The 57671-nt window shown below is 58.7% G+C and carries 49 protein-coding genes, 1 tRNA gene and 3 pseudogenes (1 of these 53 running past the window's edge); 40 read left to right on the plus strand and 13 right to left on the minus strand.

Translation table 11 applies throughout. From position 1 onward, the window contains the following. Positions 1–408: 408 nt before the first annotated feature. The gene (locus tag ACIY1O_RS00005; protein WP_397473014.1) at positions 409–3258 is read right to left on the minus strand and encodes a valine--tRNA ligase; all 2850 of its coding nucleotides are present in this window, start codon (positions 3256–3258) and stop codon (positions 409–411) included. 333 nt (positions 3259–3591) lie between these two features. On the opposite strand from ACIY1O_RS00005, the gene ndk reads away from it, so the two are divergent. The 20 genes from ndk (at position 3592) to ACIY1O_RS00105 (ending at position 25564) form a co-directional block, all read left to right on the plus strand. Next, on the plus strand, positions 3592–4017 hold the full coding sequence (gene ndk, locus ACIY1O_RS00010) for a nucleoside-diphosphate kinase (RefSeq protein ID WP_397473015.1): 426 nt from the start codon (positions 3592–3594) through the stop codon (positions 4015–4017). 37 nt (positions 4018–4054) lie between these two features. Further along, on the plus strand, positions 4055–5215 hold the full coding sequence (gene rlmN / locus ACIY1O_RS00015; protein ID WP_397473016.1) for a dual-specificity RNA methyltransferase RlmN: 1161 nt from the start codon (positions 4055–4057) through the stop codon (positions 5213–5215). Then, complete coding sequence (locus tag ACIY1O_RS00020) at positions 5212–5718, plus strand: helix-turn-helix domain-containing protein (protein WP_397473017.1); 507 nt, start codon at positions 5212–5214, stop codon at positions 5716–5718. Before rlmN ends, ACIY1O_RS00020 begins: the two co-directional genes overlap by 4 nt. Further along, a complete protein-coding gene (gene ispG / locus ACIY1O_RS00025; RefSeq protein ID WP_397473018.1) occupies positions 5715–7013 on the plus strand; it encodes a flavodoxin-dependent (E)-4-hydroxy-3-methylbut-2-enyl-diphosphate synthase in 1299 nt (432 codons plus the stop codon). Before ACIY1O_RS00020 ends, ispG begins: the two co-directional genes overlap by 4 nt. An 18-nt stretch (positions 7014–7031) precedes the next feature. Continuing rightward, positions 7032–8318: a histidine--tRNA ligase gene (hisS, locus tag ACIY1O_RS00030; RefSeq protein ID WP_397473019.1), complete on the plus strand. Its 1287-nt coding sequence runs from the start codon at positions 7032–7034 to the stop codon at positions 8316–8318. Between the two features lie 3 nt (positions 8319–8321). Further along, a complete protein-coding gene (locus tag ACIY1O_RS00035) occupies positions 8322–8957 on the plus strand; it encodes a YfgM family protein (protein WP_397473020.1) in 636 nt (211 codons plus the stop codon). Positions 8958–8960: 3 nt separating this feature from the next. Next, positions 8961–10118, plus strand: coding sequence for an outer membrane protein assembly factor BamB (bamB, locus tag ACIY1O_RS00040; protein ID WP_397473021.1), 1158 nt, complete (start codon positions 8961–8963; stop codon positions 10116–10118). Between the two features lie 5 nt (positions 10119–10123). Further along, complete coding sequence (gene der, locus ACIY1O_RS00045; protein ID WP_397473244.1) at positions 10124–11554, plus strand: ribosome biogenesis GTPase Der; 1431 nt, start codon at positions 10124–10126, stop codon at positions 11552–11554. Further along, complete coding sequence (gene hisC / locus ACIY1O_RS00050) at positions 11551–12633, plus strand: histidinol-phosphate transaminase (protein ID WP_397473022.1); 1083 nt, start codon at positions 11551–11553, stop codon at positions 12631–12633. The genes der and hisC overlap by 4 nt, the downstream gene beginning before the upstream one ends. Positions 12634–12750: 117 nt before the next feature. Continuing rightward, a complete protein-coding gene (gene hfq, locus ACIY1O_RS00055; RefSeq protein ID WP_026067862.1) occupies positions 12751–12990 on the plus strand; it encodes an RNA chaperone Hfq in 240 nt (79 codons plus the stop codon). A 75-nt stretch (positions 12991–13065) separates the two neighbouring features. Then, positions 13066–14172 carry a GTPase HflX gene (gene hflX / locus ACIY1O_RS00060; RefSeq protein WP_397473023.1) on the plus strand — a complete coding sequence of 369 codons (1107 nt, stop codon included), beginning with the start codon at positions 13066–13068 and terminating at the stop codon, positions 14170–14172. After that, positions 14138–15442 carry an FtsH protease activity modulator HflK gene (gene hflK / locus ACIY1O_RS00065; RefSeq protein ID WP_397473024.1) on the plus strand — a complete coding sequence of 435 codons (1305 nt, stop codon included), beginning with the start codon at positions 14138–14140 and terminating at the stop codon, positions 15440–15442. The genes hflX and hflK overlap by 35 nt, the downstream gene beginning before the upstream one ends. A gap of 12 nt (positions 15443–15454) precedes the next feature. Further along, a complete protein-coding gene (gene hflC, locus ACIY1O_RS00070) occupies positions 15455–16345 on the plus strand; it encodes a protease modulator HflC (RefSeq protein ID WP_397473025.1) in 891 nt (296 codons plus the stop codon). Between the two features lie 189 nt (positions 16346–16534). After that, the gene (locus ACIY1O_RS00075; protein WP_397473245.1) at positions 16535–17698 is read left to right on the plus strand and encodes an ATP phosphoribosyltransferase regulatory subunit; all 1164 of its coding nucleotides are present in this window, start codon (positions 16535–16537) and stop codon (positions 17696–17698) included. A gap of 79 nt (positions 17699–17777) precedes the next feature. Next, the gene (locus ACIY1O_RS00080; protein WP_397473026.1) at positions 17778–19073 is read left to right on the plus strand and encodes an adenylosuccinate synthase; all 1296 of its coding nucleotides are present in this window, start codon (positions 17778–17780) and stop codon (positions 19071–19073) included. A gap of 73 nt (positions 19074–19146) precedes the next feature. Beyond that, complete coding sequence (locus ACIY1O_RS00085) at positions 19147–19695, plus strand: phosphoribosyltransferase (protein ID WP_397473027.1); 549 nt, start codon at positions 19147–19149, stop codon at positions 19693–19695. Between the two features lie 78 nt (positions 19696–19773). Further along, positions 19774–19986 carry a 30S ribosomal protein S21 gene (rpsU, locus tag ACIY1O_RS00090; protein ID WP_301116611.1) on the plus strand — a complete coding sequence of 71 codons (213 nt, stop codon included), beginning with the start codon at positions 19774–19776 and terminating at the stop codon, positions 19984–19986. Then, positions 19983–21872 carry a DNA primase gene (gene dnaG, locus ACIY1O_RS00095; protein ID WP_397473028.1) on the plus strand — a complete coding sequence of 630 codons (1890 nt, stop codon included), beginning with the start codon at positions 19983–19985 and terminating at the stop codon, positions 21870–21872. The genes rpsU and dnaG overlap by 4 nt, the downstream gene beginning before the upstream one ends. 235 nt (positions 21873–22107) lie before the next feature. Further along, on the plus strand, positions 22108–24387 hold the full coding sequence (gene rpoD / locus ACIY1O_RS00100; protein WP_397473029.1) for an RNA polymerase sigma factor RpoD: 2280 nt from the start codon (positions 22108–22110) through the stop codon (positions 24385–24387). 220 nt (positions 24388–24607) lie between these two features. After that, positions 24608–25564, plus strand: a complete 957-nt coding sequence (locus ACIY1O_RS00105) for a Gfo/Idh/MocA family oxidoreductase (protein ID WP_397473030.1) — start codon at positions 24608–24610, stop codon at positions 25562–25564. Here the strand turns inward: ACIY1O_RS00105 and ACIY1O_RS00110 are convergent, their stop codons facing one another. The 3 genes from ACIY1O_RS00110 to ACIY1O_RS00120 are packed head-to-tail and all read right to left on the minus strand — an operon-like array spanning position 25565 to position 26187. Further along, positions 25565–25786, minus strand: a complete 222-nt coding sequence (locus ACIY1O_RS00110; RefSeq protein ID WP_397473031.1) for a DUF3820 family protein — start codon at positions 25784–25786, stop codon at positions 25565–25567. It abuts the gene before it with no gap. 13 nt (positions 25787–25799) lie between these two features. Next, entirely contained in the window at positions 25800–25919 is a 120-nt protein-coding gene (locus tag ACIY1O_RS00115) for a diguanylate cyclase domain-containing protein (protein WP_397473246.1), read from the minus strand. Between the two features lie 40 nt (positions 25920–25959). Then, on the minus strand, positions 25960–26187 hold the full coding sequence (locus ACIY1O_RS00120; protein WP_397473032.1) for a hypothetical protein: 228 nt from the start codon (positions 26185–26187) through the stop codon (positions 25960–25962). A 376-nt stretch (positions 26188–26563) separates the two neighbouring features. Between ACIY1O_RS00120 and ACIY1O_RS00125 the strand changes: the two genes are divergently transcribed. From ACIY1O_RS00125 to ACIY1O_RS00140, 4 genes are all read left to right on the plus strand, one after another. Beyond that, positions 26564–26938 carry a hypothetical protein gene (locus ACIY1O_RS00125; RefSeq protein ID WP_397473033.1) on the plus strand — a complete coding sequence of 125 codons (375 nt, stop codon included), beginning with the start codon at positions 26564–26566 and terminating at the stop codon, positions 26936–26938. A gap of 32 nt (positions 26939–26970) precedes the next feature. Beyond that, entirely contained in the window at positions 26971–27201 is a 231-nt protein-coding gene (locus ACIY1O_RS00130; RefSeq protein ID WP_397473034.1) for a hypothetical protein, read from the plus strand. Positions 27202–28132: 931 nt separating this feature from the next. Further along, positions 28133–28420: a CopG family ribbon-helix-helix protein gene (locus tag ACIY1O_RS00135; protein ID WP_254002960.1), complete on the plus strand. Its 288-nt coding sequence runs from the start codon at positions 28133–28135 to the stop codon at positions 28418–28420. Continuing rightward, positions 28417–28704, plus strand: a complete 288-nt coding sequence (locus ACIY1O_RS00140; protein ID WP_397473035.1) for a type II toxin-antitoxin system RelE/ParE family toxin — start codon at positions 28417–28419, stop codon at positions 28702–28704. Before ACIY1O_RS00135 ends, ACIY1O_RS00140 begins: the two co-directional genes overlap by 4 nt. Positions 28705–28997: 293 nt before the next feature. On the opposite strand, the gene ACIY1O_RS00145 is transcribed toward ACIY1O_RS00140, so the two are convergent. Continuing rightward, positions 28998–29927: an aromatic alcohol reductase gene (locus ACIY1O_RS00145; RefSeq protein ID WP_487047362.1), complete on the minus strand. Its 930-nt coding sequence runs from the start codon at positions 29925–29927 to the stop codon at positions 28998–29000. A gap of 288 nt (positions 29928–30215) precedes the next feature. Here ACIY1O_RS00145 and ACIY1O_RS00150 point away from each other — a divergent pair, with 288 nt between their 5' ends. The 4 genes from ACIY1O_RS00150 to ACIY1O_RS00165 all read left to right on the plus strand — a co-directional run bounded on the left by ACIY1O_RS00150 (position 30216) and on the right by ACIY1O_RS00165 (position 32412). Further along, on the plus strand, positions 30216–31103 hold the full coding sequence (locus ACIY1O_RS00150; protein WP_397473037.1) for a LysR substrate-binding domain-containing protein: 888 nt from the start codon (positions 30216–30218) through the stop codon (positions 31101–31103). Positions 31104–31365: 262 nt separating this feature from the next. Further along, entirely contained in the window at positions 31366–31548 is a 183-nt protein-coding gene (locus ACIY1O_RS00155; protein ID WP_397473038.1) for a helix-turn-helix domain-containing protein, read from the plus strand. Positions 31549–31724: 176 nt separating this feature from the next. Then, positions 31725–32111, plus strand: a complete 387-nt coding sequence (locus ACIY1O_RS00160; RefSeq protein ID WP_397473039.1) for a type II toxin-antitoxin system RelE/ParE family toxin — start codon at positions 31725–31727, stop codon at positions 32109–32111. After that, entirely contained in the window at positions 32092–32412 is a 321-nt protein-coding gene (locus ACIY1O_RS00165; RefSeq protein WP_397473040.1) for a helix-turn-helix domain-containing protein, read from the plus strand. The genes ACIY1O_RS00160 and ACIY1O_RS00165 overlap by 20 nt, the downstream gene beginning before the upstream one ends. Before the next feature lie 93 nt (positions 32413–32505). On the opposite strand, the pseudogene ACIY1O_RS00170 reads toward ACIY1O_RS00165, so the two are convergent. The 3 genes and pseudogenes from ACIY1O_RS00170 to ACIY1O_RS00180 form a co-directional block, all read right to left on the minus strand. Continuing rightward, positions 32506–35334, minus strand: a pseudogene (locus tag ACIY1O_RS00170) (type I restriction endonuclease subunit R); the annotation flags it as partial. A 5-nt stretch (positions 35335–35339) separates the two neighbouring features. Then, positions 35340–35909: pseudogene (locus tag ACIY1O_RS00175) on the minus strand (site-specific integrase); the annotation flags it as partial. A gap of 73 nt (positions 35910–35982) precedes the next feature. Beyond that, positions 35983–36059, minus strand: a tRNA-Ile gene (locus ACIY1O_RS00180). A gap of 446 nt (positions 36060–36505) precedes the next feature. Between ACIY1O_RS00180 and ACIY1O_RS00185 the strand changes: the two genes are divergently transcribed. Further along, on the plus strand, positions 36506–36709 hold the full coding sequence (locus tag ACIY1O_RS00185; RefSeq protein WP_397473041.1) for a hypothetical protein: 204 nt from the start codon (positions 36506–36508) through the stop codon (positions 36707–36709). Between the two features lie 11 nt (positions 36710–36720). Here the strand turns inward: ACIY1O_RS00185 and ACIY1O_RS00190 are convergent, their stop codons facing one another. Then, the gene (locus ACIY1O_RS00190; RefSeq protein ID WP_397473042.1) at positions 36721–37161 is read right to left on the minus strand and encodes a hemerythrin domain-containing protein; all 441 of its coding nucleotides are present in this window, start codon (positions 37159–37161) and stop codon (positions 36721–36723) included. A gap of 152 nt (positions 37162–37313) precedes the next feature. Here ACIY1O_RS00190 and ACIY1O_RS00195 point away from each other — a divergent pair, with 152 nt between their 5' ends. Together ACIY1O_RS00195 and pbpC are read left to right on the plus strand one after the other, a co-directional pair. Next, the gene (locus tag ACIY1O_RS00195) at positions 37314–43250 is read left to right on the plus strand and encodes an alpha-2-macroglobulin family protein (protein ID WP_397473043.1); all 5937 of its coding nucleotides are present in this window, start codon (positions 37314–37316) and stop codon (positions 43248–43250) included. A gap of 47 nt (positions 43251–43297) precedes the next feature. Continuing rightward, positions 43298–45514: a penicillin-binding protein 1C gene (gene pbpC, locus ACIY1O_RS00200; protein ID WP_397473044.1), complete on the plus strand. Its 2217-nt coding sequence runs from the start codon at positions 43298–43300 to the stop codon at positions 45512–45514. On the opposite strand, the gene ACIY1O_RS00205 is transcribed toward pbpC, so the two are convergent. Further along, a complete protein-coding gene (locus ACIY1O_RS00205; protein ID WP_397473045.1) occupies positions 45478–45651 on the minus strand; it encodes a hypothetical protein in 174 nt (57 codons plus the stop codon). The genes pbpC and ACIY1O_RS00205 overlap by 37 nt on opposite strands. Before the next feature lie 172 nt (positions 45652–45823). Between ACIY1O_RS00205 and ACIY1O_RS00210 the strand changes: the two genes are divergently transcribed. The 3 genes from ACIY1O_RS00210 (at position 45824) to ACIY1O_RS00220 (ending at position 48431) form a co-directional block, all read left to right on the plus strand. Beyond that, on the plus strand, positions 45824–46429 hold the full coding sequence (locus ACIY1O_RS00210; RefSeq protein WP_397473046.1) for a SecDF P1 head subdomain-containing protein: 606 nt from the start codon (positions 45824–45826) through the stop codon (positions 46427–46429). 184 nt (positions 46430–46613) lie between these two features. After that, complete coding sequence (locus tag ACIY1O_RS00215) at positions 46614–47015, plus strand: hypothetical protein (RefSeq protein WP_397473047.1); 402 nt, start codon at positions 46614–46616, stop codon at positions 47013–47015. Positions 47016–47138: 123 nt separating this feature from the next. Beyond that, positions 47139–48431: an aspartate carbamoyltransferase gene (locus ACIY1O_RS00220; protein ID WP_397473048.1), complete on the plus strand. Its 1293-nt coding sequence runs from the start codon at positions 47139–47141 to the stop codon at positions 48429–48431. 47 nt (positions 48432–48478) lie between these two features. Here ACIY1O_RS00220 and ACIY1O_RS00225 read toward each other — a convergent pair whose 3' ends face one another. Further along, a complete protein-coding gene (locus ACIY1O_RS00225; protein ID WP_397473049.1) occupies positions 48479–49381 on the minus strand; it encodes a recombination-associated protein RdgC in 903 nt (300 codons plus the stop codon). A 341-nt stretch (positions 49382–49722) separates the two neighbouring features. Continuing rightward, a pseudogene (locus tag ACIY1O_RS00230) lies at positions 49723–49908 on the minus strand (DNA-binding response regulator); the annotation flags it as partial. Positions 49909–50140: 232 nt separating this feature from the next. Between ACIY1O_RS00230 and recA the strand changes: the two are divergent. Then, positions 50141–51214: a recombinase RecA gene (recA, locus tag ACIY1O_RS00235; RefSeq protein ID WP_397473050.1), complete on the plus strand. Its 1074-nt coding sequence runs from the start codon at positions 50141–50143 to the stop codon at positions 51212–51214. 69 nt (positions 51215–51283) lie between these two features. Next, complete coding sequence (gene recX / locus ACIY1O_RS00240) at positions 51284–51793, plus strand: recombination regulator RecX (RefSeq protein WP_397473051.1); 510 nt, start codon at positions 51284–51286, stop codon at positions 51791–51793. A 7-nt stretch (positions 51794–51800) separates the two neighbouring features. On the opposite strand, the gene ACIY1O_RS00245 is transcribed toward recX, so the two are convergent. Continuing rightward, the gene (locus tag ACIY1O_RS00245; protein ID WP_397473052.1) at positions 51801–52739 is read right to left on the minus strand and encodes a LysR family transcriptional regulator; all 939 of its coding nucleotides are present in this window, start codon (positions 52737–52739) and stop codon (positions 51801–51803) included. A gap of 206 nt (positions 52740–52945) precedes the next feature. Between ACIY1O_RS00245 and metE the strand changes: the two genes are divergently transcribed. From metE to sucD, 4 genes are all read left to right on the plus strand, one after another. Beyond that, a complete protein-coding gene (metE, locus tag ACIY1O_RS00250; protein ID WP_397473053.1) occupies positions 52946–55252 on the plus strand; it encodes a 5-methyltetrahydropteroyltriglutamate--homocysteine S-methyltransferase in 2307 nt (768 codons plus the stop codon). Positions 55253–55440: 188 nt separating this feature from the next. Further along, positions 55441–56022, plus strand: coding sequence for a DUF2889 domain-containing protein (locus ACIY1O_RS00255; protein ID WP_397473054.1), 582 nt, complete (start codon positions 55441–55443; stop codon positions 56020–56022). 78 nt (positions 56023–56100) lie between these two features. Next, positions 56101–57261, plus strand: coding sequence for an ADP-forming succinate--CoA ligase subunit beta (gene sucC / locus ACIY1O_RS00260; RefSeq protein ID WP_397473055.1), 1161 nt, complete (start codon positions 56101–56103; stop codon positions 57259–57261). Between the two features lie 21 nt (positions 57262–57282). After that, on the plus strand, positions 57283–57671 hold the 5' end (the start) of the coding sequence (sucD, locus tag ACIY1O_RS00265) for a succinate--CoA ligase subunit alpha (RefSeq protein ID WP_397473056.1). It continues 493 nt past the right edge of the window; 389 of the gene's 882 nt are visible here — the first part of the coding sequence; it begins with the start codon at positions 57283–57285; its stop codon lies off the right edge, out of view.

The following is a 57671-nucleotide window of genomic DNA, read 5'->3' on the forward strand; positions in this document are numbered from 1 at the left end:
ATATGCCGAAACCGGGTGGAGGCGTCCATTCCATTGCCCTCAGCGCTACGCGCTTCGGGATTCACACATGCTGTCGCCGACTTCCCCCGCCTGGGCAAGAAAAATTCGGCGAGCACTGGACGGCCAGACAAAAGGCACATCGCCGCCCTCCCTCGAGCTAGGTAGATTGGAAGGCACTAGAAACCTCTGAGAATCTACGGGTTAGATGATGTACCGCAGCACGCCGTCTTTACGCCATACCCGGCACACTATCTTCACACAATACGGAGCCGCGGCTCAAGAACGGATCAAGAACCAACGTACGGCTCAAAATCAGCGGGCAGGTCGAGATCCAGCGGCCGGCTCATGAGCTCACTATCCGGATCAAGAACCAAGGGTCGACTCATGAGCCAACTGCCGCTTTCAAAGCTAAGCAAGCCGCTGCAGTTGCTCCTGAACCTTCTGTAGCGTTTCGCCAAACTGCGCAACCCGGGCTTTCTCTTGTTCGACGACTTGCGCCGGAGCACGCTGCACAAAACTTTCGTTCGACAGCTTGCCCTGAGCTTTGGCGATTTCTCTTTCCAGACGCTCGACCTCTTTGGCCAGACGCGCCCGTTCAGCCTCGACGTCGATTTCGACGTGCAGCATGAGCTGGGTGGCGCCCACCACCTGCACCGGTGCGCCGACGTCGGGCAGGGCGGAGACGATCTCGACGTTTTCAAGCTTGGCCAAGGCGGCCAGATAAGGGCCATTGGCCGTGAGCGTGGCCGGATCGCCCAGCGCGATAAGCGGTACGCGTTGCGCGGGCGAGAGATTCATTTCGCCGCGCAGGGCGCGCACTGCCTCGATTTGCGCTTTGAGCTCGGCTACTTGTGACTCGGCTTGTGTATCGATCAGTTCGGCATCGGATACGGGGTAGGGCTGGGTGCAGATGCTGGCATCGGCCGTTTCATCACGCTTGCCCGCCACCACAGAGACTTTTTGCCAGAGCTCTTCAGTGATGAAGGGCATGATGGGATGAATGAGCCGCAGCACGGTTTCGAGTACGCGGATGAGGGTGCGGCGCGTGCCCAGTTGCCGTGCGGCATTGCCTTGCTGGATCTGCACTTTGGCTAGTTCTACGTACCAGTCGCAGTATTCGTCCCAGACAAAGTGATACAGGGCGTTGGCGATATAGTCGAAACGGTATTCTTCGAAGCCGCGCTCGACCTCGGCTTCAAGGCGTTGGAGCTGGCTGACTATCCAGCGGTCGGAGAAAGACAGTTCGTGCGCTTCGTCGCCCCAGAGCTTGTGCTCTTCGGTGTTCATCAGCACGAATCGCGTTGCGTTCCAAAGCTTATTGCAGAAATTGCGATAGCCCTCGCAGCGCTTGAGGTCGAAATTGATGTTGCGGCCCAGCGTGGCGTAAGCCGCCATGGTAAAGCGCAGGGCGTCGGTGCCATAGGCCGGAAAGCCCCGAGGGAAATCTTTTCGGGTGCGTTTTTCGATGCCGGCGGCTTGGCGCGGGTTCATGAGCCCGGTGGTGCGCTTGGCCACGAGCTCGTCGATGCCGACGCCGTCGATCAGGTCGACCGGATCAATGGTATTGCCCTTGGACTTGCTCATCTTCTTGCCTTCAAGGTCGCAGATGAGACCGTGGACGTAAACGTCGCGGAAAGGCACCTTGCCGGTGAGATGCATGCTCATCATCACCATGCGCGCAACCCAGAAGAAGATGATGTCGAAGCCGGTGACAAGTACGCTGGACGGCAGGTAGCGGGCCAGGTCGGGGGATTCTTCCGGCCAGCCAAGGTCGGTAAATGGCACCAGGGCGGAAGAGAACCAGGTGTCCAGAACGTCTGGGTCGCGAACCAAAGGCTCGGTGACTCCTGCTTCGCGTGCCTGGCGAACGGCGTCTTCTTCGGTGCGGGCGACGAAGATGCGGCCATCGGGGGCATACCAGGCGGGAATCTGGTGTCCCCACCACAGTTGGCGCGAGATGCACCAGTCTTGGATCTTTTCCAGCCACTGGTTGTAGGTGGTTGTCCAGTTCTCGGGGTAGAAGCGGACGCGACCGTCGGCGACGACCTCAAGGGCAACCTCGGTAATGCTCTTCCCGGGGTGCAGCGTGCCCTCGGGGGCAGGCTTGCTCATGGCGACGAACCACTGGTCGGTCAGCATGGGCTCAATGACGGAATTCGTGCGGTCGCCTCGCGGCACCATCAGCTTGTGCGGCTTGACGGCCTGCAGCAGGCCTTGTGCTTCAAGCTCGGCCACGATTTGCTTGCGCGCCTCAAAGCGATCCAGCCCTTGGTAGGCCTGGGGGGCGTTCTCGTTGATGCGGGCGTCCAGGGTCAGTATGCTGATTTGCGGCAGGCTGTGGCGCTGTCCTACCGCATAGTCGTTGAAATCGTGCGCGGGCGTCACTTTGACCACGCCGGTGCCGAACTCGCGATCTACATAGTCGTCGGCGATGATGGGAATTTCGCGGCTGCACAGAGGCAGTTGTACGCTCTTGCCGATCAGGTGCGCGTAGCGCTCGTCTTCGGGATGGACCATGACGGCGACGTCGCCCAGCATGGTTTCAGGGCGGGTAGTGGCCACGACCAGATGGGTCAGGCCGGCTTCGGCTTGTGCCAGGGGATAGCGGATCTCCCACATCGAGCCGTCTTCTTCCTCGCTGACCACTTCAAGGTCGGAAACCGCCGTGCCCAGGACCGGGTCCCAGTTGACCAGCCGCTTGCCGCGATAGATAAGCCCTTGTTCGTGCAGCCGCACAAAGGTTTCGACAACGCCGTGCGACAGCTTGTCGTCCATGGTGAAGTATTCACGCTCCCAGTCGGCCGAGGAGCCCAGCCGGCGAAATTGCTCGGTGATTGCGCTGCCCGACTTGTGCTTCCATTCCCAAACCTTCTGGACGAATTTTTCACGGCCCAGGTCGTGACGAGACACGTTTTGGGCGTCGAGCTGGCGTTCGACTACGATTTGGGTGGCGATGCCGGCATGGTCGGTGCCGGGTATGAAGACAGTGTCGTCGCCTTTCATGCGGTGATAGCGCACCAGGCCGTCCATGATGGTCTGGTTGAAGGCGTGGCCCATGTGCAGCGTCCCGGTAACGTTCGGAGGCGGGAACTGCACGGCATAGGGGACGCTTTGGCGGCCCGGAGCCGGCTCCGCATGCCGGCCGCCCCTGAAATAGCCGCGGGCTTCCCAGTGGGCGTACCAATGCGATTCTATTTCTTGTGGTTCAAAGCTTTTGGAAAGCTGGGCGGGGGAGTTTGCTGCGGAGTTTGAAGTCATGGCGGAAAAAGCGTCAAAAAGTGTCGGCGCCGAGCGATTCGTCGCCCTCTTGCTGTGTTGTGTGGGGCTTGCGCCCGGCACGCATATGAGGTCGGCCAACGGAGAGTCTGTGGCTGCCGGGTAATCCATCATTTTATGATGGAGTGGGCAATCGTGGGCATGTTAAAATGTGCGGTTAGCAAAAACAGCGCAGAAGTCGTTGTTTTGCCTTGATAATTTGCCGTTTTCACAACCTTGTGGTTTCTGGTTGGCGGCGTGGACCATTATGCACAATCATTTTGTGTCCGGGCAGGCCGGTTCGAAATCTTTGTTTATTCATTCTTTGGGTATTTTATGGCTATTGAACGCACTCTTTCCATCATCAAGCCCGATGCCGTTGCCAAAAACGTCATCGGACAAATCGTCGCCCGTTTCGAGCAGGCCGGCCTGAAGGTCATTGCCGCTCGTCTGCAGCAATTGTCGCGCGGCGAGGCCGAGCGTTTCTATGCTGTCCATAAAGAGCGCCCCTTCTACAAAGATCTGGTCGATTTCATGGTTTCGGGGCCTGTCTTCGTTCAGGTTCTCGAGGGCGAGAACGCCATTCAAAAGAATCGCGACCTGATGGGCGCCACCGACCCCAAGAAGGCCGAACCCGGCACCATCCGCGCCGATTTTGCCGACAGCATCGACGCCAACGCCGTGCATGGTTCCGATGCGGCCGAAACCGCCGCTGTTGAAATCGCCTTTTTCTTTCCTGAAAGCAACATCCATAGCCGTTAAATCTCAGGCCCGCGTCAAGCGGGCCCGTGTCTTGTCCATGTCGTTAGTCGAACCTGTAAATCTTCTTGGCCTTGGCGGCCCCGAATTGCGCGACCTTGTTGCGCAATGGGGCGGCAAGCCGTTTCGCGCCAAGCAATTGCAACGCTGGATACATCAGCGCGGCGAAGATTCGTTCGACCACATGACCGACCTGGCCCGAGACTTTCGCCGCCAGCTCGGCGAGGGTTGTGTAATCGCCGCACCCAGCGTTTCGACCGAGCAACGCTCCAACGACGGCACGCGCAAGTGGCTGTTCGATGTGGGCCGCAACAATGCTGTTGAAACCGTCTTCATTCCCGAGGACGATCGCGGCACCCTGTGCATCTCCAGCCAGGCCGGCTGCACGGTGGCCTGCCCGTTTTGTTCCACGGGCTACCAGGGGTTTAATCGCAACCTCACAACGGCCGAAATCATCGGCCAACTATGGCATGCCAAGCGGGTGCTCGAGGCCGACCTGGCCAGTGCGCGCATTCCGGGCGCCGACGGGGCGCAGGCCGGCGAGCCGTCGCGTGTCATCAGCAACGTGGTGATGATGGGCATGGGCGAACCCCTGCTTAATTACGACCAGGTGCTGGGCGCGCTGCGCCTGATGCTCGACGACAATGCCTACGGCTTATCGCGCCGACGGGTTACCGTGTCCACCTCTGGTGTCGTGCCCATGATCGACCGCCTGGCACGCGATTGTCCGGTGGCGCTGGCCGTGTCCTTGCATGCGCCCAATGATGCCTTGCGCGACAAACTCGTGCCGCTTAATCGCAAGCATCCGCTGTCCGAACTGCTTGACGCCTGCAACCGCTATCTTGAATTCGCGCCGCGCGATTTCATCACCTTTGAATACATCATGCTCGACGGCGTCAACGACTCCGACGAGCATGCGGCGGAATTGATCACTATTGCAAAACGTGTCCGATGCAAGTTTAATTTGATTCCGTTCAACCCTTTTCCGCAGTCGGGCCTGAAGCGTTCGCCCACTGCTCGTGTGCGTCTGTTCGCACAGCGCCTCATGGATGGCGGCGTCGTCACCACGGTGCGCAAGACCCGCGGCGATGACATTGCGGCCGCCTGCGGGCAACTCGCCGGCGACGTCCAAGACCGCACCCGCATCCGCGAACGGTTGCCCAACCGTGCGACCATAGCCATCAAAGAGGAACGCGAATGAATAAACCTTTACTTCGAGCCGTCAGTTCCAATCCAGCACCCGTTGTCGAGCCAGACCAGTCCCAGGGCTTGGGCGCATCGCTGCGGCAGATGCGCAACGCGCGCGGCGTCAGCTTGTCCGATGCGTCCGCGCGCCTGAAGTACACCGTGCGCCAGCTTGATGCACTCGAGAACGAGCGCTGGAACGAGTTGCCCAGGGGCATGCTGCTTCGGGGGCTGGTCAAAAACTATTCCCGCTTCCTTGAAACCGACGTTGATGCCTTGCTGACCATGCTTGAGAACCAAGTGGGCAGCGAGGCCGCCGCCCCGGTTTCGTTGCCGGTGCAAAGGGTTTCCGTAGGCAGGGCCGGTACGCCGCTTCATTCCGAGAGCAGTTCACGATCCTGGGGTTGGCTGCTGGTCATCGTGGCGGTAGTGGCCGTTGCGGGTGTCTACGCGGTAGACCGAGGCTGGGTACCCGACTCCTGGCTGATTTTCGATTGGCTCAAATCGATCAGGCAATGACAGATACGATCTCAAAAGACCTTTCTGCCGGTACCCCTGTGTCTGTTGGGCCGGCCCACAGGCGTGCTACACGCCGCGTGAGCGTAGGCTGGGCCGACAACGTCGTATATGTCGGAGGCGATGCTCCTGTGGTCGTGCAATCCATGACCAACACCGATACCGTCGACGCGGTGGCCACGGCGATACAGGTCAAGGAACTTGCCCTGGCCGGGTCCGAGCTGGTGCGCATCACGGTCAACACGCCCGAAGCCGCGCGCGAGGTGCCCGCTATACGCGAACATCTTGATCGCATGGGCGTGGCTGTGCCGCTGGTGGGAGACTTCCACTACAACGGCCACAAGCTGCTTAGCCAATTTCCGGAATGCGCCCAGGCTTTGTCCAAATACCGCATCAATCCCGGCAACATGGGCGGCGGCAAAAAGCGCGGCGACAATTTCGCGCAGATGATCGACATTGCCGCCCGCAATCACAAGCCTGTTCGCATCGGTGTGAACTGGGGCAGTCTCGACCATGAGCTCATGGCACGCATGATGGACGAGAACGGCAAAAGGGCACAGCCCTGGACGGCGCAGGCCGTCATGCGCGAAGCCTTGGTCGTATCGGCTATAAGCAATGCGCTGCGAGCCGAAGAGCTGGGCTTGCCCGATGATGCCATTGTGCTGTCATGCAAGGTCAGCCATGTCCAGGACCTGATCGCCGTTTATCGAGATCTGTCCGCCCGTTGCGATTACCCGCTGCATCTGGGGCTGACCGAAGCGGGCATGGGAAGCAAGGGTATCGTGGCCTCTACGGCCGCACTGTCGGTCTTGCTCCAGGAAGGCATTGGTGACACGATACGCATCTCGCTAACTCCCGAGCCGGGAGGCGATCGCACGCGCGAGGTGGTGGTGGCTCAAGAAATCTTGCAAACCATGGGCTTGCGTGCTTTTACCCCCATGGTCGTGGCGTGTCCGGGCTGTGGTCGCACCAGCAGTACAGTATTCCAAGAGCTTGCCGACAGCATACAGTCGTATTTGCGGCAACAAATGCCCGTCTGGAAAACCCGCTACCCGGGTGTCGAAACCATGAACGTAGCCGTAATGGGCTGTGTGGTCAACGGTCCGGGCGAAAGCCGCCATGCCGACATCGGCATCAGCTTGCCGGGCACCGGAGAAGTGCCTTCCGCCCCGGTATATATCGACGGCGAACGCACAGTCACCCTGAAGGGCGATCAGATCGCCACCGAGTTTCAAGCCATAGTCGAGAATTATGTCGAGCGGCGCTACGGCCATCCCGGCGCGCATCGACCTCACTGATTCCTATAAAAAGTATTTATGTCGCAGTCGTTCAAAAAGGTCCATGCCATTACCGGCATGAAGGACACGTTACCCGATAGCAGCGCTCATTGGGAACATCTCGAAGACACCGTACGCCAATGGCTCGCGGGGTACGGGTATCGCAATATGCGTACCCCCGTGCTTGAGCACACCCGCCTGTTTGCACGTGGCATCGGCGAGGTGACCGACATCGTCGAAAAAGAAATGTATTCGTTTACCGATGCGTTGAATGGTGAACAACTGACCATGCGTCCAGAGTTCACCGCGGGCATGGTGCGTGCAACCATAGAACATAATTTGCTTTACGAGCGGCCTCAGCGTGTGTACGCCCTGGGCCCCGTCTTTCGTCACGAGAAGCCGCAACGCGGCCGCTATCGCCAGTTTCATCAGATCGACGTCGAAGCGCTTGGCATGGCCGGCCCGGATATTGATGCCGAAATGATCGTCATGATTGCCCGGCTATGGAAGCTGCTGGGCTTGGACGACATTCGTCTGGAGCTCAATTCGCTGGGGCAGTCCGACGAGCGAAAGGCGCACCGCGATGCGTTGGTCCGTCACCTTGAGCAACATGTCGACGTCCTGGACGACGAAGCGCGTCGACGCATGCACACGAACCCCCTAAGGGTGCTCGACACCAAAAATCCGGCCATGCAGGAAATGGCCGACAGCGCGCCGCGCTTATTCGATTTCCTGGGCGAGCAATCGTTGGCTCATTTCGATGGCGTACGTAAACGCCTCGACGATGCGGGTATCGCATATCGTCTCAATCCGCGCATGGTTCGGGGGCTCGACTACTACAACCTGACGGTTTTCGAATGGGTAACCGATAGGTTGGGTGCGCAAGGCACGGTTTGCGGCGGAGGCCGATATGACGGGCTGATCGAACTGCTGGGCGGAAAGCCCGCGCCGGCCGTCGGGTTCGCCATTGGCATGGAGCGCTTGCTCGACCTATGCGAACAGTCGGCGCCGTTCCAGGCCTTGGCGGAATGTCAGGTTTATATGGTGCATCAGTCGGATGAGGCGCAGCGGGTGGCGGCCACGATGGCGGAAACGCTGCGCGACAATGGTTTTAAGGTTATCGTTCACCCCGGCTCGGCAAGCTTCAAGTCGCAGTTCAAGCGCGCCGACGCGAGTGGGGCGCAAGTGGCTGTCATTCTCGGAGAAGACGAGCTGCGCAATCGCCAGGCTAGCGTGAAGTGGCTGCGGCAAGCCGACGATACCCAGGCACAGCAAGAGGTCATCCCCATGGATCGCCTCGTCGAAGAATTGAAACAAAAGGTCTAAAGCATGGCATACGATTTAGAAGAACAGGAGAAACTCGACGCGTTGCGGGCATGGTGGGACCGCTACGGTACGCTGATCGCCGTGGTGGTCATCGGGGCGGTGCTCGTCTTCGCGGGTGTGCGAGCCTGGCAGTGGTATCAAGGCCACCAGGCGGCGCAAGCCATGGGCTATTTCGAGGCGCTCGAAAACGCCGCCGTGCAACAGACCGAAGACTCTTTGCCACGCATCAAGGCGGCCAGCGCCACCTTGCGCGAAGACTTTCCCAATTCGGGCTATACCTCGCGGGGCATTCTTATTGCCGCGGCCGCGCTTAAGTCGCAGGGTGATCTGGACGGCGCGCGCGAACAGCTCGAATGGCTGGTTGCGCAAGGAGGCGATCCGGCGCTGGTGCCGCTGGCCAAGCTGCGCCTTGCGGGTATCCTGCTCGAGCAGGAAGACTATGACAACGCCTTGGCTCAGGTCGAAGTGGCGCCTGCCGCGTTCGAAGGCTTGTTCGCCGATCGCCGAGGCGATATCTTATTGGCGCAGGGCAAGAAGGACGAGGCGGTCGAGGCCTGGCAGACGGCCGCCACTCAATTGGGCGCCGACCCGCTGGTGCAGGTCATTCAACTCAAAATCGATGCAAACGGTGGAGCCTAAACCATGCAATCAACCCCTATCCGTCGCTTTCTGGCCCTGACCGCCGTGGCGCTCGGGGCATCTGTCCTCGTAGGCTGTTCGATGTTCTCGCCGAGCAATCCACGCTACGAACCGGTGCCGCTTACCGAGTATCCGGCGGGCGTGTCGTCCAACATTGCGTGGAGCGTTTCCATCGGCCGCGATGGCGGCAGCGGATTTGCTCCCCAAGTGGTCGGTGATGCCGTCTACGCCGCAGCGCCCAATGGCTCCATTGTCAAGGTTGGTTTGGCGAACGGTGCGGTGCAGTGGCGTGGCGATGCGGGCAGGGCGCTTTCAGCGGGCGTTGGGTCTGATGGCCAAGTGGCGGCGGTGGCGGCCCGCGACGGCACGGTAATCGCTTTTGACGAGCAGGGCCGCGAGAAATGGCAGGCCAAGGCTTCCAGTCAGGTCGACATTCCGCCCGCTGTGGGTGCTGGCATTGTCGCCGTGCGCAGCAGCGACTACCGCATCCAGGCTTTCGATGCGCAAAGCGGCGAAGCGCTGTGGAATGTACAGCGGCCCGGCCCGGCACTGGCGCTCAAAACGAATATGCAGATGGTCATCATCGAAGGCCTGCTGATCTCCGGCCTGCCGAATGGCCGCCTGATCGCCATCGACACCGCCAGCGGAGCGGTCCAATGGGAAGGCACAGTCACTGTGTCGCGAGGCGCCACCGACCTGGAGCGCATCAGCGATATCGTCGGCGCGCCTCAAATACAGGGTCCGCTGCTATGCGGGGTGGCCTACCAGGGGCACATCGTCTGCTTCGACATTACCCAAGGCGGCCGCCCCATCTGGGAACAGCCGTTCTCCAGCACGACCGGCATGACTATCGATCCGCAGCACGCCTATGCCGTCAATCAACGCGATGTCGTGTTTGCCTTCGGCCTGCAAGACGGCCAAGAGGTCTGGAAACAAGAAGGTCTGCGCAATCGCCGTCTATCCGGTCCCGCTGTCACGCCTCGAGCGCTGGCCGTGGGCGACTACCAGGGTTTTGTGCATTTCCTGTCGCGCACCGACGGCCGCCTGCTGGGCAGGGTTCAAGTCGGCGGCGGGGCAGTCGTGTCGCCGCTGGTGGGCAGCGACCGCGGTGTGCTCGTCCAGACGGGCAACGGTAATCTGGTTCTGGTTGGTGTCAATTGAAACCTATTTCATATAAGCCTGTGGTCGCCCTGGTGGGGCGGGCGAACGTGGGAAAGTCCACGTTATTCAATCGCCTGACCCGCTCCAGGGCCGCGCTGGTGGCCGATTTTTCGGGCCTTACCCGTGATCGCCATTATGGCGAAGGCCGCATGGGCAATCATCCGTTCCTGGTGGTTGACACGGGCGGTTTCGAGCCCGTTGCCAAAGACGGAATTTTGCGCGAGATGGCTCGCCAGACCCGGCAGGCCATTGCCGAGTCCGACGTGGTGATATTTCTGGTTGACGCCAGGGCCGGAATCAACGCTCACGACCATGAAATCGCAAGCTTGTTGCGAAAAACCGGTCAAAAGGTGGTGCTGGCGGTCAACAAGGCCGAAGGCATGCGCCATTCGGGCGTTACGGCCGAATTTCATGAATTGGGTCTGGGCGAGCCGCATGCGATTTCAGCATCGCACGGCGACGGCGTTGTCGATTTGATCGAACTGGCCTTGTCTCATCTAGACGAACCAGATGGCGATCTTGATGACGAAGCCTTCGAGCCGGACGATGAGGGCTGGCCGGATGACCCCGATTCGTTCCCGAGCGATGAAGAGGTTGAAGCCGACCAGGTCGACGAGCCCGTCGACCATCGCATCAAACTGGCCATCGTCGGCCGTCCCAACGTTGGCAAGTCCACCCTCATCAATACACTGTTGGGTGAAGAGCGGGTAATCGCTTTCGACATGCCGGGCACCACCCGGGACGCCATCGAAATCGACTTCACGCGGGGCGATAAATCTTATACCCTGATCGACACAGCGGGTTTGCGCAAGCGCGGCAAGGTCTTCGAAGCCATCGAGAAGTTTTCGGTCATCAAGACGCTGCAGGCAATCGAGGCCTGTAATGTGGTGGTGCTGATGCTGGACCCCAGCACCGAGATTTCCGACCAGGACGCCCATATTGCGGGTTTCGTGCTTGAAACAGGCAGGGCGCTGGTCGTGGCGATAAATAAATGGGATAGCCTCAACGATGAGCGCAAAGAGCTCGCCCGGCGCGAGTTCGACCGCAAGCTGCGCTTCTTGTCCTTCGCGAAGATGCATACGATTTCGGCCTTGAACGGGCAGGGCGTCAATGCCTTGCTGCGTTCGGTCAACGCTGCGCATGTCGCCGCATTCGCCAAGCTTTCCACGCCTCGCCTGACGCGCGAGCTGCTTGCGGCCGTAGAGCAGCAGCCGCCGCCACGCAAGCGCATCTACCGGCCCAAATTGCGTTACGCTCATCAGGGCGGCCAGAACCCGCCGCGCATCATAGTGCACGGCAGTGCGCTGGACGCCATTCCCGATTCGTATCGCCGCTATCTTGAGGGCCGTTTTCGCACGGCCTTCAAGCTCGACGGAACGCCCCTGCGCATTGAGTTCAAGGCTTCCCGCAACCCTTATATTCAGGAGTCCAAGTGAGTCGTTTCTGGAGCGATCACGTCGCCGGCCTGGTTCCCTACACGCCGGGTGAACAGCCCAAGGTGGCCGACCTGCTCAAGCTCAACACCAACGAGAATCCCTACGGGCCGTCGCCCCAGGCGATCAAGGCCATGAAAGGCGCTCTTGACGAGCGCTTGCGTCTGTATCCCGACCCAGAGGCGGCGGCACTATGCGACGAGATTGCCTCCCGCTATGGGCTGGGCGCCCAGCAGGTTTTCGTGGGCAATGGCTCGGACGAAGTGCTGGCCCATGTATTCCATGGCTTGTTTCTGCGTGGCGGCCGACCATTGCTGATGCCCGACATCACCTATAGTTTCTATCCCACCTATTGCCGCCTGTATCACGTTCCATACGAAACGGTGGCACTGGCCGATGATTTCTCCCTTGACCCGGCAGATTACACGGACGAGCGGTCGCGGCGCGCCGCAGGCATCATATTCGCCAACCCCAATGCCCCCACCGGCATGGCGTTGGGGCTGGAAGACATCGCGCGCATAGCCGGGGCCAACCCGGATACCGTGGTGGTAGTGGATGAGGCCTACGTCGATTTTGGCGCCGAATCAGCTGTGACGTTGCTGGCCGAACATGAAAACCTGCTGGTCGTGCATACGTTTTCGAAGTCGCGTTCCTTGGCGGGCATGCGCGTAGGCTACGCCATGGGCTCGGCTGAGCTGATCGACGGACTGCGTCGCGTCAAGGACAGCTTCAATTCGTATCCGCTCGACATGCTGGCGCAGGCCGGCGCCTTGGCGTCCTTGCGTGACGAAGCTTATTTCGACCAGACACGCCGGGCCATCATGGGATCGCGCGATCAGTTGGCGCTCGATTTGCAACGCATGGGCTTTGACGTCCTTCCCAGCACCGCCAATTTTGTTTTTGCGCGCCACCGGGTGGTGGATGGGTCGAAGCTGGCGGGGGCCTTGCGTGAAAGACAGATTCTGGTGCGCCACTTCAAGCAGCAGCGCATCGATCAGTACCTGAGAATCACCATTGGCACCGACGCTGACTGCACACGCTTGTGCAAGGCACTGGCAGACATATTAGGCAACGTGCAGTAAAAAAGGCGCGCAAAAATATACACTAATACAAGAGTCTCTCGTGGCGTATTGCGGGAAAACCCTGTAAAGTATCTCTTTGGGCGTCTTTCATATAACAACACAATTGGAGCTAAGCCAATGAGCAATAAAGGGCAAACACTACAAGATCCATTTCTAAACGCATTACGTAAGGATCACGTGCCCGTATCCATCTACCTTGTCAACGGAATTAAACTGCAGGGACAAGTCGAGTCATTCGATCAATATGTCGTTCTGCTGCGCAATACAGTTACGCAAATGGTCTACAAGCATGCCATCTCCACCGTCGTGCCGGCCCGCCCGGTCGCGTTTCAGGTGGACGATCAATCCGCAGCGTAATTCGTTTGGGTCCATGCAACCTGGAAAACCCGCCGAGCGTCATGCGCCGGCGGGTATTTCATTTTTAGGCGGCCAATGAAAACATTGATAGTAAGCGTCGACCTGGGCGGCCCCGATTACCAGGCGCATGCCGACGAGTTCGCCATGCTTGCCGAAGGAGCCGGCGCCCAGATCGTCGGCACCGTCGTCGCTCGCCGGGCGAGGCCCGATGCGGCGCATTTCATTGGCAAGGGCAAGCTCGAAGAAGCCTTGCTGATGGCTGACGACGGCGAAGCTGAAATCGTTCTGTTCGACCAGGCCCTGAGCCCCGCACAGCAACGCAACCTTGAAAGAGTGCTGAACCGCCGGGTCGTGGACCGGGTAGCCTTGATTCTCGACATTTTCGCTTTACGAGCCAAAAGCCACGAGGGCAAGCTGCAGGTCGAGCTGGCCCAGCTGCAGCATTTGTCCACTCGGCTCACTCGCTTGTGGACCCACCTTGAGCGGCAGCAGGGCGGTATTGGGATGCGCGGGCCCGGTGAATCGCAGCTTGAGATGGACCGGCGCATGATCGGCGGCAAGGTCAGGCTTCTAAAGGAGCGCCTTGATCGCGTCCAGCGCCAGCGAAATACTCAGCGGCGCGCGCGTGCTCGAGGCACCACTTTATCGGTGTCTTTGGTGGGTTATACCAACGCCGGTAAATCGACCTTGTTCAATGCTCTGACCCGCGCCGACGCCTATGCCGCCGACCAGTTGTTCGCCACCCTGGACACTACGACACGCAAGCTATGGATAGAGGGAACAGGGCAGGTCGTATTGTCGGACACCGTGGGGTTCATACGCGACTTGCCTCCAACCTTGATCGCGGCTTTCAGGGCAACCCTGGAAGAAACCGTGCACGCCGACCTGCTCTTGCATGTCGTTGACGCTTCGAGCCATCAGCGCGACGAGCAGATTGCCGAAGTGCGCAAGGTGCTGGCCGACATCGGTGCGGACGAAATTCCCACTATTTTGGTCTACAACAAAATTGACGAAACAGGCTATGAGCCCCGGGTGGAGCGCGATGAACATGGTACCATTGCCCGAGTATTTGTAAGCGCCCTGCGGCGTGCCGGCCTGGACGGATTGCGTGGGGCAATTGTAGAGGCCGGTCAGACAACGAGAAACAATGCGTTCAATATCGAAAATCTTCAATCTGAATGACCCGGGCTGGGGCCGTGGCGGCAACAGCAACGATTCCGAGCCGCCCCGTAGACCCAATCAAGGCGGAGGCCCGCCCGATCTCGATGAAGTCTGGCGTGATTTCAACAACCGTCTCGGAGCCATGTTTGGGCGCAAGCCGCGCCGTGGCGGCAGAGGTAATGGCAGCGGTGGCGGCGGCTCAGGCCCCGCCCTGCCCACGGGTTCTCCAAAGACCATAGGCGTCATCCTTTTCATCCTTGTTGCCTTGTGGCTGGCCAGTGGCTTTACCATTGTGCAAGAAGGCCAGGTGGCAGTGGTAACACGCTTCGGCTCCTATACCAAAACGCTTACCCCCGGTCTGCAATGGCGCATGCCGTATCCCATTGAAGACTCTCAAACAGTCAACATCTCTCAATTGCGTACCTTCGAAGTGGGTTTCCGGGGTAATGCGCGCAATAAGGTATTGGCTGAATCCCTGATGCTGACCACCGACGAGAATATCGTTGACGTTCAGTTCGTCGTTCAATATCGGCTTAATCCCGAAGGCGCGCCCGATTATCTGTTCAAGACCAGCCAGCCTGACGAAGCCGTGCGCCAAGCGGTTGAAACAGCCATGCGCGAAGTTGTCGGGCAACAGCCGATGGATTCCGTCCTGTATTCGGGCCGGACCGAAATCGCGGCCCGGGTGCAGCGCTTTGCACAGGAAATTCTTGAGCGTTACGAAACCGGCACCCAGATCAGCACGGTCGCCATTCAAAACGTCCAGCCCCCCGAACAGGTGCAGGCAGCGTTTGACGATGCTGTGAAGGCCGGACAAGACCGCGAGCGTCTCATCAACGAAGGTAATGCCTATGCCAGCAGGGTACTGCCCGAGGCACAAGGCCAGGTAGCGCGTATGCTGCAAGAGGCCGAGGGCTATCGGGCCGAGGTAATCGGCGACGCCCAGGGTGATACTGCACGGTTTACCAGCATCGAAAGCGAGTACGCCAAGGCGCCCGACATCACACGTGAACGTATGTATCTAAGTACCATGCAGGGCATACTCGAAAGTACCGCCAAGATTGTGGTGGACACCGAGAGCGCCAACAACATGTTGTACCTGCCGCTCGACAAGATCGCCGGACAGGCGGCCCGCAAGCCCGCGGCCGTGACCGAGTCCGGATCAGATTCTTCAAGTTCGGCGGCGGCCGCGGGTGGTGCGGCGGCCCAGGGCTCTTCCTCGTCCCCACCACGAGGCACTCCGTATGGCAATGGCGCCCCAGGCGCACTCGCCAACCCTTATTCGCGCTAACCGGAGGCCCTCATGCAACGCTTTTTTCCTTATCTGATCGGCCTTCTCATCGTTCTGGCCATTTTGTCTTCTTGCGTCTTCGTCGTGCGCGAGCGCGATTCGGCGCTTGTCTTCGCCCTGGGTGAAGTACGCGAAACCATTACTGAACCGGGCTTGTATTTCAAGCTGCCGCCTCCGTTCCAGAATGTCGTGCGCCTCGACAAGCGCCTGCAAACGATCGAAAGCAAAGACCCCGAGCGTATCCAGACAGCAGAGAAAAAGAACCTGCTGATCGATTCATTCGTCAAGTGGCGTATTACCGACCCGCGCCAGTTTTACGTCACATTCGGCGCTAATACACGAGCCGCCGAAGAACGACTCAGCGCTCAGATTCGCGATGCGCTCAACGCATCGGTCAACGTGCGCACGGTCAAAGAGGTCGTTTCCAGCGAGCGCGGCGACATCATGAAAGAAATGCTGACCACAGTCGATAACCGGGCTCGTCCCTTGGGTGTCGAGGTGGTCGACGTTCGGCTGCGTCGTATCGATTTCGCACCTGAAATTTCTGAATCCGTGTATCGGCGCATGGAGGCCGAGCGCAAGGAAGAGGCCAATCGCTTGCGCGCCACCGGTGCAGCCGACAGCGAGCGGGTTCGCGCTCAGGCCGACCGCCAGCGACAGGAACTATTGGCCACCGCGTATGCGCAGGCTCAAGAGATCCGAGGCCAGGGCGATGCCCAGGCCACCTCGATTTTCGCCGAGGCCTATGGCAAAAACCCCGATTTTTATAGTTTCTATAAAAGTCTCGAGGGTTACCGAGCGGCCTTCTCCAGCAAGGACGACCTTCTCGTAATCAGTCCCGATTCCCAGTTCTTCCGTTACTGGGAAAGCGTGCGCGGCGTCGAGCCGGCTCGTGCGCAGTAGGTCCGCAACCCACGGCAAGCTTGCCGTGGCGCGGTCGCGTGCCGTGTCGGCAAGCCAATTTGGGAATGACGCCACATCACGGTACAATACGCCGTAAGTTGAAATACCTCCGCAAGCGACTTGGCGGGCTTACGCCCCCGGTCGCTTTTTGTTTGGACCCGACCCACCCGTATTGAACCGAAACGCATGATATCCACCTGGTTGTTGCCTGAAAGCTTGGCTGACGTACTTCCGGCCGAAGCGCGCCGCATTGAAGAACTGCGTCGAGAGCTTCTGGATCTATATCGCGCCTACGGGTTCGAGCTTGTGGCGCCACCGTTGGTTGAATATCTCGATTCCCTTCTGTCCGAAAAGGGCAGCGACCTGGCCTTGCGAACCTGCAAGCTGGTCGATCAGTTGTCGGGCCGTACGTTGGGCTTGCGTGCCGACATCACGCCGCAGATCGCACGCATCGATGCCCATTTGCTAAACCGCGAAGGTGTCACCCGCCTGTGCTACTGTGGTTCCGTGCTACATGCGCGCCCGGCGGGGCTGTTGTCCGACCGCGAATTGCTGCAAATCGGCGCCGAACTGTTCGGTCACGCGGGTGTCGAGGCCGATATCGAAATCATCCAGCTCGCTCTGGAAAGTGTGCAGCGTGCAGGAGTGCAGGGCGCCCGGCTTGATCTCAATCACCAAGGCATTGTGCACAGTTTGATCGATTCCGACCTGGCGTTGGCGCCGGTGGCCGGCGAGGTCATAGACCTGCTCAGCACCAAAGATGTTCCCGGCATCAGGGCGCTGGCAAAGCGTTTGCCTGATCTACGCGCCGAAACCCTCGACGCCCTTGTCGTGTTGCCATCGCTGTACGGCGACGCAAGCATATTGGCCGAAGCCCGTGCCGCGTTGCCTGACCTGCCTCGCATCGGTCAGGCTCTTGCCGATTTGAACACGCTCATTCAAGCCATGCCCGAGTACGAGTTCAGTATCGACTTGGCCGATGCCGGCAGCGGCTACGGCTATCACTCCGGCGTGATGTTTTCGATTTACGCCCAGGGCTGGCATGATGCGCTGGTCAAGGGTGGAAGATACGACGGCGTTGGACGAGCGTTCGGCCGAGAGCGCCCGGCCACGGGCTTCAGCCTCGATCTGCGCAAGCTATCTTCGGGCTTGCCGCCCGCCACGCTTGCCAAGGCTATCCGCGCGCCGTGGGGAACCGACCCCGATTTGATGGAAACCTTGCGCGCATTGCGCACGGCCGGCGAGATCGTAGTCCAGGCGTTGCCTGGGCAGTCGCACGACCTTGACGAGTTCACCGTCGATCGCGAGCTTGTTCTTGTCGGTGGGCAGTGGCAGGTTAAAGCTATTAACTAAATTCTTTTTTTCGTAGAGCCGTCCGCCGGCTCGCGGTTCAACCTTTTTGGGCCCCTGGCGGGCCGTATATTGAAACGTTATGAGCAAGAACATCGTCGTGATAGGCACCCAGTGGGGTGATGAAGGCAAAGGGAAGATCGTCGACTGGCTGGCGGAGTCCGCCCAGGGCGTGGTGCGCTTCCAAGGGGGCCATAATGCGGGCCATACGCTGTGGATCAAGGGCCAGAAGACAATTCTGCGCCTGATTCCCTCGGGCATCATGCACCCGGACCTTACCTGCTACATCGGCAACGGCGTGGTCTTGTCGCCTGAAGCGCTATTGAAGGAAATCAACGAACTCGAACAGGCCGGCCTCGATGTACGCTCGCGTCTACAGATTTCGCTGGCGTGCCCCCTTATCCTGCCCTATCACGTGGCGCTGGACCAAGCCCGCGAATTGCGCAAGGGCGAAGGCAAGATCGGCACGACGGGCCGGGGTATCGGGCCGGCATACGAAGATAAGGTCGCTCGACGCGCATTGCGGGTGCAAGATCTATACGATCCGGCGATTTTCGAAGAAAAGCTTAACGAAGCCCTTGATTATCATAACTTCGTGCTAACTCAATACCTGGGCGCCAAAGCCGTTTCGTCCGACGAAGTGCGCGACCAGGCCATGGCGCTTGCGGGCCAGATCGAGCCTATGGTGACCGATGTATCAAACAACCTGCATATTGCCCAGAAGGCGGGCCACAAACTGTTGTTCGAGGGCGCGCAAGGTTCTTTGCTCGACATCGACCACGGCACCTATCCGTTCGTGACCAGCAGCAATTGCGTTGCGGGCGCGGCGGCCGCGGGCGCCGGCGTCGGTCCGCAAAGCTTGAATTACGTGCTGGGTATTGCCAAGGCCTATACCACGCGCGTTGGTTCGGGGCCGTTCCCCACCGAATTGCTGGACGACACCGGTGCACGGTTGGCCACGGTTGGAAAAGAGTTCGGTTCGGTGACGGGGCGTCCGCGCCGCTGCGGCTGGTTCGATGGCGCAGCCATGAAGCGCGCCGTCATGATCAACGGGATATCCGGCTTGTGCGTCACAAAGCTCGACGTGCTGGATGGGGTTGAGACCATCAAGATCGGGGTGGGCTATCGCTATAAAGGCGAATTCCTCGATGTGCTGCCCTACGGTGCTCATGCCGCCGCCGAAGCCGAACCGGTACTCGAGGAAATGCCCGGCTGGAAGGATTCCACCGTGGGCATTACCGAGTACGATTCCTTGCCCGCCAATGCGCGCAGCTACCTGCAGCGTATCGCCGAGGTGTGCGACGTACCCATCGACATGGTGTCCACCGGACCTGATCGTGTGGAAACCATCATGTTGCGCCATCCGTTCGGAAACTGAGCTCTTTTGCAACGGCCTTGTCCCAGGGGTATGATTACGCTCCTTGCTTTCAAGTAAAAACGCGGAGTGAACCATGAACCTGCCGTCCAGCACCGATCGTGATCTTTGGGTCAGTTGGGACCAATATCATGCGCAGATTGACCGCCTTGCATTGATCATCCATGAGTCTGGCTGGAAATTCGACAAGATCATCTGCTTGGCGCGGGGTGGTGTACGGGTTGGAGACGTGCTTTCACGTATCTACGACGTGCCACTGGGAATTCTGGCCACAAGCAGTTACCGCGAGGCGGCCGGCACTCAGCAGGGCACTCTGGATATCGCCCAGTTCATTACCATCACCCGCGGCACGCTCGATGGCAGGGTGCTGTTGGTTGATGACATGGTCGATACCGGCCTGACCTTCATCCGCGTGGGCGAGCACCTGCGGTCGCAATTTCCGGCCATCACCGAAATGAAAAGCGCGGTATTGTGGTGGAAGGGCCATTCGCAAGCGTCTCCCGATTACTATGTCGAGAAACTGCCCACCAATCCATGGATTCATCAGCCATTCGAAGATTACGACAGCCTGCGCCCGCATCAGCTTGAGGCTTGGGTGCGCAAGGGCAAGCGCAACACCGGGTAATATGGTAGAATTTAATGCTTTATAAAAATACCGCCGGCACATTTAAACCCACAATTTTTTAAAGAGGCTTATCGATACATGCCAACCGTTCGTCTTAAAGAAAACGAGCCATTTGAAGCCGCACTGCGCCGTTTTAAACGCACCATCGAAAAAACCGGTCTGTTGACCGAGCTGCGTTCGCGCGAATTCTATGAAAAGCCCACCGCCGAGCGCAAGCGCAAGCATGCTGCCGCGGTCAAGCGTCACTATAAGCGCATCCGCAGCCAACAATTGCCCCCGCGCCTCTATTGATACCAGACTCATTTGTCCAAGAGCTTCTTGCCCGGGTAGATGTAGTCGACGTCGTCGGGCGCTATGTGCAGTTGCGCAAGGGCGGGGCCAACTTGCTTGGCCTATGTCCATTCCATAACGAAAAATCTCCCTCATTCACTGTCAGCCCCACCAAGCAGTTCTATCACTGCTTTGGTTGCGGAGCACATGGCAGCGCCATATCGTTTCTCATGGAGCACACCGGGGCCAGCTTCCCGGAGGCTGTGCGCAGCCTTGCCGCATCGGCGGGCATGGTCGTTCCTGAAGAAAATCGCAGCCCCGCTCAACGGGCGGCATCGCAGCGCCGCAAAGAAGAAGTTTCGCGACACCAGCAGATTCTCGATGCGGCGAATGCCTACTACCAGCGCGGCCTCAAGGCTTCTCCTGCCGCTATTGGCTACCTGAAGCAAAGAGGCCTAAGCGGACAAATAGCCGCGCGCTTTGGTTTGGGTTGGACAGGGGGCGACCGGCGCGGCCTTGCGTCGATTTTTCCGAACTATGAAGACCCGCTCCTGGTCGAATCGGGGCTGGTTATCGAGGCTGACGACGGGCGCCGCTACGATCGTTTTCGCGAGCGCGTCATGTTTCCCATCCGGAACACGCGGGGGCTCATCATCGGCTTCGGCGGACGTCTTATTGCCAAAGGCGAGCCCAAGTATCTGAATTCGCCCGAAACCGCTGTGTTTTCCAAGGGCCGCGAGCTATACGGCCTGTGGGAGGCCCGTACTGCGGTTCGCTCCGAGGGCTGTGTTTTGGTGGTCGAGGGGTATATGGACGTGGTGGGCCTGGCCCAGCAAGGGGTTGAGAATGCCGTCGCCACGCTGGGCACCGCCACCACCCCCGAACACGTGCAAAAGCTTCTGCGGTTAAGCGACAAGGTCGTTTTCAGTTTTGACGGCGACAAGGCAGGGCGACGCGCCGCGTGGCGGGCTCTGCAGGTTTGCCTGCCACTGCTGCGTGACGACGCCTCGATACGTTTTTTGTTTCTGCCGGCAGAGCACGACCCAGACTCTTACGTTCGAGAGTACGGCGCAGAAGCATTTCGTGCCTCACTGGCCGAAGCGGACCCGCTGTCGCGCTTCATGCTCGATGAGCTGGGGTCCCATCATGCTCTGGGCGAGGCCGAGGGTCGAGCAGCCTGCGTACATGAGGCCAAGCCGTTGTTGGCCGCGATTCCGCCCGGTACCTTGCGCATGCAGATCGAGCGAGAGTTTGCGCAGATCGTAAAGCTTACTCCTGAAGAGCTGGCGAGCATGCTGAAATCGGCGCCCGAGGCCCCTCTGAATGTACATCCGGACAATGTATATTCCAGCCGGCCCCAGGATGCCGAGGGTCCGCAGTTTCTGGACGGTCCGCCAGATGACTACGAGCCCCAAGAGCCTTGGGAACAGGTTTCGGCGCGCCCATCCAGGGCCCGAACCACGAGGCAGCAGCGCTCGCGGGCGGTGACGCCCATGGCCAAGCGTTTGTTACGGCTTTTGCTCGCCCATCCCGAGCTCGTCGACCGCCTCGGTGATCAACAGCTTGAAATTCTGGAACAAGGCCCCCATTTGGTACTTGTACGAGATTTGATTGCTTTAGCCCACACCAGTGGCGCGCGCCATATCGGAGCCCTGTTGCAGGCGGCCGATCCGGCCGAGGAACTGACGCAGGTGCTTACTAGTCTAAGTACCGAGGTGTTGGAGCAAGATGATTTGCCCGACCCGCTGGCTGAATGGAACGATGCGTTGCATCGTATTGAACTCGAGTCCATCAAGGCCGAGCAATCCGAGCTGATTGCCAGAGGCCTGAAGGACGAGGCCGCGCGCCAGCGCTACCAGAAATTGACGCGCAGACTGGCCCTTTTGAATAGTGCTTCTGCGCACTGAGTGTTGTAAAATAAAGAGTTTCGCATTGCCCTATAGGCTAATGCGCCAAAGTACGGTTTTACGCCGGTCGCCCCTTTTTGGCCTTGCACATATGTCAGACAAGGATTTTACGGTATTTGGGCGCTGGGCAATTGATCGACCTTGAGCGCATGGCCTGATACCTTGCGAGAGTAGTTTTGCCATGCAATACCGGCGCGATTTCCCGCGCGTCTGATATGCATTTACGGAAGCGACTATGACCCAAGCCACAGGTAAGACCCCGTTGGTAGCTGAACAAGAAGCCGTGAAGAAAGCCAAGAAGACGGCTGCTGCGACCAAAAGCACCGCCAAGACCGCTGTAAAGGTTGCGGCCGATGCCAAGGCCGAATCGGCGCCCGCGCCGGCGGCCAAGAAGGCGGCCGTGAAAAAAGCAGCCGTGAAAAAAGCCGTAGCCAAGAAGGCCGCCGTCAAGAAAACCGCCGTCAAGAAGACAGCTGTTAAAAAAGCGGCGGCCAAAACCGCCGCCAAGGCTGCTCGTGCCGTCCCGTCGGGGCGCCGTCCCGGCCGTCCGGCCAAGGCCGCCAACAATGATTCGGCCGATTACGACGACAACGATGTCGAAGTTATTCCCGAACTAAAGCCGGCGCCCAAGCGCGGCGGCAAGCGCGGCAAGGGCGATAAAGAAGCCCCTGCGCGCAGCCAAATGACGCCAGAGGAACAAGAGGCGCGCCGTAATCGTCTCAAGGTGCTGATCAAGCTAGGCAAAGAGCGCGGCTACCTTACCTACGGCGAAATCAACGACCACTTGCCCGACGATCTGGTCGATGCCGAAGCCATCGACGGCATCATCAGCACTTTCAGTGACATGGGCATCTCGGTCTACGACCAGGCGCCCGACGCCGAATCGCTGCTGCTCAACGATAATGCGCCGGTGGCCTCCAACGACGATGACGTCGAGGACGAAGCCGAAGCCGCCCTCACTACCGTTGATTCCGATTTTGGCCGCACCACCGACCCCGTCCGCATGTATATGCGCGAAATGGGCACAGTCGAGCTTCTGACGCGTGAGGGCGAGATCGAGATCGCCAAGCGAATCGAAGACGGCCTCAAGCATATGGTCATGGCCATTGCGGCTTGTCCCACCACCGTCAACGAAATCCTGGCATACGTGCAGCGCGTGCGTGACGGCCATGCTCAAATCGACGAAGTTGTCGACGGCCTGGTCGACGACGAGGGCGAAGAGTACGCCGGCGCGGGCGTTTCCGTCGACAACGATGACGCCGAAGATGGCCCCGCAGGTGGAATGAGCAGCAGGCAGATCGAGCACCTGCGCACGAAATCGCTCAAGAAGTTCGAGAACGTCTCCGTATGGTTTGAGAAAATGCGGAAGGCTTTCGAGACGAAGGGCTACGACGCGGCCGAGTACGAAGAAGCCCAGCAGGCCATTCTTGCCGAACTCATCGGGGTGCGGTTTACCGCCAAGATGGTTGAGCGCCTGGCCGACACGCTGCGCGAGCAGGTTGCGCAAGTGCGCCAGCTCGAGCGCGAAGTGCTGCACATTTGCGTTGACCGCGCAGACATGCCTCGCATGCATTTCATCAAGACGTTTCCCGGTAACGAAACCAACCTCGATTGGGTGCTGCGGGAAGTCGCCGCCGGCCATCCATATTCCGAGACGCTCGAGCGCCACGTGCCGGCCGTACAAGAGCTGCAACAGAAGCTTATCGACCTTCAAACCCGAGTCGTTCTGCCGCTTAAAGACCTCAAGGACGTCAACAAGCGCATGGCGACGGGCGAAGCCAAGGCCCGCAAGGCCAAGCGCGAAATGACCGAAGCCAACCTGCGACTGGTCATTTCCATTGCCAAAAAATACACCAACCGGGGCTTGCAGTTCCTGGATCTCATCCAAGAAGGCAATATCGGGTTGATGAAGGCGGTCGACAAGTTCGAGTATCGCCGCGGGTATAAGTTTTCAACTTACGCCACGTGGTGGATACGTCAGGCCATTACGCGCTCGATCGCCGACCAGGCGCGCACCATTCGTATTCCGGTGCACATGATCGAAACCATCAACAAGATGAACCGCATCAATCGCCAGATTCTGCAAGAAACCGGCACAGAGCCCGATCCGGCCACGCTGGCGCAGAAGATGGACATGCCCGAAGACAAGGTGCGTAAAATCCTCAAGATCGCCAAAGAGCCCATCTCCATGGAAACTCCGATCGGCGATGACGATGATTCCCATCTGGGCGATTTCATCGAAGACACCGGCACCCTGTCGCCGTCCGAGTGGGCGTTGCATGGGTCGATGCGCGATGTGGTCAAAGAGGTGCTCGATTCTCTTACCCCCCGCGAGGCCAAAGTGTTGCGTATGCGTTTCGGCATCGAAATGAGCACCGACCAAACTCTTGAAGAGGTCGGCAAGCAGTTCGATGTTACGCGCGAGCGCATTCGTCAGATCGAGGCCAAGGCGCTACGCAAGTTGCGTCACCCAAGCCGGTCCGACAAGCTCAAGAGCTTTCTCGAAGGGCAGTAAGGCAGGTGTTTTCTTGGGCCGGGGGCTGTAAGGCCTTCGTTCCTGCTGCAAAACGGGCCCCATGGGCCCGTTTTGCCGTTCAGGGTGCGCGGCAATACCGGTATCATAAGAAGGCAGGCAAGGGAGGCCGCGAACACCCGCAACACAGGCTCCTTTGCCGTGAACTGCGCAAAATGCGCGCCGCGCAGCCACCCACTTCTCGATCAACAGGAGCAATGCAATGACAAGGTCCATCAATATTGCTGTGGCGGGCGCCGGGGCGTTTGGCGTCAAGCACCTTGCGGCGCTCGCGCTAATCGAAGGGGTTAATCTGTTGTCGGTGGTGGACCCTGAAATCGACAAGGCACGTAGCGCGGCCACCCGCTTTGGCGCACCTCACTCTGGCGCCGACCTGCTCGAAACCCTGGCCTTGCCAGGCCTTGATGCCGTAATTCTGTGTACGCCCACTCCCATGCACGCGCGCCAGGCTTTAGCCTGTTTGAAGGCCGGCAAGCACGTGCAGGTTGAAATTCCGCTGGCCGATCGGCTGGAAGACGCCCGCGAAGTGGCCGATGAGGCCCAAGGCCGCAGGCTGGTCGCCATGTGCGGCCACACACGGCGCTTCAACCCCAGTCACCAGTATGTGCGCCGGCGGATCGATGCGGGCGAGTTTCGCTTGCAGCATCTGGTGGCGCAAACCTATTTTTTTCGCCGTAGCAATATCAACGCCTTGGGCGAGCCCAGAAGCTGGACCGACCATCTGCTATGGCACCATGCGGCGCATACAGTTGATCTTTTCTTGTATCAGGACGGCGGGCAGATCACCCAGGCGCATATCGTGCAGGGGCATGTGGATGCCCAGTTGGGTATCGCCCTGGATATGTCGATCCAGCTAAGAAGCAGCACCGGCGCGCTGTGCACGCTGGCGCTGAGTTTCAATAATGAAGGCCCCTTGGGTACGACATTTCGCTACATAGGCGACACGGCCACGTATATCGCGTCGTACGACGATCTTTATACTGGCGCTGACAAAAAGATTGACGTCAGCGGCGTGGCGGTGTCCATGAACGGCATTGAGCTGCAAGATCGCGAGTTTGTGGCGGCCATACTCGAGGGGCGCGAATCCAGAGCCAGCGCGGCCAGTGTGCTTCCGTGCTATGAGGTTCTTGATCGGCTGGAGCAACAGCTGGCCGGCTGATCACACGCTTTTTTCGCGCAGCGGGTCAAGAAGGCCCCGCAGCCCATTGTGATCAAGCTCGTGCGTCAGGGCCAGTAGGCGGCCTATTTCGCCGGGAGGAAACCCCTTGCGTGCGAACCACGCCAGGTAAGGGCCGGGCAGATCGGCGATAAGCCGGCCCTGATATTTTCCGAAGGGCATCTTGCGTGTGACCAGCGCTTGCAGGTCGGATGTATTCGTCATTTGCTGTGCGATGTTAAAGGTAGGCAATTTTATTGCGGCCTGTTCGCTTGGCCTGATAAAGAGCTTGATCGGCCGGTTTCAACATCTCGCCCATCTTGCTGTGGTCGTTGGGCCAGTGGCTTACCCAACCAATGCACTATCGAGCAATATTTGACGCTGCACTAGAGGTTACATCACCACCACGAGCCGGAGCTGCGGCGCACCTTTCTGGATGCCGCCTTGTTCAGGTCTTTCGCTTCCTCTTCAGCATATTCCTCTTCGCCCGGTTCATACGAGCCCTCATGCATGCAACTGCTGGGGCTCACCTTGCATTGGATCGAGCCGCCTGACGACGAACACCCGGAAATAGCTGCGGTCAGAAGCAGCGATAAGCCCAAGCGGCTCCACGTTTGAACAGTCATCTTGGCTACACCTAAAAAAGTTGCTATCGCCTCTTCTTTCTTATAGCAGACTATTAAGAGGCGCTTCAGACAGCGAGGAACCCGGCGTACGGATTAATCCTGTCCGTGATAATGCAGAAAGCCCCGCACCGGACGAGGCTCAAAAAAATGGTTGACAACTCGACAGTCTACGGGGTTTATTGTGATGCGGTCCGGACAGTCATGCAAGATATGCGGACAAAATAGTTTGCGGTTTTATTGCTACGAAGGCATAGCCCTTTTCCATCCAGTGTGAAAGCTGCTTATGCGCGCCGTCAAGCATATCGTGGTAACCCTGCGTGGCATCCCAAGTGATCCGTGCACGAGGGAACGTGGCCTTGACTGTGAGGGGGGTGTAATGAATGATCTCATCAAAGCCTTTCTAGCCTGGCTGACTGCGCCGGCAGAGTCTTCGGCCGCTGAGCCGCCGACAATTTTGCCGGTATCGACAAGCGGTTGGCTATCCTCCGAGCAGTTTCGCAAAGCCACCGGCCTGAGCGCCAGCAAGGCTCAAGATTGGTATCCGCACGTGCGCGCCGCCTGCCTGGAGTTCGGCATTGTCGGGCCGGTGCGCGTGGCGGCTTTCCTGGCTCAGATCGGCCACGAGTCGGGCAGCTTCGCTTATACCCGCGAAATATGGGGCCAACAGCGGCGCAGCAGCGTTATGAGGGTAGGGCCGACCTGGGTAACATCCAGGCGGGTGATGGCTCTCGCTTTCGTGGCCGAGGGCTAATCCAGGTCACCGGTCGGGCCAATTACCAGGCGGTGGCGGACAGCCTGGCCATTGGCTGTATAGCGCGTCCCGAATTGCTCGAGCAGCCCCAATACGCCGCGAGATCCGCGGCCTGGTGGTGGGTCAACAATGGCTGCAACGAGCTTGCCGACGCCGGCGACTTCGAGCGGTTGACCCGCCGCATCAATGGCGGGCTGAACGGCTATGCGGACCGGGAGGCCAGATGGAAACTGGCCAATATGTATGTGGGGTTGGAGGCATGATCTTCTTGCAAGTACTTCTGGCCAAAATTGGGTCCCTTATATCACGGGAACCGGCCGCCGAGATTGACGCGATGCCGCTCAGACCGCTGTGCAGGATCGAGATGGAGGCCAAGACGTGGGCAAGGGTAAGCAAATAGCGTGGGTGCTACCGTCTGGCAGGCTGCAATTGGAAACCACCTTTCGTGCCCCATTTGTCGGTCCGATTTACGAAGAGCGTATCGCACTCTAAGCAGCGGTAGCTCGTATAGCAGCTGCCATCACTTTGGAAAATCAGCTCGCCCTCGACGCGCATGTGTTTATGCGGCTCGGCATGCCCAGACAGTGCGGCAATTTCCGCGCAGGCTGCACATATAGTGGGCTTCTGATTCCCCATACCCCTCTCCAGCGGACTTTTTCGAAGCGTACACGCGACCCTGGATAGTCTGAATGGGGCAGATGGCCTAGCTGCGCTGGTTCGGTCGGTGTCGCCGGCATTGACGGGTGCTCGTCCAATGTCCATTTGTATGTTTATGCAGCAATTTAAGCGCAAAAAAAGCCCGCACTGTGGCAGGCTAATTTTTGGGGTACGTCAATATTTCCCCCACTGGGTTTCGCTGCTTCTGGGTGATAAGTGTGAAAACCCGCATGAATACTGGTGGGCCCAGCTGGACTTGAACCAGCGACCAACGGATTATGAGTTTGCGGCTGAAACGCTAAACCTAGGAAAATCAAGCGTATACAACCGTAATCAAAATAAGTAGAAAGTACTTATGCGTCAGTAGTTTAGCGTACTTATGCGCAGCTAGCCAAACCTGATGTATGTACCGCTACTGTACCGTCAGCCATGGCAAATTCCTGTCAGATCACCTTCTGATAGAGGCATCAATTTTATAGAGACCTTCAGGGTGTCGTGCTACACTGCACATTGCGTGTAACACATGAGGATGGTGCCATGAGTGATGCCACTTTTACTTTTCGAGTCGATGACGGGCTGAAGGCTGAGTTTGCCAATGCCGCCAAAGCCCATGACCGTACTGGAGCCCAGCTTCTTCGCGACTTCATGCGCAGTTACGTGGCCCAACAAGAAGAAGCACAGCAATACGATGCCTGGCTGGCGAAGAAGGTCGAGCAGTCGCGGGCGTCTGCGGAGGCGGGCAACCTGATTCCCGCGTCTGATGTTGAAGCCCGCTTTGCCGCTCGCCGCGCAGCGACCCGTGCCCGTATGGCTGCACCTGAATGATGGAGCTGCTGTGGACGCCAGAAGCCGTCAGGGATCGTGAAGACATTTACGACTACATTGAGCAAGACAACCCCCTGGCTGCTCTGTCACTTGACGACTTGATTTCAGAAAGAACAGCAGCTCTCCAGAACCATCCCAGAATGGGACGGTCCGGGAGAGCTGCGGGCACTTTTGAACTGGTCGTTCACAGCAGCTACATGGTCGTGTATGACATTGTGGAAACGCAGGTGCGAATCTTGAATGTCGTGCATACGGCGCGGCAGTGGCCGCCGCTGGAAGGGTGACACTCGCAAAAGTACACAGTATCATCGCCCGCACCCTCGCCATCCAGGTGCGTAAGGGCGACGTGGAGGTCCACTCGCCACTGCGGCAGCAGGCCGACACCTGGATGACCCCGCGCCCGAGGAATCATCCGTTTAGTTAGCGACCAACATCAGCTCGATTTCGGGTGTGTGGTTTTGCTGCAAAGAGATCAGCCGGCTAGTCGATTTTTCGGATCCACGCCTGACGTTAGAAAGCACCACGCTGGGCTTGTTCCCTGGTGGGGGACGCGCACAGCCTCACGCAAGCAACCGGATCAGACTTCCAACAGGTGCCGCAGATAGCGCGCGACATCGACCGTTTCAATGCGGTGTTTTGCATTGAAGGTGGTGGCCTTGTCCCACCACATCCCATCACCCAGTGCGAAGGCGGCACGGTAGCGCGTCATGACATCATCAGGCGTCTGCGCCAGATCGGCGCGCAACTTGTCCAGCGACCACAGAGTCTTCTCGAACGCTTGTCCGGTGACGCGCTCGACGACTTCAGCCAATTCGCCGTAGGAAATCGTATCACCGGCCACATACACCACCTCGTTGGCGATGCGCGGCTCGGTCAGCAGTATCTCGGTGGTGAGCCTGCCAATGTCTTCCGGTGTCGTGACCGTGACCCTGGTATTCCAAGAGCCCAGGCCATGGACAGTCCTAGCTGCCAGATTCACCACATCGAACTCCGGTTCGAAAAGGAAGCTGGTGAACATGCCGGTGGAGATGATCACCCACTCGGTTTGCTGCTGCGCGCGCAGCAGTTGGCGTACTTCATATTGTTCGTCGAACACCGGTTGGCCGCTGCCCCGTCCGATCACATCGTAGTCGACGCCGAACTGCCACGGGAAATAGCGCTCGACTTTGGCGTCTAGCGCGGCGCGGGTGATCTTCAACTGCGTGCCGGGGCCAGCCACGAAGCCGGTGCAGTTGACGACCGTGCGATAGCGCTCAAACAAGGCTTTTAGGGCGTCGGCGTCGCCCGCCAGATCGAAGCCGATGACCTCCACGCCCAACGCCTGCAGGATACCGAGAGTTTCGATATCGCCGGGGCGGGAGCTGGAGACAGTCTGTGGTGAGACAACAACCGTGACCGATTGGCAGCGCTCGGCCGCGCACGGAGCGAGCGCACGCAGCACCGCCATGCCCAGTTGACCGGCACCAAGGACCAGCAGGTCACGGCGATTGGATTCGTTTCCTGACATAGACATAACTTCCTAAATTCAAACAAAATGATGATTTCACACCGACCATCCAGAATGGCCAATGAGCGGCTTTATGAAGAGAATCATGCAAAACTTTTGCTGATTCTTTTCATGCATGGAAGTTTAGATCCATGGCAGCAGACGAAAAAGCGGACAAAGCAACTTTCACTATTTGAATATATGCAATAATAAGTGCGTTTCAGTCCTGATGCGATGAGGTCCCAAACCCTGGCGCCTTAGCTCGTTCACCCTCACAAGGAGATGTTCACCATGGATAGACTGCGAGCCATGGAAACTTTCGTGCGCGTGATTGAGGCCGGCAGTTTCAGGCAGGCCGCCGATACGCTGAACGTACTTCCGTCAACCGTCACACGTAACATCAAGGAGCTGGAATCGCATTTGGGGACGCGGCTACTCAATCGCACGACGCGCGCTGTCAGCGCCACCGATGCGGGTCTGCGCTTCTACGACAGTTGCAAGGCGATCCTGCGTGAACTGCAGGAGGCCGAGGATCAAGCCGCTCAGCAAGCCGAAGCGCTGCACGGCACAATCAAGATCGGCACCACCTCGTCGCTGGCGAGGCACTGCCTCATCGCAGCCTTGCCGGCGTTCACACGTCGCCACCCACGAGTCGAACTGGAACTGCATCTGTCTGACAGCACGGCGGATGTCGTGCGACAGGGACTGGACTGTGTCATCCGAACCGGCACCCTACGCAACTCACGGCTGGTGGCCCGGCGCATCGGCCGCTTTCACTGGATCGTCTGCGGTGCCCCGGATTACCTTACGCAGCACGGAACGCCTGACAGCCTGCTGACCTTGCAACAGCACGTCGCGGTGGGCTACCTCGGCGGCCACGCTGGCCGCCTGGCACGTTGGAATTTCCAGGACGGCGCGCAGACCACTGCCATTGCCATGCAGGAAAACGTACGTGTCGACGACACCGACGCCTACGTGGAAGCCGGTATCGCCGGCTTGGGCCTGATCCGCGTGGCCAGCTACATGGTGCGTGAGCACTTGGCTGCAGGCAGGCTAATCCGCGTGCTTGAGGGGGCGCATGCCGAACCGGAGCCAATTTCCGTTCTTTACCCACACAGCCGGCACCTTTCCCCGGTAGTACGAGCGTTCGTCGACTGGAGCAGCGAAGTGGTGGCGCGGGCATCGAGCCAGTGGTGATGCTGCTGGCCATTGAGGACCTGCGGCTCCGCCTGCCTGATACGTCTCAACTACGAAAGTTTCATAGTGTCCATTGTCATGTCCATAAGCGGAAAATACGTACACGGCGAAAACCAACAAAAAGGGCCGCTAGCTGAGGCGGCCCTAATTCACTGATATTTGTGCATCCCGAGACATCGTTAACACTTTATACCGGACACATCCTTTACAGTTTTGGCATAGAAAGGAGGACCTTGCTATGCCATGGAAGGAGAGTCGCAAAATGGACGAGAAGTTGCGTTTTGTCTCGCGCTATCTGGACGGTGAGTCGATCGCGTCGCTGTGTCGTGAGTTCGGCATTTCACGGGTGACGGGTCACACCATCATCAATCGCTACAAGGAAATGGCCAAAACTGATGTGTGTACCGCTGCTGTACCGATCGGAGCAGCTATCCAGTACAGTTAGGCGCGCTTAGCTGGTGACTGCTTGAGTCGCCAAGAACTCCTTGGAGGCTGGCTTGGGGAGCAGGTTCCGTGGATGTCAGCAGCAGTTCACTTTTGAGCGAGTTTGTCTGGGCTCTCAGTGTCGGCAGGAATCTGAATCTACTAGAAAACTATTGCACTTAGTGGTATGGTCCAGCGATGAGACGAGTCTTTAAAACACGCACCTTCACCCGCTCGATGAAGAAAGCGGGACTAACCGACGCAGCCCTATGTGCCGCGGTCGAAGAGATGAGTCAAGGGCTCATTGATGCTGATTTGGGTGGCGATGTTGTGAAGAAGCGAGTCGCATTGCCTGGCCAGGGCAAGCGTGGCGGAGCAAGAACCATCGTCGCTACGAAAATGGCGGGGCGCTGGTTCTTCCTCTATGGCTTCAGCAAGAGCGAGCGGTCCAACATCGACAAGGACGAGCTGAGGGTACTCCAGGAGGTGGCAAAGGAGCTGCTTGGTTTTAATGATCGGCAACTGGCCATTGCGCTGGCTGCCGGTGAAATTTTGGAGATATGTGATGGCGACGACAAAACGTAACAGCCGCATTCTGGACGAGATGCACGAGACGGCGCGTGGGCTCCAAAGCGCCGGTCTGATCAGCAAACGTCGCATGGGTGAGTTCGAGGCGCTGTGCAATCTCGATGTGCACGAAATACAACCGCAGCAAATCAAGGCGCTGCGTGAACGGTCGAACGTCAGTCAGGCGGTTTTTGCCGCCGTGCTGAATACCAGTGTGTCAACGGTTCAAAAGTGGGAAGTCGGTGACAAGAAGCCGAGCGGGCCGTCACTCAAACTGTTGAACCTGATAGAGCGCAAAGGTCTTGAGGCGGTGATTTAACGGCTGAGCTTGACTGCTAGTTCTCTACACCGGCAAGCCCAACTGACAAGGAATTCTTGTCAGTTGGCGGCCAGCTCGGCCCTGTGCGAAACATCAAGCTAACTGCCACAGCTCCGTCAGAGCCTCGGCCTGCTGGAGCACCGTCTGCACTGCTGCATCCTGCAAGTCCGGCGGATAGCCATACTTGCGCAGAATTCGCTTCACCAGAACCCGTAACCTAGCACGAGCTGACTGGCGATGCGCCCAGTCCACAGTGACATTATCCCGCAGACTCATGAGTAGTTCATGGGCTATCACGCGCAACTGCTCATCACCCATAACTTCCATGGCGGACTTGTTTTCGGCAAGCGCATCGTAGAAAGCGATTTCCTCCTGAGTCATCCCGTTGGCTTCACCGCGTTCTCGGGCTGCTCGCAGGTCCTTGGCCAGCTGTATTAGCTCTTGCAGCACCTCGGCTGTGGTGATGGCATTGGCGTGGTACCGCGCAATAGCGTCCTCTAGTCTTTCAGTAAAGGCACGACTTTCCACGACGTTAGTACGGGTGCGTGAGCGGATGTCATCGTTCAGCAGCTTGCGTAGTGCTTCCAGGCCGAGGTTCTTCTTCTCCATCTGCTGCACTTCGAGCAGGAACTCGTCAGAGAGGATGGAGATGTCAGGGGTTTGGATGCCAGCCGCCGCTAGAATGTCGACGATTTCCGTTGACACCACCGCTCGACTTACTATTTGCTGGATAGCCAACTCGCGGTCCTGACGCGTTCCACCGCTACCGCTTGCGGTCTTCGACAAAGCGGCCCGGATGGCCTGAAAGAATCCCACCTCCTCGCGGATTGTACGTGCTTCATCAGAACTCGACGCCAGCGCAAAAGCTTTGGACAAAGCCAATACCCCGTCGGCAAAGCGTCGCTGGGCCTGCTTCTTGGCTTCTGGTGTTTTTTCGGCAGCCGCCCACTGTTGCTGCTTGTCGAGTATCCATTCAATGGCGCCGGCCATCATCGTCAGTCGCTCGCCGGGTGTGCCATCCAGAGCGCTGCGGTAGTCGAAGCCGTGGAACATGTCGCGCACGATTTCGTACTTTTCCAGCATCACCGCCACGGCTTCGGCTTCGTCGATGCCGGTCTTGTCCTGGTCTGGTTTAGAATACTGCGCCAGTGCCGCTTTCAGATTTTGGGCAATACCTATGTAATCCACGATCAGGCCCGCCGGCTTGTCACGGAATACGCGGTTAACACGAGCAATCGCCTGCATCAAGCCGTGGCCGCGCATCGGCTTGTCAATGTACATAGTATGCATACAGGGCGCATCAAAGCCGGTCAGCCACATATCGCGCACGATAACCAGCTTGAGCGGGTCGTTAGGGTCACGAGCTCGCCTGGCCAATAAATCACGTCGTGCCTTGTTGCCAATATGTTGCTGCCACTCAACAGGGTCACTGGCAGCGCCGGTCATGACGATCTTTACCGCGCCGGAATTATCGTTCTCGCTGTGCCACTCGGGCCGCAGTTTGATGATTTCGTCGTAAAGCGCCACGCAGATGCGCCGGCTCATGCATACCACCATCGCTTTACCATCCAGCGCCGCGACCCTGTCCTCAAAATGCTGCACCAGATCCTTTGCGATCAATGCCAGGCGCTTATCGCTGCCTACCAGAGCTTCGACCGTGCTCCATTTCTGTTTGGTACGTTCGGCGCTGGACTCGTCCTGGTCTTCCAGTAGTGCTTCAATTTCCGCATCAATACGTGGCTTTTCATCGTCATCAAGCTCAATGCGCGCCAGGCGAGATTCGTAATAAATGGGTACGGTCGCCCCATCTTCTACGGCACGGCTGATGTCATAGATGTCGATGTAATGACCAAACACCGCAGGTGTGTTGACGTCAGTCGCTTCGATGGGGGTGCCCGTAAAGCCGATGAATGAGGCGTTGGGCAGGCCATCGCGCAAGTATTTGGCGAAGCCATAAGCAATCTCACCGGTCTGGCTGGCGACTTTGGCTTTGAAGCCGTACTGGCTTCGGTGTGCTTCATCTGCGATCACCACCACATTGGCGCGATCAGTCAGCACCGGGAAATCCGTTTCATCGGCGGCTGGCGAAAACTTCTGCAACGTGGTGAAGATAACCCCACCGGAGGCGCGAGACAGCAAGGTACGCAGGTGCTCCCTGTCCTCCGCCTGAACAGGTGTCTGCCGAATAAGGTCCTTGCACATAGCGAAGGTGGCAAAAAGCTGATCATCGAGATCATTGCGATCAGTGAGCACCACCAAAGTGGGATTGGCCATGCGGTGCTCGAACACCAGCAGCCCCGCATAGAAGGCCATTAACAAACTCTTGCCGGAGCCTTGAGTATGCCAAATAACTCCGGCTTTTCGGTCGCCGGGCGGTTGGTCCTTCACACTAGGCAAGCCATAGACTGCGGGGTCTTCAGCAACCGCGAACTGACTGGCCCTTAGCGTGGAAATCACAGCCTTCTTGACGGCGTGAAACTGGTGATAACCGGCGATGATCTTGATCAGTCCAGACGGGCTTTCCCCGAATACCGTGAAGTGACGCAGCAAGTCGAGAAAACGCCCCCGCTCGAACACGCCCTCGATCAGCGTGGCCATCTCAGGCGAACCCTTTGGCTCAATATGCTGACCGTCCGTAGTGCGCCAAGGCATGAAGCGCTCTTGGTCCGCCGACAACGAGCCGACCCGCGCCGACAGACCATCAGAGGTCACCAGCAGTGCGTTGCTGCGAAACAGTGCCGGGATTTGTTGCTTGTAGGTTTGAAGTTGATTGAAAGCGCCTGTCAGGGTGGCGTTCTCGCCGCCAGGGGCCTTGAGCTCAATAACGGCCAGCGGCAGGCCGTTGACGAATAACACAACGTCTGGTCGTCGCTTCACCTGTCCGGCAACTACCGTAAACTGTTGCACTGCCAGCCAGTCGTTGTTGCCAGAAGACGTTGATGCTCTTCCGGGGTCAGTCGCCGGTCACGACCTGGGCCGGGGGCAGGTCGCCGAATGCTCTGGACAGGATTGTGGGTCAGTCCTATGCCCCATTCCTTGATGGCGATGTTGAACATGTGGCCCAGCAGGGCAAGATCGAGCCGAACGGTGTTTGGGGATCTTGGCCTGGGGTCTGGTTGGCCTCTGGCGTCTTTGCGATCCAGCCCGGCGAGGCGGTCATCACGGTACTGGGCGATGATTTCCGAGCTGAGCGCGGCGAGAGAGTATTTTCCCAGATGCTGGATCAGTGGTTTGGCGTGGCGGGCCTCACTTGCGGCAGAGGTGGGACGCTTGGTTGGTGAGATTTCCGCAAGGTAGCGTTTCAGCGCTGCTTCGACGGTCAGGCGTTCGGAGCTTGCCCGTTGGATATAAACGCCGCGCACCATTTCGTCTTCTGTGCGGCGTGCCCAGTCTTCGGCGTCGCGTTTGGTGCGAAAGGTTTTTATGGTGGTCGGCCATCCAGACTTGCGGATAACGGCCTTCCAGGTGCGTGAGGGGGTCTTCGTAATTGTAGCCATCGGTCACTCCTGAACAGGGCTCTTGCATTGCCACTGTACCGAAACTGTACCGAAACGCTAACAAAGGGGAAAATGGTGGGCCCAGCTGGACTTGAACCAGCGACCATCCGATTATGAGTCGGGTGCTCTAACCAACTGAGCTATAGGCCCTTTTTCTAAAATCTTGCATTTCTGCAAGGTGTTTCTGTTGCTTCCCGTGGGCGTCTCATTCCAGCTTGAGCAGTGGATTATGAGTCCGCTGCTCTAACCAACTGAGCTATAGGCCCTTATTTAAACTTTCGTGCTATGACATCGCATGTTTCACGCATCTGTCAGGTACATTACAAGCCTTGCCGCGGTAACCGTTGAGGAAGCCGCCGCAGTAACGCGCGTTGCAAAGATATAAGCGGGCAATTATGACATAAAAAGCCCGTCAAGGTGCAGCAGCCGGCGGCAGTCGGGCATGGTGCTTGAGGCCGCCCTTGTCACCGTCTTGTGCTACGGTATGGGCATGGTTGCAGTCGACCGCGCCTTGGTGAAATATTTTCCCGGCGAGTTGCCCCACTGCTGAATCAGACGCCGCAATGCATCGGCGCGCATTATCAGGAGATATCAGATTGAGACGTTTGCTTTTTCATGCTCAGCAGCTGCATCAGCGGCGCATGAGCGTATTCTGGCTGTTGCCAAAGCCGCTACGCGAGGACGATGAATCCGCGCTTGGTCAGTTGCGCCTGCATACTCTGCCCGAGCACGAGGACAGGCCTCGCACGCTACGGGAAATGTTCAGCGATTTAGAGTACGACGATATCGAGCGGCCTTAGCAACAGGGGGCTTAGGCCTCAAGCAGTTTGTGGTATTCCTCAAGATACGGCTCGACCAGGGCCGTTTTCTGTTTCTCGCTCAGGATTTTTCCCGCCATCTGAAAAAACCTCTGCTCTTCTTCTTCCAGATGGTGCTCCACCTTGTCGGCCAGCTTTTTTGCCACGGCCAGCCAAGCCGGGCTTGAAGGTTCGATTTCTTCAATTTGCTCAATCAGTTCGTCGATTTCATGATGCTCGGCAATAGCGTGGCGTGAAGCCTCGACCCCCGAGTCGTCGTCCATGATGGGGATGTAGAAATGGCGTTCTTCGGCAGTAGCGTGAGCGGTCAGCACCGATTTGTAGTTCTCGAACAGGTTGGAGCGTTCTGGCGTGTCACCGCTGGTGTTGAGGATTTGCTCCGCCAGGTCGCGCTGAAGCTCGTGGCTTTGGCGAAGGGCTTCAAAGATGTTCATGGGCACTCCTTTATTTTTGGGTGGCTTCATTAGCCATTAAGTTGCAAACGCCAGCAAGAACCGTGCCAACGCTTGTTCGATATGCCTCTTCATTCCTGTTGAAGCTTTGAGTACACTGCATTCTGTCCAAAGCACTCGAGCAAGGGGAGACCATGAGAAGAGGCGGCTTGTTGGCGGTGGCGCTGTTGATGACGGCGGCCTCGGTGCACGCGGCGCATATCGCGCAATTCTCTCCCCAAGGCACGGTTGCCACAATAGAAAGCGTCAAGGCTGTGTTCAACGAGCCGGCCATAGCCTTTGGAGACGCGGCGGCCCCGGCGCCCATGCGAATCTCCTGCGATGATGATTCGGTGCAAGGCGATGGGCGCTGGACAGACGCCCGAAACTGGACATTCGTTTTCAGAACGGCCCCCGGCCCCGGAGTTACATGCACCGCAACGGTGGACCCCGCTTTTCGCACGTTGAACGGCCAAGGCATTACAGGCAAGACCTCGTTTGCTTTCGGCACCGGCGGCCCGCATGTCATCGGCAGGCGGCCGTATGGCGACAGCGCGAACGAAGACCAGGTCTTCATCTTGCGTTTCAATGGCGCAGTCGACCCGGGCTCGCTGCGCGACAATACTCATTGTGCGGTACAGGGCTTGGGCGAAGCTGTACCGGTTCGACTGATCGATGACCCAACGCAGCGCAACGCCATACTCGACGCCGCCTATATGGGCGATTACGTCGACGACCCGGCTGTTCAGTTGTTGCAATGCAAGCGGCTGTTGCCCGCAGAGGCGCGCCTCAGGTTGGTCGTCGGCAAAGGGGTGGCGACGCCCAGCGGAGTGGCCGCCGCCGAACCGCAGGCTTTTAATTTCAAAGTGCGCCCACCGTTCAAGGTCTCGACCTCATGCCAGCGCGAGAATGCCAATGCGCCATGCACGCCGGTGCTTCCCATTGTCGTCAGCTTCAATGCGCCTGTGGCGGCTGAACTGGCGGCCCGGGTGCGCTTGCGAACTCAGGGCGGTGAAATTCCTCCTGACACTTCGGACGAGGAGCAGTTGCAGTCCCTGGTGCAGCAGGTGGTGTTTTCGGGGCCCTTCGACCCCGAAGCTGAATTGTCGGTGGTATTGCCCGACGATCTGCGCGATGATGCGGGCCGGCCTCTTGGCAATGCGGCCCAGTTTCCCCTGACGATCCGTACCGCGGCTTATCCGGCTTTGGTCAAGTTTGCGTCGGGCACGTTTGGAACGGTGGAGCGTTTCGCCAATGCTCCGCCGGGAAGCGATGAGCGCGCTCATCCTCCAACCGTGCCGTTGACTGTCCGGAATGTCGAACCCGAGCTGCTGGCGCGTGATTTGTCCAGGCCCCTGGGAACGGTGCGCGATTACGTGGCGCGCGATGACCAAGAGATACTGCGCTGGTATGCCAGTTTGCAAAGGCTGGATGGAGGCCGCTGGACCCGGCAGCAGATCGAACGCATGCTGGACGGGCGCGAACCAGGGCAGGGCGGTGAAGACGCGATCGACGTGCGGAGCTATTCGATGCTGCGCGATCGCAAAGAAGTGCGTGCCTTGACATTGCCCGCTGCGATGGAAGGCGACAAGCGGCCTTTGGAGGTCATCGGAGTGCCGGTGGCCGAACCGGGTTTCCACGTGCTCGAGGTCGAATCGCCGCGGCTGGGTGCCGCGCTGCTGGGCGTCGAACGTCCCATGTTCGTACGCAGCGGGGTGCTTGTCACCAACTTGGGCGTGCATCTGAAGCAAGGCCGGGACGACGTCTTGGTGTGGGTCACGACCCTGAATGGAGGGAGCGTTGTTGCCGATGCAGATATACGGGTGCTGGATTGTTCGGGCGAACTGCTGGCTGAGGGCCGTACTGACAGTAGCGGCCTCTGGCATCACAGTGGCGCGTTGGATGCTCCGGCTTATTGCAGCGAAACAGGCTTGAGCGGCTTGTATGTTTCCGCCCGTATTTCCAAGGATCATGCGCTTGCGCACGGCAAAGATGATTTTGCCTTTGTGTTGTCCGATTGGAACCGAGGCATGGAGTCTTGGCGCTTCAACGTGCCTACCGACATGTCGCCCGAACCCACGGTTGCAACGCACACTGTGTTCGACCGCAGTTTGTTTCGCGCCGGAGAAACGGTTTTTATGAAGCATTTCGCTCGCATCCAGACGCGAGACGGCTTGGCCCTGCCTTCGTCCGATGAGCTTCCGGACAGCTTGTTCATCATTCACCAGGCCTCGGGGCAAAGCTACGAGCAAGATCTGATCTGGGAGCAGACCCCATCCGGCGGCCTGAGCGCCTATAGTGAATTTGAATTGAGCCGCTCGGCCAAGCTTGGCGAATATACAGTCACCCTGCAAAAAGATGGCGCTTACGCCGCCCCTGATGGTGATTTCCGGGTCGAGGAATTCAAATTGCCGGTGCTGGCGGGCAGCTTGAAAATCACCCAGGATGACGCCCGCGGTCCCGTGGTCTCACCTTCCGAGCTCAACGCCGATATTCAGGTTTCATATGTATCCGGCGGGCCGGCCGCAGGCTTGCCCATTGCTCTTTCGGCGGTAATTCGGGACAGCTACCCAAGATATCGCGACTATGACAGTTATTCTTTTGACCCGCCCACCGCAGAGGGAATTTCCGGCGGGGATTCCGAAGAACCCGATCAGCGACTTTTTCTGGATAAGCGAGCGGTAGCTTTGGACGAGCAGGGCGGGGCACGGCTGCGTGTCGATGCCATACCCAGCGTGTCCCGTCCCAGCGAATTGCGTTTCGAGGCGGGGTTTTCCGACCCGAACGGGCAGGTGCAAACGCTTAGTCAGGCAGTGGCTGTCTGGCCATCAAGTGTCGTGGCCGGCATACGCAGCGACAGTTGGATCCAGCAGGGCCGCCCCTTGGCGGCGGAAGCCGTGGTGCTGTCGCCTGATGGCAAGCCGCAACCGGGCGTTGCAGTGAGTATTCGCGCCGTGGCATATACCACCTATACGGTGCGCCAGCGCATGGTGGGTGGCTTTTACAGCTATCAGCATGAAACCCGCACGCGCGATCTGGGCACAGTCTGCGAAGGCAAGACCGACAGCCAGGGCTTGCTGCCGTGCGATGCAGAATTGCAGCATTCGGGGTCCATCGAGTTGATCGCCAGTGCGGTAGATGCTGAAGGCCGGCGCAGCGAGGCGGCGTCGCGCATCTGGGTCGTGGGCGGGGACGAGCTTTGGTTCAATGCGGGCAACGATGATCGCATCGACATCATTCCAGGCAAGAAAGCCTACGAACCCGGCGAGACCGCCGAATTTCAGGTTCGGATGCCGTTCCGGCAAGCCACCGCCCTGGTGGCGGTCGAGCGCGAAGGCGTGCTGCATTCCGAAGTAATCGCTCTTGAAGGCAAAGATCCGCGCATACGCATTCCGGTGCGGGCGGAATGGGGTCCCAATGTCTATGTATCGGTGCTGGTGCTAAGGGGGCGCCTGCACGAAGTGCCCTGGTATTCTTTTTTCGACTGGGGCTGGAAGCGACCGGCGTCCTGGCTTGAGGCTTTCCGAGGACAAGGTGCATACCAAGCGCCGACGGCACTTGTAGACTTGTCCAAGCCTGCTTTCCGTTTCGGTTTGGCCGAGGTTCGCGTTGATGACAAGAATGCCAGGCTGAACGTGAGGGTTACTCCTGACCAGTCGCAATATCAGGTCAGGGACGAGGCACGAGTTGAGGTACAGGTGACGACGCCCGAGGGTGTGCCGGCGGCTCATGCACAAGTGGCGTTTGCCGCCGTGGATGAGGCTTTGCTCGAGCTGGCTGCCAACGATAGCTGGAATTTGCTTGAGGCCATGCGCCAGCGTCGAAGCTATGGCGTACAGACCGCTACAGGTCAGAGCCAAGTGGTGGGAAGGCGCCACTATGGCCGCAAGGCCTTGCCGGCTGGAGGCGGCGGCGGCAAGAGCCCCACACGTGAACTTCTGGATACCTTGTTGTTGTGGCAGCCGAATGTGCAGCTCGACGCCGAAGGCAAAGCGACAGTCGTGGTTCCCTTGAACGATTCCATCAGCTCATTTCGCCTGGTGGCCTTGGCTGACGAAGGTGCCGCGCGTTTTGGCGAGGGCGCCGCCACTATCTCAACGACCCAGGACGTTCAGGTGATATCGGGCTTGCCGGCCCTGGTGCGCGAGGGCGACTCTTATCGTGCCCTCGTCACGGTGCGCAACACCACAGGGCGCGACATGCGACTTGAAGTCCGAGCCTCCTATCGTGGAGGAGGCCTGCCGGACGAAGCCTTGCCGATCCAGATGATAGAGCTGGCGTCCGGCAAGGCGCAGATCGTGCAGTGGGATGTGACCGCGCCGCAAGCTGAAGAGGTTGATCCGCTTGCTGAATTGAGCTGGATACTTGAAGCTTCGGAAGTCGACGCGGAAGAGGCTGCGGATCGCTTGGCTTTTACTCAGGCGTTAGCGCCCAATGTGCCGGTAACCGTTCATCAGGCGGGCTTGCAGCCGGTGGACGAATCTTCGCCCCTGCATCTTTCTTTCAGGGCTCCGCAAGGTGCGCTGCGTCTGGGCGACGCAGCGCCGCGCGGCGGATTGGAAGTTTATCTGCAATCTTCCCTGGGTGGCGGTTTGCCCGGAGTCGTGCAGTGGTTCAAGGATTATCGGTATACCTGCCTTGAGCAACTGGGCTCTCGCGCCATCGGCATGCGCAGCGCGGAGCAATGGCGTGAACTCATGCACACCTTGCCCGACTACCTCGACGAAGATGGTCTGGCGGGATATTTTCCTGGTGGTGGGCACGGCAGCGAAGTGCTGACCGCCTATCTATTGTCAGCCAGCGACGAGGCGCGTTCATTGGGGCTCGACTACGCCTTGCCCTCCGACGCGCGCGATGCAATGCGCCAGGGCCTCATCAAGTTCGTTGAGGGTCGCCTTGCGCGGTACCGCTGGGCCCCGTCGAATGATCTGCATCTGCGCAAATTGCTGGTCCTTGAGGCACTTGCTCGAGAAGGCGTCATGCGCCCGGCCATGCTCGACAGCATACAGATCGTGCCCGACCGTTGGCCGACGTCCTCCGTCATCGACTGGCTTTCAATATTGTCCCGGGTGCCGGAGATGCCGCGCCGGGCCGAACGCATGGCGCAGGCGCAGCAAATACTGCGCGCCCGCATGTTGAGCCGAGGCACTGAAATGGTTTTTGCGCAAAGCGACGATCAGTGGTGGCTGATGCGAAGTTCGACAACCGAGGCAGCCAGGCTTTTATCTCTTGTGGCTGACCTTCCCGAGTGGCAGGAAGCCGCGCCGCGCCTGGCTCAAGGCTTGATGGCCGCACAGCGCAATGGCGCATGGCGCACCACCACCGAGAACCTGCTTGGCGCGTTGGCGATCGAAAAGTTCGCGCAGACGCACGAAGCCGTCCCGGTAAGCGGTCGGGTGCATGTGGGCGTAGACGGTGAAGCCTTGCACACATTTGCATGGGAGGAGCCAATTTCAGAGACCGGCGTCTCGCCCGCGAAGAAAACAGAAGCCGCGGACATTTCGTTGAACGAGCCGGCGGATGTCCAAATCCACCGGGTGTTGGAACCTTGGCTTGCAAGCGACGACACGCGCGTGCTTGATGTGACCCAGGAAGGGTATGGCAAGGTCTGGGTCTGGACGCGTTCTTTGGCTGCGGTGCCGGTGGACAAGCCGATCGTGGCGGGATACGAGATACAGCGTAGTGTGACGCCTGTTTCGCGACGTCATCCGAATCGCTGGTCGGTGGGCGACGTCTATCGCGTCAGGCTCGAAATCAAGGCTCGAAGTGCCGGTACGTGGGTGGTGGTCAACGACCCGATTCCGGCCGGCGCCACCATTTTGGGCAGTGGTTTGGGGCGGGATTCCAGCATTGAGACTCGAGGCGAAGGCCGCACCCAAGGGTTGACTCCCAGTTATGTCGAACGCAGCTTCGGCGGCTACAGGGCTTATTACGAATACCTGCCGCAAGGCGTGACCGTGGTCGACTACACCGTGCGTCTCAATACGGCAGGCCGATTCAACATGCCGCCCACTCGCGTCGAGGCGCTTTATCAGCCCGACGTGCACGGGGTGCTGCCGCATCACGGCGCCCTGGAGATCGACGATGAGTAGAACGGCTAGTCAGCGCCAACGGTAGGCAAGGGGGCGGAATGAAATGGATGAAGTCCGTTCTGGTTTGGGCGGCCTCGCTCGCGTTGGCAACGATGGCCTCGGTCGCGTTCGCCGCTTCGTCCTTCTTGCCTGAATTCGCAAAGCTGCGGGATGGCTATGGCGCTTCGGATGTTCTGGTCACCGACCGGAACGGACATTTGCTGCAACGGGTGCGCACCGACTTCAATGGTCGGCGCGGAGACTGGCTTTCGCTGGACGAGGTTTCGCCCGCGCTGATCCAGGCCGTTATTGAATCGGAGGATCGTCGTTTCTTCGTGCACAGCGGCGTCGATATTCGCGCGATTGCCGCTGCCGGATGGAGCTTGGTTTCCGGTTCGGCCAGACGCGGCGCCTCGACCCTGACCATGCAATTGGCCGGTCTCATCCAGACGGAATACCGACGACCGGAGCATGGCCGAGGGCTGCTTCAAAAGCTACACCAGGCGATGTACGCCCAGGCGCTTGAACGACGTTGGAGCAAGCACGAGATTCTGGAGGCCTATCTGAATCTGGCGCCCTTCAGGGGGGAACTGGTCGGCGTGGATGCTTTGTCGCGTGTGTTGTTCCAGAAGCACGCCAGCGGCCTGAATGCACGTGAGTCGGCACTGGCGGCCGTCATGCTGCGGGGGCCCAATGTTCCTGTGGGCTTGCTCTCCAGCCGCGTCTGCGCCTTGCTGAATCAAACCCAATATAAGGCCGACTGCGACGACATGAGGCTTTTCGTGACGGCGAAGCTGCGAAATGGATCGTCGCCCCGCTATGATCGGCACGAGCTGGCTCCGCATTTTTCTCGCTGGGCTGTCGCCGAGTTTGATCCCGCACCCGGCCAGGCTTTGCGCACCTCAATCGACGCCGCGTTGCAAAAGGAGGTGTTGAAAATAATCAATCGTCGCCTCCATGAACTGGTGTCCGCCAATGTACGGGATGGCGCGGTAGTAGTGTTGGATAACAAGAGCGGCGAGATATTGGCCTACGTGGGGTCTTCAGGCCGTTTTTCAGACGCTGCGTGGGTGGACCATGTAAAGTCGCTGCGCCAGGCGGGGTCTACCTTGAAGCCATTTTTGTATCAGCAGGCAATAGAGGAGCAAAGGCTGACTACAGCATCTTTGCTGGAGGATCGCCCATTGAACCTGCCCACCGGAAATGGGCTGTATATTCCCCGGAACTATGATGAAGGTTTCTCGGGTTGGGTTAGCGCACGCACTGCGCTGGCGTCGTCGCTGAACGTCCCCGCGGTGCGTGTTCTGACCATGGTGACGCCCGATGCCTTTCGTGAGCGTCTGGTGCAACTGGGGCTGCCGCTAACACATGGCGGCGACTATTACGGATACAGTTTGGCGCTGGGCAGCGCCGACATCACTTTGCTTTCGCTTACCAATGCCTACCGGGCCCTGGCCAACCTGGGCGTGTATTCGTCCGTCAGGCTTCAGCCGGGCGAAAGTGGTGAATCAAGGCGGGTCATGGACGCGTCGGCGTCCTGGATCGTCGCAGAAGTCTTGGCCGACTCCAACGCGCGGGCTCGCACTTTTGGGCTGGATAGCCCTCTGGTCACTCCATTCTGGACTGCTGTCAAGACGGGCACCAGCAAGGACATGCGGGATAACTGGACCATCGGCTGGTCAAGTCGCTACACGGTGGGCGTTTGGGCCGGCAACAGCGCCGGCCAGAGTATGCGGGACGTGTCAGGAGTGGCGGGCGCCGGTCCAATTTGGCATGACGTCATGGCTTATTTGCATGCTGAAGTCAGCAGCAGGCGACCTGAATTGCCCGAAGGAGTGCGTGCCGCTGAAGTGAGTTTTGATAATGACATCGAACCGGCCCGCCTCGATTATTTCGTGGGCGATACTGCGCTGACCCAGGTTCGCAAAGTGCCCGCCGTACAAGAGCAGGCCGATTTGCAGGCGATTTACATCGCGGCGCCGGCCGACGGTACTATCTTTGCACTGGACCCGGATATCCCGCCTGCCAACCAGCGTGTGGTGTTCAGTGCGTCCGGGCAGACACCGCGGATGCAAGAATTATTGGCTTGGCGAATTGAGGGCGAGACAGTAGCGGGCGAACAGATGCTGTGGATGCCCAAGCCGGGCAAGCATCGGGTGGAGTTGATTGGAAAAGACGGGGAAGTGCTGGACAGCGTCACTGTCAATGTAAGGGGGGCGGCGCTGGCCCCCCCGGGGTTTGACGCGGCTTACTCGGCTTGCGTGGACACGACGCTGTCGTGTTGATGCACGCCTTTCACACCATGCATCATGACTGCGCCGAAGACAACCAGCCAAGCCAGCGTGATGGCGCCGGTGACCAAGCCCGCCGAGAAACGGGGCTTGTTTGAAGTACTGTCGTTGGTGTGTTTGGTATCAGACACGAATTGGTCTCCGCTGCAAAGAAAGAAAGGATTCTGCGATAAAGGCCGGGCGCTATGACTCCGGGGTAACGTATTCTTGTAATTGAACCATAAATTGACAATTGTTGGCGCGCCCTCGCTGGGCTTCCTGTTAGAATTTTAATGTTGTAACAACCACAAGAAGGGGCATCACATGAACGCAGTACGTACGTTGGGTCGAATCCTGTTGCCGGCGAGCCTGGTTTTTCTGGCTGCGTGCCAGACTATGCCCGGCACGCAGACCACCGAAGCCACCCCGGAGGCCCCGGCTGAAACCTCGATGCAGGCCAGCGGCCAGGGCGCGCCGGTGGCGGTATTTCTTGCCGACACGGTCAACCAGCAGGGCTGGACGCCCGTACAGATTCAGTCCGGCACCTTATATGTCAATCCCCAGCCAGTCGTCACGCGAGACGACCTAGTTGGTGTCCAGGCTGGTACAAGCCAAGACGGCAATGGCTTGCTTGCTCTGGCGCTCAACAACATGGGCCAGAAAAAGATTACGGACATCACCACCCAGAACCCCAATAAACGGCTGGCGCTAGTGGTGGGTCGCACCATGCTTGCCGCACCCAGCTTCACGACACCGGTCGACACTGACCAACTCGTATTTGCCGTAGGCACGGAACAAAATGCCACGGCTGCTGCACGAGCCATCGCGGGCGTCGATGAAAACGGCAACCCGATTGAGGCGCCGGCCGGCGAAGAGGGTGGCCAGGTTGGCGGCCAGGCGCCTGCCGATTCTGCACCAGCTGGCAACTGAAGTTGCAAGGTGTCCTCGCTCTATGCGGCGAGGACACCGGCTGATCTCTTTTCGGAGCTACACTCCATGAGCCGGTATTTGCCGCGGCCTCATGGAGTGTTTTCTTATGGGCAATGAATACAAGGCAGTTCACGAAATAGTAAATGAGGCTTCGCCTCCGGTCAGGGTTCCGGTGGATGGAAGCATGCCTCAGGTTCTGATGCTGGGATTCAAGTTTTTGGCTTGGCTCAATGGCATGGGCGTATTGCTGATCGTCTTGTGTGCGCTCAGTGTCATACCTACCGAGGTTCCTTCTTATTTGCTGCGCATGCCGCTTGTCGCCTTCCTGTGCGGGCTCGCCTTGGCCGGGCTTGGCTTGTTATGGGTATATATGGTGCAAGCCAGCCTGGTTTTGCGGCCGCGGGGGCGCCGTCGCCATCATTGGATTCCCGTTATTTGCGTGCTGGCATGCTACTGCGCCAGCATGGTGATCTTCGCGGTGGGTTGCTGGCTGCTTGTCAGCATGGGCAGCCTTGTTTCAGATGGCTGGTCGCATAATTTTGGCTGGAATGGCTTGTTGGCCGACCCTTCGCCGCTTTTCGACTAGCCAGTTGCAAGAACGCGACGCAGCTTGCGCGCCCGCACTATTTTCTCCAAAAAAACATGCTTCTTGGCTCTGCCTGACATAAAATATGCGCAAAGCGTATATTTTTATTCAATGGGGCGCGCCATGTCTGTATCACAACAAGTCTTTCTGCGCGACGCAATGCGTCGACTCAACCTGACCCGCGATGTATTCGCGGCACGCATAGGCGTCAAGCGCCGCGCATTGGATACCTGGCTGCTGCCCGAAAGTTCGCAAGAGGCGCGCAGCATGCCCGAAGTCGTTACTCGTTTCGTCACCGAAATTGTTGAAAACGAAGCCTTGCTGCAAAAATACGCGCAAAGCGCACAGTCCGGGCCACTGCGGGATCGCGTCTCATATAACGGAAAGCATCAACTGCTGTCGGTAGACCAGTTTTCCCGTGAGTCGGTCGAAGAATTTTTCCGTATCGCCGACCAGATGCAACCCATCGCCAGGCGGCAGAAAGTGTCCCGCGTGCTCGAGGGCGCTGTGCTGGGCAATTTGTTTTTCGAGGCAAGCACCCGCACCCGCGTAAGCTTTGGAGCCGCGTTTTGCCGTTTGGGCGGTTCAGTGTGCGACACGACGGGGTTTACGTTTTCGTCGATGGCAAAGGGCGAATCCATTTACGACACCAGCCGCGTCATGAGCGGATACGTCGACGCCCTGGTCATCCGCCATCCCGAGCAAGGCTCAGTGGCAGAGTTTGCCGACGCGACCAACATACCGGTCATCAACGGAGGCGACGGCCCCGGCGAGCACCCCAGCCAGGCCCTGCTCGACCTTTACACGATACTGACCGAGTTCTCGCGCCTGGATAAATTGCTGGACGGGTCCCACATTGCCTTGGTGGGCGATCTGAAATACGGCCGCACTGTGCATTCTCTGATCAAGCTGCTTTCGCTGTATCGCGACCTCAAATTCACACTGGTGGCGCCCAAAGGGCTCGAGATGCCCGACTACATCCTAGAGCAGGCCGGAAACAGAGGCCATGTCATCGAACAGACCACCTCGTTGGAACAGGGGCTCTCCGGAGCCGACGTAATCTACGCGACCCGGGTGCAGAAAGAACGCTTCTCGGACGAACAGCTGGAAGGCTATACGGCAGACTTTCAGGTCAACAAGGCCGTCATCGAAGCCTGCGGTCGCACCGACGCCATCATCATGCATCCCTTGCCCCGAGACAGCCGCGAAGGAGCGCACGACCTTAGCGTCGATCTGAACCACGATCCGCGCCTGGCTATTTTTCGCCAGGCCGACAACGGCATACCGGTACGGATGGCCATATTTGCCGTGCTGCTGGGGGTCGAAGGATTGGTCCAGCATTCGCTGCGCGACGTCACGTGGAGCCCGCCGTCGCATATTGGGCCGGACGACAGCGTGTTCCACGGCATCGATTAAGGTTTGCCACCGGGCTTTCAATGCCCGATGGCAGGCTTTGGCGAAGCTCAACCCATTTTCTTTTCGCCGCCCAGGGCATCGACCAGGCTGTCCAGAAGCCGGGAGAGCTCTCCGGACATCAAGGCCAGGTCTGAATCAAGCTGATCGGCTTCGTTGCGCGCGGTCAGATCTTGGTTTTCCTTAAGTACGTCCAGCGGAGCGACGCGCTTGATGTCCAGGTTGTCAGTCAATACAAACGACACCCGGTCGGCCCATGTCAGCGCCAGCCTCGTACACTGCTTGCCGTTCTGCACATGCTTGCGCACATCTTCGATGTCTATGCTTTGGCGTAGATAGCGTACTGCCGCCCGGCTTTCGCTGGTGGAGCGCAGCTCGGTGTCCTGGTCGACCGAAAAGCCGGCGGGGGGCTCGTCCTGGATCAGCCAGTTTGTCATGCTGCTTGCGGGCGATTGTTCCACATATAGCTGCAAGACCGGAAACGGGTCTATGGCCTTGGCCAGCATTCCCAAGACCTCGTCGCTTTTGGCGGCCGCGGCCGCGTCCACGACAAGCCAGCGATTGTTCGTGTCGATCCATACTCGAGTGTCGCGATAGACGCTGAATGCCTTGGGCAGAAGCTCGTCCGTGACCTGCTCTTTGAGCTCTTTCATCTGCCTGCGGCCAGGCTTGAAGCCTTGCTGCTCTTCGATTTCCAGGGCTTTGGCGCGGGTAACCTGGTTGATCACCGTGGCGGGCAGCAGCTTTTTCTCGGTGCGCAGGCTCAGGAAGATATTTCCTTGCAAGGCATATGCAAGGCCTGAGCCTTCGAATGGCGGCACCCAGCCCAGGTTCTGCATCTCGAGGCTGTTGCCGGGCCGATAGGCATGTTTTTCAAGAGCGGATTCCAGAGCGTTCAGCGAAATGGACCATGAGGGGGCGAGACGGAATACTTTGAGATTTTTGAACCACATTATTGATGCAACTTTTCATAGCGGCGAGGCTCGCACACTGCTGGACCGAACGGTGCACTTGAAGTGACTGCGTGGGCCGGCGGTGCAGCGAAACTTGCGAGGTGAGACGGACCGTCGATTGTAGGGTGTTTTTGGGCTGGAGCCCGCTTGGTGAAAAAAAAGGCCCGGATGCATGTGCACCGGGCCGATATAACACATCGGCGTGCGCATACTACAGTTCGCGGGGCGCGCAGTGCCGATGAGATAGGAGTATGAGGCGGGTGGGCGTAGCCCCAAAGGGGCCGTGGCTCCCGCTGAATACTTTCTATGCGTTTGATTGTAGGAAATAGACCTGACGTGGGCCTGAAAGAAGCTTCGAGTCCGGAGAGCGCGAAATGCTTGGCCTTTAATCGTCGGCGCCTGGATCAAGCCCTTGCACGCGTTGCCCAACCGAGCCGGCGGCCGTTAAAATGAGCATTGGCAGCGTTGCCGTCGCGGCGCAGTGAACGAGAAAGTCCATCAGCAAGAATACTATCGTCTTCGGCCATCAAAATTGGCCTAAGTGTTGATTGCGCTATGGGTTGCCTGGGCAATTCCAAATCCTGACACTCGACACGCTGCTTGCCATTACGGTTTAATACGGCATTTTCTAGATATCTGTATTTATATACAGTATAATTTGATGCCATAATCGCTCTGAACGTGCTCTGTGCCAGCGGCTTCAAGCTGGTTCAAGCCTGTTCAATACCAAATTTTCGTTATCTTAGCCAAGGGATCCGTATGGACGACAAACAAAGCAAAGCCGCCGCCGAACGCAGCAAGGCGCTTGCCGCCGCTATATCGCAAATCGACAAGCAATTCGGCAAAGGGTCGGTAATGCGCTATGGCGACAACCAGGTAGAGCACAACATCCAGGTGGTTTCCACCGGTTCGCTCGGGCTCGATATCGCCTTGGGCGTTGGCGGGCTGCCGCGCGGTCGAGTCGTCGAAATCTACGGCCCCGAATCCTCCGGAAAAACCACGCTCACGCTGCAGGTCATCGCCGAGATGCAAAAAATTGGCGGCACCTGCGCCTTTATCGATGCCGAGCATGCGCTTGATGTGCAGTACGCATCCAAGCTGGGGGTCAACCTTGAAGACCTGCTCATTTCCCAGCCCGACACCGGCGAGCAGGCACTTGAAATCACCGACGCACTGGTGCGCTCCGGCTCGGTCGACCTTATCGTAATCGATTCGGTCGCGGCCCTGGTGCCCAAGGCCGAAATCGAAGGCGACATGGGCGATTCCCTTCCCGGCCTGCAGGCCCGCCTCATGAGCCAAGCGTTGCGCAAGCTCACTGCCAACATCAAGCGCGCCAACTGCATGGTCATTTTCATCAACCAAATCCGCATGAAAATCGGCGTCATGTTCGGCAACCCCGAAACCACCACCGGCGGCAACGCGCTCAAGTTCTACTCGTCGGTGCGCCTCGATATCCGTCGCATAGGCGCCATCAAGAAGGGCGACGAGATCGTGGGCAACGAAACCCGGGTCAAGGTGGTCAAGAACAAGATTGCGCCTCCGTTCAAGCAGGCCGAGTTCGACATCATGTACGGCGCCGGCATCTCGCGCGAAGGCGAAATCATCGATCTCGGCGTCCAGGCCGGCATCGTAGACAAGGCCGGCGCCTGGTACAGCTACGCCGGCACGCGTATCGGGCAGGGCAAAGATAATGTGCGCGAGTATCTCAAAGAAAACCCTCAAATGGCGTTCGAGATCGAAAACAAAGTCCGCGAGCAGCTCGGCGTGGTGGCCCACGTAAGCGGCACACCGGTGCAGGCGTCTGGTCCCAGCGAAGACGAACTCGTCGACTGATCTTTTCTAGTTGCGGCAACCGCCTTCCCATAGCCAGGCTTAGGGCGGCGGCCGCATCATTTTTCTGCCATGGCCCCATTCGACGATAGCGATTTCGAGCAACTCGTTCCCAAGCCCAAGCGACAAGGGCCTTCGCTCAAGGCCAGGGCCGTGGCCATTCTTTCGCGCCGCGAGCATTCCCGGGTAGAGCTGGCCCGCAAGCTGGCCCCTCACGCCGACCCTGACGACACTACTCAGTTGCAAAAAGTGCTTGATGAGCTCGAGCGCGACAACTGGCTTTCAAACGAGCGTTTTGCACAAAGCCTGGTGCACCGAAGGGCGGGCGGCAGGGGCGCCGCGCTGGTGCTGCAGGAACTACGCCGGCACGGTCTGGCCGACGAACAACTTGCCGATATCCGTCAACAGCTGCAAAGCACCGAAATCCAGCGGGCTACCGAAGCCTGGCAGAAAAAGTTCGGCCGGCCGCCTGTCGACGCCAAAGATCATGCCCGCCAGCTTCGGTTTTTGGCTTCACGCGGGTTTTCCTCGCAGTGTCTTCGTCAAATTCTGGCCCAATACAACGAACACGAAGACAAGTAGCCGTCCGTTAGGCATTTGAAGCTTTATTACCGCGCACTGTCTTGATGCCGCTTAAGTTCTTGAAGCAGATTTCGTGTGCTTTCTCGATAAAGGCTTTCAGGTAGTGCGTGTCAGCATCTTCAGTGCGTACGGCCGCATATAGCGTGCGCCATACGCCATGTTCGCCCAAGTGACAAACCCGTAGCCACCCTTGCCCCAAGTATTCAGTGAGCGCCCAGTTGGGCAGGGCGGCGACTCCGCGCTGGCTGGCCACCAACTGAGCGATAACCGGTGTCAGTTCGGCTGTGCGCAAAGCTGCCGGCTCGACCCCGGCAGGGTCAAGAAATGCCGTAAAAACATCAAGCCGCTGCTTTTCGACGGGGTAGGTGATAAGCACCTGGTCTTCAAGCTGCTGCGGTTCAATGTAGCGATATTGCCCCAGCGGGTTGGCCGAAGCCACCGCCAGCACCAGCTCGTAGCGAAACAAGGGCAGGTAGCGTACCGCGTCGAGCTCTTGAGGGTCGGAGGTAATGACTACATCGAGATCGCCGCGCACCAGGGCGGGCAAGGGCGCGAACGAAAAGGCAGCCGAAAGATCAAGCGTGACATCCGGCCACTCTTGCCTGAAGGCGTCCATCGCGGGCATCAACCACTGAAAGCACGAGTGGCACTCGATAGCCAGGTGCAAGCGCCCCGTGCGGCCCGCGGCCAGCCGTTGAAGCTCGCGCTCGGTGGCCTTGAGACGAGGCAATACTTCGTCGGCCAGCGACAGCACGCGCAACCCCGCTGTGGTAAGCCTTGCGGGGCGGGTGCGTCGGTTCAGCAACGGCGTCTTGAGCCGTGTTTCAAGATCGCGAACCTGATGCGAAAGCGCCGACTGCGTTACATAAAGCCTTTCGGCGGCTTCTTGCAGGCTGCCGGCCTCGTGAATGGCGGCGATAGTTTCAAGATGGCGGATTTCCAGCATGATTGTTTCCGGAGCATTGACGCCCCGAAGCTACTTCGGGGGCGAGGCGCCAAGTCTTTAGTATGAGATTTACTCATTCTAAAGATGGTGCATTTGATTTTGATTCATGTAATTGTACCTGCATACTTTCACTCTGAGCAGCCCTGAACGTGTTTTTACAACAACTACAGGGCCGATGATTCGTTTTTTACCATCAGAGAGTAGACATGACTGTTTTTCATAGCCTGGGCTTTTCGCGCATGGGGCTGCAGCGCGAACTGAAGTTTGCCCTAGAGGCCTATTGGTCGGGAAAATCCGACCAGGCCAATTTGCTGGAAACCGGGCGCGAGCTTCGGAAACGCCATTGGGCTTTGCAGGCAGGCGGCCAGGATAAACAAAAAATAATGGTGCCAGTGGGCGATTTTGCCTGGTACGACCACATTCTGGAATGGACAACCTTGCTGGGGGCGGTTCCCGCTCGGTTCGGCCAGCCTTCCGGCGAAGACGTGAGCCTTGATACCCTGTTTCGCATGGGTAGGGGCCGGGCGCCGTCGGGAAAGCCATCCGCCGCCTCCGAGATGACCAAGTGGTTCGACACCAACTACCACTATATCGTCCCTGAGCTGACGCTGGGGCAAGAGTTTCGCATCGCGCGCACCGAGCTTTTTGAGCAGGTCGCAGAAGCATTGTCACTGGGATATGCCGCCAAGCCGGTGATACCGGGGCCATTGACCTGGTTGTGGCTGGGCAAGGGCGACGCGTTTACTCAGGGCTCGCAGGATGAAGGCAAGCTTAAGCTGCTTGATCGCCTGCTTCCGGTCTATTTGCAGGTGCTCGACCGTCTGGCCAAGCAGGGCGTTGAATGGGTACAGGTCGACGAGCCCATCCTGGCTCTGGATCTGCCGCCTGCCTGGCAAGAGGCTTTCAAGCGTGTATACGACGAGTTGTCCACGGGTGGCGTGCGTATTTTGCTGGCAAGCTATTTCGGCGGTGTCACTCACAATCTAAAGGTGCTTGACGGCCTGCCGGTACATGGCGTTCACCTGGATCTGGTGCGGGCTCCGGAACAGGCCGAAAAGGTCGCTGCAGTATTAAGAAGCGATCAAGTCCTTTCGGCGGGCGTCATTGACGGGCGCAACATCTGGCGCACTGATCTAGACAGTCGCCACGCATTACTCAAGCCTTTGAAAGACCGCTTGGGTGATCGCCTTTGGATAGCGCCGTCGTGCTCTTTGCTGCACGTGCCCGTCGATCTGGAAGAAGAGACGCAGTTGGACCCCGAGCTTAAATCGTGGCTGTCCTTCGCCGTACAAAAACTGGATGAACTTCATTGCCTGGCAAGCCTGCTTGACGGAGACGTCGACGAAGCCATTGCGCAAAAGCTGGAAACGCAACGTAAAGCGCTGCGGGCGCGTGACGAATCGAACCGTACGCATAATGAGGCGGTACGTAAGCGGTTCGCAGAGTCGGCCGGTTTGTCGCGCGAGCGCGCACCCTTTGGCGAGCGTATTGAAAAGCAGCGCCAGGCCTTGAATCTGCCAGACTTTCCCACCACCACCATTGGATCTTTTCCCCAGACAGCGGAAATCCGTCGCCTGCGTCGTGATTGGCGGCAGGGCGCTTTGTCCGACGCGGCTTATGAAAAACAGGTGCGAGCGGAAATCGAGGCCGCCGTACGGTTCCAGGAAGAGGTCGAGCTGGACGTTCTGGTACACGGCGAGCCCGAGCGCAACGACATGGTGGAATACTTTGGCGAACTGCTTGGCGGTTTCGCTTTCACCCAGAATGGATGGGTGCAAAGCTATGGCTCGCGCTGCGTCAAACCACCACTTATCTATGGCGATGTCTTGCGTCCGGCTCCCATGACGGTGGGCTGGAGCAGTTATGCCCAGTCGCTGACCACCAAGCCGGTCAAGGGCATGCTGACGGGGCCGGTCACCCTGTTGCAATGGTCTTTCGTGCGGGATGATCAGCCGCGTGAAGACACTTGCCGCCAACTTGCCTTGGCATTGCGTGATGAGGTTTCCGACCTTGAAAAAGCGGGCATACGGATCATACAGATAGATGAGCCGGCCTTTCGCGAGGGCCTGCCGCTTCGCCGGGGCGATTGGCAAGCTTACCTTGACTGGGCGGTGGATTGCTTCCGCCTGGCCACGTCAAAGGTGGAAGACCGCACCCAGATTCACACCCATATGTGCTATTCAGAGTTCAATGACATCATTGAGGCCATCGCCGCCATGGATGCGGACGTCATCACCATCGAGACGTCCCGCTCGAACATGGAACTGCTGGGCGCCTTCGAAGATTTCGCTTACCCGAACGATATCGGCCCGGGTGTGTACGACATCCATTCGCCCAATTTGCCCGATGTAAAAGCCATGGTTGAGCTGATGCGCAAGGCGGCCCTGCGGTTGCCGAAGGAAAGGCTTTGGGTCAACCCCGACTGCGGCCTGAAGACGCGCGCCTGGGCCGAGACTCGAGGAGCGCTCGAGGCGATGGTGAGGGCGGCCCGAACGCTGCGTGAAGCGGCATAGCCAATACTGACACACCAGGCAGCCTGTAAAGGCTGCCTGGGGGCGCTTACTATTGATTGCTGCGGCAAAGTGTGCCGGCCGCTTCAGCATGGCGCTGTATAGACGGCGACACCGGCCCGCATCGTCCGCTTGGGCGGGCTGCGTTATACTTCCAGAGTTTATCGTCTCTGTCTGTCCCAGCATTTTCAATGCCATTGCCGCCGCCTCATGCCCCTCGCGAATTGCTGCACACGCGCTCTGTGCGCGTGGATGCGTATGCGCGCGAAGACGGTTTATGGGATCTTGACGCCGAGCTCATCGACGTCAAAGCCTACGACTTTCCTCGCGAGAACGGCACAACGCATAAAAAGGGCGATCCGGTTCATCATATGCACTTGCGGGTCACCATCGACAACGGCTACACCATCACGGCAGCAGAGGCCGCTTATGATGCGGCGCCCTTTGGCGAAAACTGTTTCAGCATTTCTACGGCCTACCGGGGTTTGGTGGGCCTTAATTTGTTGCGCAGCTTCCGGCGTGCCGTCAAAGACCGCTTCGGCCGGGCTGCGGGCTGTACCCACCTTACCGAGCTTTCCTACCTTCTGCCCACGGTAGCCGTGCAATGTATGGCCGGCCGCAGGCGCGAAGAACGGGTTCGCAGCGGCAAACAGCCTGACAAAAAGCCTTTCGAGCTGGGCGGCTGCCATGCTCTGCGTGTCGATGGCCCGGTGGCCGCCAAACACTATGCCAAATGGTATGCGGTTCCCGAAGAAAAGCGGGAGCGTGATTAATGCATGTTTTGCGCGCCCATGCAGGCGACAGGTCGATTGCAGGTTTTCTTCTCATTTTTACGTTCTGACAGGTAACCAATGAAAATTCACGAGTATCAAGGCAAGGAACTGCTGAAGAAATTTGGCGTGACGGTGCCTCGCGGGATTCCCGCGTTTTCCGTAGACGAAGCCGTGGCCGCGGCCGAGAAACTGGGTGGGCCGGTCTGGGTCGTCAAGGCCCAGATCCATGCCGGCGGACGAGGCAAGGGCGGCGGCGTCAAGTTGGCGCGTTCCATAGACGAAGTGCGCAAGCTCGCGTCGGAAATCCTGGGCATGCAACTCGTGACCCATCAGACCGGACCCGAAGGCCAGAAGGTACGTCGCCTGTACATCGAAGAGGGCGCCGACATCCAGAAGGAATACTACGTTTCCGTCGTGACCGACCGCGCCACGCAGAAAATCGCCTTCATCGCATCCAGCGAAGGCGGCATGGACATCGAGGAAGTGGCCGAGGCTACTCCCGAGAAGATCATCACCGAATACATCGACCCGCTGGTTGGTTTCACCAAAGAGCAGGCCGTCAAGGTCGCCAAAGCAATCGAGTTGCCCGAAGCGTCCATCGACCAGGCCGTCGATGTGTTCCAGAAGCTGTACCAATGCTATATGGAAACCGATGCGTCGCTGGTTGAAATCAACCCGTTGAATCGTGATGGCAAAGGCAACATCATTGCGCTGGATGCCAAATTTGACTTTGACTCGAATGCGCTGTTCCGTCACGCTGACATCGTCGAATATCGCGACCTTGAAGAAGAAGACCCCGCCGAAGTGGAAGCCAGCAAGTTCGACTTGGCCTATATCCAGCTTGATGGCAACATCGGCTGCCTGGTCAACGGCGCGGGCTTGGCCATGGCCACCATGGACACCATCAAGCTGTTCGGCGGCGAGCCTGCCAACTTCCTGGACGTCGGCGGCGGCGCCACGGCCGAGAAAGTCACTGAAGCCTTCAAGATCATGCTCCAGAACGATGGCGTGCAAGCCATTCTGGTCAATATCTTCGGCGGCATCATGCGCTGCGACATCATCGCCGAAGGCGTGATTGCCGCGTGCAAGGCCGTTAACCTCAACGTTCCGCTGGTTGTGCGCATGAAGGGCACCAACGAAGAGCTGGGCAAGAAGCTGCTGGCCGAATCCGGCCTGCCCATCATCAGCGCCGACACCATGGCCGAAGCTGCGCAAAAAGTCGTAGCTGCCGCCAAATAAGAATTTGCCGAGGATTTGTAAATGTCGATCTTGATCAACAAAGACACCAAAGTCATTACCCAGGGAATTACCGGCAAAACCGGTCAGTTCCATACCCACTATTGTCGCGAATACGCCAATGGCAAAGAGGCGTTCGTCGCCGGCGTGCATCCCAAGAAGGCCGGCCAGGATTTCGAGGGCGTACCCATCTACGCCTCGGTTAAAGAAGCCAAAGCCGAAACGGGCGCTACGGTTTCGGTTATTTACGTTCCGCCCGCAGGCGCGGCCGACGCCATCTGGGAAGCGGTTGATGCCGACCTGGACCTGGTCATCTGCATTACCGAGGGCATTCCCGTACGCGACATGCTCATGCTGCGTAATCGCATGCGTGCTGAAAACAAGAAGACCTTGCTGTTGGGACCCAACTGCCC

Origin of the sequence: Pusillimonas sp. (genome assembly GCF_044464525.1) — a bacterium.
Lineage (GTDB): Bacteria > Pseudomonadota > Gammaproteobacteria > Burkholderiales > Burkholderiaceae_B > Pusillimonas.

Bases quoted from the DNA above. Each gene is read 5' to 3' on its own strand.
- recX (WP_397473051.1), top strand. From the start codon at position 51,284: ATGGCCCCATTCGACGATAGCGATTTCGAGCAACTCGTTCCCAAGCCC.
- ACIY1O_RS00085 (WP_397473027.1), top strand. From the start codon at position 19,147: ATGAACCTGCCGTCCAGCACCGATCGTGATCTTTGGGTCAGTTGGGAC.
- sucC (WP_397473055.1), top strand. From the start codon at position 56,101: ATGAAAATTCACGAGTATCAAGGCAAGGAACTGCTGAAGAAATTTGGC.
- metE (WP_397473053.1), top strand. From the start codon at position 52,946: ATGACTGTTTTTCATAGCCTGGGCTTTTCGCGCATGGGGCTGCAGCGC.
- rpoD (WP_397473029.1), top strand. From the start codon at position 22,108: ATGACCCAAGCCACAGGTAAGACCCCGTTGGTAGCTGAACAAGAAGCC.
- ACIY1O_RS00035 (WP_397473020.1), top strand. From the start codon at position 8,322: ATGGCATACGATTTAGAAGAACAGGAGAAACTCGACGCGTTGCGGGCA.
- ACIY1O_RS00190 (WP_397473042.1), bottom strand. From the start codon at position 37,161: ATGAACATCTTTGAAGCCCTTCGCCAAAGCCACGAGCTTCAGCGCGAC.
- ACIY1O_RS00225 (WP_397473049.1), bottom strand. From the start codon at position 49,381: ATGTGGTTCAAAAATCTCAAAGTATTCCGTCTCGCCCCCTCATGGTCC.
- ACIY1O_RS00195 (WP_397473043.1), top strand. From the start codon at position 37,314: ATGAGAAGAGGCGGCTTGTTGGCGGTGGCGCTGTTGATGACGGCGGCC.
- rpsU (WP_301116611.1), top strand. From the start codon at position 19,774: ATGCCAACCGTTCGTCTTAAAGAAAACGAGCCATTTGAAGCCGCACTG.
- hflX (WP_397473023.1), top strand. From the start codon at position 13,066: ATGAAAACATTGATAGTAAGCGTCGACCTGGGCGGCCCCGATTACCAG.
- ACIY1O_RS00245 (WP_397473052.1), bottom strand. From the start codon at position 52,739: ATGCTGGAAATCCGCCATCTTGAAACTATCGCCGCCATTCACGAGGCC.
- ACIY1O_RS00220 (WP_397473048.1), top strand. From the start codon at position 47,139: ATGTCTGTATCACAACAAGTCTTTCTGCGCGACGCAATGCGTCGACTC.
- hflK (WP_397473024.1), top strand. From the start codon at position 14,138: ATGCGTTCAATATCGAAAATCTTCAATCTGAATGACCCGGGCTGGGGC.
- ispG (WP_397473018.1), top strand. From the start codon at position 5,715: ATGACAGATACGATCTCAAAAGACCTTTCTGCCGGTACCCCTGTGTCT.
- rlmN (WP_397473016.1), top strand. From the start codon at position 4,055: ATGTCGTTAGTCGAACCTGTAAATCTTCTTGGCCTTGGCGGCCCCGAA.
- ACIY1O_RS00145 (WP_487047362.1), bottom strand. From the start codon at position 29,927: ATGTCAGGAAACGAATCCAATCGCCGTGACCTGCTGGTCCTTGGTGCC.
- ACIY1O_RS00140 (WP_397473035.1), top strand. From the start codon at position 28,417: ATGATGGAGCTGCTGTGGACGCCAGAAGCCGTCAGGGATCGTGAAGAC.
- ACIY1O_RS00105 (WP_397473030.1), top strand. From the start codon at position 24,608: ATGACAAGGTCCATCAATATTGCTGTGGCGGGCGCCGGGGCGTTTGGC.
- ACIY1O_RS00110 (WP_397473031.1), bottom strand. From the start codon at position 25,786: ATGACGAATACATCCGACCTGCAAGCGCTGGTCACACGCAAGATGCCC.
- ACIY1O_RS00080 (WP_397473026.1), top strand. From the start codon at position 17,778: ATGAGCAAGAACATCGTCGTGATAGGCACCCAGTGGGGTGATGAAGGC.
- ACIY1O_RS00020 (WP_397473017.1), top strand. From the start codon at position 5,212: ATGAATAAACCTTTACTTCGAGCCGTCAGTTCCAATCCAGCACCCGTT.
- bamB (WP_397473021.1), top strand. From the start codon at position 8,961: ATGCAATCAACCCCTATCCGTCGCTTTCTGGCCCTGACCGCCGTGGCG.
- ACIY1O_RS00005 (WP_397473014.1), bottom strand. From the start codon at position 3,258: ATGACTTCAAACTCCGCAGCAAACTCCCCCGCCCAGCTTTCCAAAAGC.
- ACIY1O_RS00125 (WP_397473033.1), top strand. From the start codon at position 26,564: ATGAATGATCTCATCAAAGCCTTTCTAGCCTGGCTGACTGCGCCGGCA.
- ACIY1O_RS00135 (WP_254002960.1), top strand. From the start codon at position 28,133: ATGAGTGATGCCACTTTTACTTTTCGAGTCGATGACGGGCTGAAGGCT.
- recA (WP_397473050.1), top strand. From the start codon at position 50,141: ATGGACGACAAACAAAGCAAAGCCGCCGCCGAACGCAGCAAGGCGCTT.
- ACIY1O_RS00160 (WP_397473039.1), top strand. From the start codon at position 31,725: ATGAGACGAGTCTTTAAAACACGCACCTTCACCCGCTCGATGAAGAAA.
- hisS (WP_397473019.1), top strand. From the start codon at position 7,032: ATGTCGCAGTCGTTCAAAAAGGTCCATGCCATTACCGGCATGAAGGAC.
- hfq (WP_026067862.1), top strand. From the start codon at position 12,751: ATGAGCAATAAAGGGCAAACACTACAAGATCCATTTCTAAACGCATTA.
- ACIY1O_RS00120 (WP_397473032.1), bottom strand. From the start codon at position 26,187: ATGACTGTTCAAACGTGGAGCCGCTTGGGCTTATCGCTGCTTCTGACC.
- hflC (WP_397473025.1), top strand. From the start codon at position 15,455: ATGCAACGCTTTTTTCCTTATCTGATCGGCCTTCTCATCGTTCTGGCC.
- ACIY1O_RS00155 (WP_397473038.1), top strand. From the start codon at position 31,366: ATGGACGAGAAGTTGCGTTTTGTCTCGCGCTATCTGGACGGTGAGTCG.
- ACIY1O_RS00210 (WP_397473046.1), top strand. From the start codon at position 45,824: ATGAACGCAGTACGTACGTTGGGTCGAATCCTGTTGCCGGCGAGCCTG.
- ACIY1O_RS00255 (WP_397473054.1), top strand. From the start codon at position 55,441: ATGCCATTGCCGCCGCCTCATGCCCCTCGCGAATTGCTGCACACGCGC.
- pbpC (WP_397473044.1), top strand. From the start codon at position 43,298: ATGAAGTCCGTTCTGGTTTGGGCGGCCTCGCTCGCGTTGGCAACGATG.
- ACIY1O_RS00165 (WP_397473040.1), top strand. From the start codon at position 32,092: ATGGCGACGACAAAACGTAACAGCCGCATTCTGGACGAGATGCACGAG.
- ACIY1O_RS00150 (WP_397473037.1), top strand. From the start codon at position 30,216: ATGGAAACTTTCGTGCGCGTGATTGAGGCCGGCAGTTTCAGGCAGGCC.
- ndk (WP_397473015.1), top strand. From the start codon at position 3,592: ATGGCTATTGAACGCACTCTTTCCATCATCAAGCCCGATGCCGTTGCC.
- ACIY1O_RS00215 (WP_397473047.1), top strand. From the start codon at position 46,614: ATGCCTCAGGTTCTGATGCTGGGATTCAAGTTTTTGGCTTGGCTCAAT.